At 60.7% G+C, this 57,671-nt stretch carries 53 protein-coding genes and 1 tRNA gene (2 of these 54 cut by a window edge); 28 read left to right on the top strand and 26 right to left on the bottom strand.

Annotated features, from left to right (window positions below; all coding sequences use genetic code 11):
• The 6 genes from ACYUCQ_RS10395 to cysE all read right to left on the bottom strand — a co-directional run.
• Window positions 1-589, bottom strand: the 5' portion of a protein-coding gene (locus ACYUCQ_RS10395; protein ID WP_460254458.1) for a 2OG-Fe(II) oxygenase. Its footprint begins 44 nt before the window's first position; only the first 589 of its 633 coding nucleotides appear in the window; it begins with the start codon at window positions 587-589; its stop codon lies beyond the left edge, outside the window.
• Between the two features lie 32 nt (window positions 590-621).
• On the bottom strand, window positions 622-825 hold the full coding sequence (rpsU, locus tag ACYUCQ_RS10390; protein WP_048880420.1) for a 30S ribosomal protein S21: 204 nt from the start codon (window positions 823-825) through the stop codon (window positions 622-624).
• A 231-nt stretch (window positions 826-1,056) separates the two neighbouring features.
• Complete coding sequence (mnmA, locus tag ACYUCQ_RS10385) at window positions 1,057-2,094, bottom strand: tRNA 2-thiouridine(34) synthase MnmA (RefSeq protein WP_460254457.1); 1,038 nt, start codon at window positions 2,092-2,094, stop codon at window positions 1,057-1,059.
• A 24-nt stretch (window positions 2,095-2,118) separates the two neighbouring features.
• The gene (locus ACYUCQ_RS10380) at window positions 2,119-2,451 is read right to left on the bottom strand and encodes a ferredoxin family 2Fe-2S iron-sulfur cluster binding protein (protein WP_460254456.1); all 333 of its coding nucleotides are present in this window, start codon (window positions 2,449-2,451) and stop codon (window positions 2,119-2,121) included.
• A gap of 69 nt (window positions 2,452-2,520) precedes the next feature.
• A complete protein-coding gene (locus tag ACYUCQ_RS10375) occupies window positions 2,521-3,744 on the bottom strand; it encodes a cysteine desulfurase family protein (protein WP_460254455.1) in 1,224 nt (407 codons plus the stop codon).
• Window positions 3,656-4,396: a serine O-acetyltransferase gene (gene cysE / locus ACYUCQ_RS10370; RefSeq protein WP_460254454.1), complete on the bottom strand. Its 741-nt coding sequence runs from the start codon at window positions 4,394-4,396 to the stop codon at window positions 3,656-3,658. The genes ACYUCQ_RS10375 and cysE overlap by 89 nt, the downstream gene beginning before the upstream one ends.
• A gap of 430 nt (window positions 4,397-4,826) precedes the next feature.
• Between cysE and ACYUCQ_RS10365 the strand changes: the two genes are divergently transcribed.
• Complete coding sequence (locus tag ACYUCQ_RS10365) at window positions 4,827-5,492, top strand: alpha/beta hydrolase (RefSeq protein ID WP_460254453.1); 666 nt, start codon at window positions 4,827-4,829, stop codon at window positions 5,490-5,492.
• Between the two features lie 36 nt (window positions 5,493-5,528).
• On the opposite strand, the gene ACYUCQ_RS10360 is transcribed toward ACYUCQ_RS10365, so the two are convergent.
• The 4 genes from ACYUCQ_RS10360 to aroA form a co-directional block, all read right to left on the bottom strand.
• Window positions 5,529-6,224: a 3-oxoacid CoA-transferase subunit A gene (locus tag ACYUCQ_RS10360; RefSeq protein ID WP_460254452.1), complete on the bottom strand. Its 696-nt coding sequence runs from the start codon at window positions 6,222-6,224 to the stop codon at window positions 5,529-5,531.
• 108 nt (window positions 6,225-6,332) lie between these two features.
• Entirely contained in the window at window positions 6,333-8,294 is a 1,962-nt protein-coding gene (gene parE / locus ACYUCQ_RS10355; RefSeq protein WP_460254451.1) for a DNA topoisomerase IV subunit B, read from the bottom strand.
• A gap of 86 nt (window positions 8,295-8,380) precedes the next feature.
• The gene (gene cmk / locus ACYUCQ_RS10350; RefSeq protein ID WP_460254450.1) at window positions 8,381-9,025 is read right to left on the bottom strand and encodes a (d)CMP kinase; all 645 of its coding nucleotides are present in this window, start codon (window positions 9,023-9,025) and stop codon (window positions 8,381-8,383) included.
• Window positions 9,022-10,371: a 3-phosphoshikimate 1-carboxyvinyltransferase gene (aroA, locus tag ACYUCQ_RS10345; RefSeq protein ID WP_460254449.1), complete on the bottom strand. Its 1,350-nt coding sequence runs from the start codon at window positions 10,369-10,371 to the stop codon at window positions 9,022-9,024. Before aroA ends, cmk begins: the two co-directional genes overlap by 4 nt.
• A 53-nt stretch (window positions 10,372-10,424) precedes the next feature.
• On the opposite strand from aroA, the gene ACYUCQ_RS10340 reads away from it, so the two are divergent.
• The 8 genes from ACYUCQ_RS10340 (at window position 10,425) to ACYUCQ_RS10305 (ending at window position 17,157) form a co-directional block, all read left to right on the top strand.
• Window positions 10,425-10,799, top strand: a complete 375-nt coding sequence (locus ACYUCQ_RS10340) for an FYDLN acid domain-containing protein (RefSeq protein ID WP_460254448.1) — start codon at window positions 10,425-10,427, stop codon at window positions 10,797-10,799.
• 177 nt (window positions 10,800-10,976) lie between these two features.
• Window positions 10,977-11,258 (top strand): hypothetical protein, encoded by a 282-nt coding sequence (locus tag ACYUCQ_RS10335; protein WP_460254447.1) that lies wholly within the window; start codon window positions 10,977-10,979, stop codon window positions 11,256-11,258.
• A gap of 89 nt (window positions 11,259-11,347) precedes the next feature.
• Window positions 11,348-12,646: a CaiB/BaiF CoA transferase family protein gene (locus ACYUCQ_RS10330; RefSeq protein ID WP_460254446.1), complete on the top strand. Its 1,299-nt coding sequence runs from the start codon at window positions 11,348-11,350 to the stop codon at window positions 12,644-12,646.
• Between the two features lies 1 nt (window position 12,647).
• On the top strand, window positions 12,648-13,484 hold the full coding sequence (locus ACYUCQ_RS10325) for an alpha/beta fold hydrolase (RefSeq protein ID WP_460254445.1): 837 nt from the start codon (window positions 12,648-12,650) through the stop codon (window positions 13,482-13,484).
• A 71-nt stretch (window positions 13,485-13,555) separates the two neighbouring features.
• Window positions 13,556-14,464, top strand: coding sequence for a YihY/virulence factor BrkB family protein (locus ACYUCQ_RS10320; protein WP_460254444.1), 909 nt, complete (start codon window positions 13,556-13,558; stop codon window positions 14,462-14,464).
• A 9-nt stretch (window positions 14,465-14,473) separates the two neighbouring features.
• Complete coding sequence (locus tag ACYUCQ_RS10315) at window positions 14,474-15,865, top strand: FAD-binding oxidoreductase (protein ID WP_460254443.1); 1,392 nt, start codon at window positions 14,474-14,476, stop codon at window positions 15,863-15,865.
• A gap of 75 nt (window positions 15,866-15,940) precedes the next feature.
• Window positions 15,941-16,486, top strand: coding sequence for a peptide deformylase (gene def, locus ACYUCQ_RS10310; protein ID WP_460254442.1), 546 nt, complete (start codon window positions 15,941-15,943; stop codon window positions 16,484-16,486).
• Entirely contained in the window at window positions 16,483-17,157 is a 675-nt protein-coding gene (locus ACYUCQ_RS10305; RefSeq protein ID WP_460254441.1) for a COQ9 family protein, read from the top strand. Before def ends, ACYUCQ_RS10305 begins: the two co-directional genes overlap by 4 nt.
• Window positions 17,158-17,250: 93 nt before the next feature.
• Here the strand turns inward: ACYUCQ_RS10305 and ACYUCQ_RS10300 are convergent, their stop codons facing one another.
• The 13 genes from ACYUCQ_RS10300 to ACYUCQ_RS10240 form a co-directional block, all read right to left on the bottom strand.
• Window positions 17,251-18,438: a UbiH/UbiF/VisC/COQ6 family ubiquinone biosynthesis hydroxylase gene (locus tag ACYUCQ_RS10300; protein WP_460254440.1), complete on the bottom strand. Its 1,188-nt coding sequence runs from the start codon at window positions 18,436-18,438 to the stop codon at window positions 17,251-17,253.
• Between the two features lie 114 nt (window positions 18,439-18,552).
• Window positions 18,553-18,765 (bottom strand): hypothetical protein, encoded by a 213-nt coding sequence (locus ACYUCQ_RS10295; protein WP_460254439.1) that lies wholly within the window; start codon window positions 18,763-18,765, stop codon window positions 18,553-18,555.
• Window position 18,766: 1 nt separating this feature from the next.
• On the bottom strand, window positions 18,767-19,219 hold the full coding sequence (locus ACYUCQ_RS10290) for a hypothetical protein (RefSeq protein ID WP_460254438.1): 453 nt from the start codon (window positions 19,217-19,219) through the stop codon (window positions 18,767-18,769).
• 21 nt (window positions 19,220-19,240) lie between these two features.
• Window positions 19,241-20,269 (bottom strand): phytoene/squalene synthase family protein, encoded by a 1,029-nt coding sequence (locus ACYUCQ_RS10285; protein ID WP_460254437.1) that lies wholly within the window; start codon window positions 20,267-20,269, stop codon window positions 19,241-19,243.
• On the bottom strand, window positions 20,256-21,779 hold the full coding sequence (locus ACYUCQ_RS10280) for a phytoene desaturase (protein ID WP_460254436.1): 1,524 nt from the start codon (window positions 21,777-21,779) through the stop codon (window positions 20,256-20,258). The genes ACYUCQ_RS10285 and ACYUCQ_RS10280 overlap by 14 nt, the downstream gene beginning before the upstream one ends.
• Window positions 21,766-22,710 (bottom strand): alpha/beta fold hydrolase BchO, encoded by a 945-nt coding sequence (gene bchO, locus ACYUCQ_RS10275; protein ID WP_460254435.1) that lies wholly within the window; start codon window positions 22,708-22,710, stop codon window positions 21,766-21,768. The genes ACYUCQ_RS10280 and bchO overlap by 14 nt, the downstream gene beginning before the upstream one ends.
• Window positions 22,707-24,404, bottom strand: coding sequence for a magnesium chelatase subunit D (locus ACYUCQ_RS10270; protein ID WP_460254434.1), 1,698 nt, complete (start codon window positions 24,402-24,404; stop codon window positions 22,707-22,709). The genes bchO and ACYUCQ_RS10270 overlap by 4 nt, the downstream gene beginning before the upstream one ends.
• Window positions 24,405-24,413: 9 nt before the next feature.
• Window positions 24,414-25,448 carry a magnesium chelatase ATPase subunit I gene (gene bchI, locus ACYUCQ_RS10265; protein WP_460254433.1) on the bottom strand — a complete coding sequence of 345 codons (1,035 nt, stop codon included), beginning with the start codon at window positions 25,446-25,448 and terminating at the stop codon, window positions 24,414-24,416.
• 1 nt (window position 25,449) lies between these two features.
• On the bottom strand, window positions 25,450-25,956 hold the full coding sequence (locus tag ACYUCQ_RS10260; RefSeq protein WP_460254432.1) for a TspO/MBR family protein: 507 nt from the start codon (window positions 25,954-25,956) through the stop codon (window positions 25,450-25,452).
• 31 nt (window positions 25,957-25,987) lie between these two features.
• Window positions 25,988-27,178, bottom strand: coding sequence for a geranylgeranyl diphosphate reductase (locus ACYUCQ_RS10255; RefSeq protein WP_460254431.1), 1,191 nt, complete (start codon window positions 27,176-27,178; stop codon window positions 25,988-25,990).
• A 2-nt stretch (window positions 27,179-27,180) separates the two neighbouring features.
• Window positions 27,181-28,119 carry a chlorophyll synthase ChlG gene (gene chlG, locus ACYUCQ_RS10250; RefSeq protein ID WP_460254430.1) on the bottom strand — a complete coding sequence of 313 codons (939 nt, stop codon included), beginning with the start codon at window positions 28,117-28,119 and terminating at the stop codon, window positions 27,181-27,183.
• An 11-nt stretch (window positions 28,120-28,130) separates the two neighbouring features.
• Window positions 28,131-29,582, bottom strand: a complete 1,452-nt coding sequence (gene ppsR, locus ACYUCQ_RS10245; RefSeq protein ID WP_460254429.1) for a transcriptional regulator PpsR — start codon at window positions 29,580-29,582, stop codon at window positions 28,131-28,133.
• 113 nt (window positions 29,583-29,695) lie between these two features.
• Entirely contained in the window at window positions 29,696-30,589 is an 894-nt protein-coding gene (locus ACYUCQ_RS10240) for a cobalamin B12-binding domain-containing protein (protein WP_460254428.1), read from the bottom strand.
• 288 nt (window positions 30,590-30,877) lie between these two features.
• Here ACYUCQ_RS10240 and bchF point away from each other — a divergent pair, with 288 nt between their 5' ends.
• Genes bchF through hemA form a run of 14 tightly spaced genes read left to right on the top strand, consistent with a single transcriptional unit; the run spans window position 30,878 to window position 47,357 of the window.
• Window positions 30,878-31,462, top strand: a complete 585-nt coding sequence (gene bchF, locus ACYUCQ_RS10235) for a 2-vinyl bacteriochlorophyllide hydratase (protein ID WP_460254427.1) — start codon at window positions 30,878-30,880, stop codon at window positions 31,460-31,462.
• Window positions 31,462-32,733, top strand: coding sequence for a ferredoxin:protochlorophyllide reductase (ATP-dependent) subunit N (locus ACYUCQ_RS10230; RefSeq protein ID WP_460254426.1), 1,272 nt, complete (start codon window positions 31,462-31,464; stop codon window positions 32,731-32,733). The genes bchF and ACYUCQ_RS10230 overlap by 1 nt, the downstream gene beginning before the upstream one ends.
• 3 nt (window positions 32,734-32,736) lie before the next feature.
• Complete coding sequence (gene bchB, locus ACYUCQ_RS10225; protein WP_460254425.1) at window positions 32,737-34,236, top strand: ferredoxin:protochlorophyllide reductase (ATP-dependent) subunit B; 1,500 nt, start codon at window positions 32,737-32,739, stop codon at window positions 34,234-34,236.
• A complete protein-coding gene (locus ACYUCQ_RS10220) occupies window positions 34,208-37,840 on the top strand; it encodes a magnesium chelatase subunit H (RefSeq protein WP_460254424.1) in 3,633 nt (1,210 codons plus the stop codon). The genes bchB and ACYUCQ_RS10220 overlap by 29 nt, the downstream gene beginning before the upstream one ends.
• Window positions 37,837-38,766: a ferredoxin:protochlorophyllide reductase (ATP-dependent) iron-sulfur ATP-binding protein gene (gene bchL, locus ACYUCQ_RS10215; protein ID WP_460254423.1), complete on the top strand. Its 930-nt coding sequence runs from the start codon at window positions 37,837-37,839 to the stop codon at window positions 38,764-38,766. Before ACYUCQ_RS10220 ends, bchL begins: the two co-directional genes overlap by 4 nt.
• Window positions 38,766-39,464 carry a magnesium protoporphyrin IX methyltransferase gene (gene bchM / locus ACYUCQ_RS10210; protein WP_460254422.1) on the top strand — a complete coding sequence of 233 codons (699 nt, stop codon included), beginning with the start codon at window positions 38,766-38,768 and terminating at the stop codon, window positions 39,462-39,464. Before bchL ends, bchM begins: the two co-directional genes overlap by 1 nt.
• A complete protein-coding gene (locus ACYUCQ_RS10205; RefSeq protein ID WP_460254421.1) occupies window positions 39,461-40,921 on the top strand; it encodes a BCD family MFS transporter in 1,461 nt (486 codons plus the stop codon). Before bchM ends, ACYUCQ_RS10205 begins: the two co-directional genes overlap by 4 nt.
• A gap of 13 nt (window positions 40,922-40,934) precedes the next feature.
• Complete coding sequence (gene puhA / locus ACYUCQ_RS10200) at window positions 40,935-41,708, top strand: photosynthetic reaction center subunit H (protein WP_460254420.1); 774 nt, start codon at window positions 40,935-40,937, stop codon at window positions 41,706-41,708.
• Entirely contained in the window at window positions 41,705-42,364 is a 660-nt protein-coding gene (gene puhB / locus ACYUCQ_RS10195; protein WP_460254419.1) for a photosynthetic complex putative assembly protein PuhB, read from the top strand. The genes puhA and puhB overlap by 4 nt, the downstream gene beginning before the upstream one ends.
• Window positions 42,361-42,834 carry a photosynthetic complex assembly protein PuhC gene (puhC, locus tag ACYUCQ_RS10190; protein WP_460254418.1) on the top strand — a complete coding sequence of 158 codons (474 nt, stop codon included), beginning with the start codon at window positions 42,361-42,363 and terminating at the stop codon, window positions 42,832-42,834. Before puhB ends, puhC begins: the two co-directional genes overlap by 4 nt.
• 2 nt (window positions 42,835-42,836) lie before the next feature.
• Window positions 42,837-43,148 (top strand): hypothetical protein, encoded by a 312-nt coding sequence (locus ACYUCQ_RS10185; protein WP_460254417.1) that lies wholly within the window; start codon window positions 42,837-42,839, stop codon window positions 43,146-43,148.
• Window positions 43,149-43,151: 3 nt separating this feature from the next.
• On the top strand, window positions 43,152-44,243 hold the full coding sequence (gene acsF / locus ACYUCQ_RS10180) for a magnesium-protoporphyrin IX monomethyl ester (oxidative) cyclase (RefSeq protein ID WP_460254416.1): 1,092 nt from the start codon (window positions 43,152-43,154) through the stop codon (window positions 44,241-44,243).
• A gap of 23 nt (window positions 44,244-44,266) precedes the next feature.
• On the top strand, window positions 44,267-46,120 hold the full coding sequence (gene puhE, locus ACYUCQ_RS10175) for a putative photosynthetic complex assembly protein PuhE (protein WP_460254415.1): 1,854 nt from the start codon (window positions 44,267-44,269) through the stop codon (window positions 46,118-46,120).
• A gap of 25 nt (window positions 46,121-46,145) precedes the next feature.
• A complete protein-coding gene (gene hemA / locus ACYUCQ_RS10170) occupies window positions 46,146-47,357 on the top strand; it encodes a 5-aminolevulinate synthase (protein ID WP_460254414.1) in 1,212 nt (403 codons plus the stop codon).
• Window positions 47,358-47,425: 68 nt separating this feature from the next.
• Here the strand turns inward: hemA and gltB are convergent, their stop codons facing one another.
• The 3 genes from gltB to ACYUCQ_RS10155 form a co-directional block, all read right to left on the bottom strand.
• Entirely contained in the window at window positions 47,426-51,949 is a 4,524-nt protein-coding gene (gltB, locus tag ACYUCQ_RS10165) for a glutamate synthase large subunit (protein ID WP_460254413.1), read from the bottom strand.
• 3 nt (window positions 51,950-51,952) lie between these two features.
• Complete coding sequence (locus ACYUCQ_RS10160; protein ID WP_460254485.1) at window positions 51,953-53,416, bottom strand: NAD(P)-dependent oxidoreductase; 1,464 nt, start codon at window positions 53,414-53,416, stop codon at window positions 51,953-51,955.
• Window positions 53,417-53,622: 206 nt separating this feature from the next.
• On the bottom strand, window positions 53,623-54,558 hold the full coding sequence (locus ACYUCQ_RS10155) for a complex I NDUFA9 subunit family protein (RefSeq protein WP_460254412.1): 936 nt from the start codon (window positions 54,556-54,558) through the stop codon (window positions 53,623-53,625).
• Window positions 54,559-54,761: 203 nt separating this feature from the next.
• Between ACYUCQ_RS10155 and ACYUCQ_RS10150 the strand changes: the two genes are divergently transcribed.
• From ACYUCQ_RS10150 to ACYUCQ_RS10130, 5 genes are all read left to right on the top strand, one after another.
• A tRNA-Leu gene (locus tag ACYUCQ_RS10150) sits at window positions 54,762-54,847 on the top strand.
• Window positions 54,848-54,932: 85 nt separating this feature from the next.
• Window positions 54,933-55,586, top strand: coding sequence for a ribonuclease D (locus tag ACYUCQ_RS10145; protein ID WP_460254411.1), 654 nt, complete (start codon window positions 54,933-54,935; stop codon window positions 55,584-55,586).
• Window positions 55,587-55,681: 95 nt separating this feature from the next.
• Window positions 55,682-56,683 (top strand): KpsF/GutQ family sugar-phosphate isomerase, encoded by a 1,002-nt coding sequence (locus ACYUCQ_RS10140; RefSeq protein ID WP_460254410.1) that lies wholly within the window; start codon window positions 55,682-55,684, stop codon window positions 56,681-56,683.
• A gap of 53 nt (window positions 56,684-56,736) precedes the next feature.
• The gene (gene lptC / locus ACYUCQ_RS10135) at window positions 56,737-57,432 is read left to right on the top strand and encodes an LPS export ABC transporter periplasmic protein LptC (RefSeq protein WP_460254409.1); all 696 of its coding nucleotides are present in this window, start codon (window positions 56,737-56,739) and stop codon (window positions 57,430-57,432) included.
• Window positions 57,429-57,671: the 5' portion of an LptA/OstA family protein gene (locus ACYUCQ_RS10130; RefSeq protein ID WP_460254408.1), read on the top strand. It continues 798 nt past the right edge of the window; 243 of the gene's 1,041 nt are visible here — the first part of the coding sequence; its start codon is at window positions 57,429-57,431; its stop codon lies off the right edge, out of view. The genes lptC and ACYUCQ_RS10130 overlap by 4 nt, the downstream gene beginning before the upstream one ends.

The raw sequence follows: 57,671 nt of genomic DNA, 5'->3' as shown, positions 1-57,671 counted from the left end.
GGCGCCGCATTTCATATTTCGCGTGGGCGTCATCGGTCATGTAATTCATTTGCACGGTGATACGCTTGCCAATGAAGGTTTTATGGCCGTGCCACGTGTTGGGGCCATTGGGAAACACCAGCAATGTGCCATTGACCGGCGGCACTTCGACCGCGAAATCCTCAAGATTATTCGGGCCGCGCAACAGCCGCAGACAGCCTTCCTGCCGGTCCCAGGCGGCATCCGCCGGGTTGAGATAGAGCAGGATGGTCACGCGTTTGGCTGCCGAGTCGCAATGGATTTGGCCATCGCGGGCGCCGGTTTGCCCGCGCACCGTGACCATCACCGGCGCATCATGCAAATCGAGTGCGAATTTTTCGGCAATCGCCTCGCGCATGGCGTGGCCCGCCATCGACGCCATCAGGTCAGCAGCAGCCGGGCCGAAGCGCAACGCTTCGACCGGCACGGAGCCACGCGCGCCAATCGGCGGGATGGCGCTGACGACGGCTGTGAGCCATTCGGGGCGCACGAAATTGGGCACCACCACATGCGGGAACGGGTCGGTGGCGATGGGCGTGGATTTAAAGCGATCGAGATCGAGCATATCCATGATCGAAACCCTCAAGGGCTGCGTCGCGCCGTTCAGAATCCTTCGCGTTCGACGCGCTTGCGCTCCATTTTACGAGCCCGGCGGACGGCCTCAGCGGCTTCGCGGGCGCGGCGCTCAGACGGTTTTTCGTAATGACGCCGCAGCTTCATTTCCCGAAACACGCCTTCGCGTTGCAGTTTCTTTTTGAGCGCCTTCAGCGCTTGATCGACATTGTTGTCACGAACGAGAACTTGCACTTGGCTGAATACTCCTTGCTAGCCAGTTGAGATGAACATCGATAGTCGGCACGCACGAAACGGTTCTGCTGGATGAACGAAACCGTTAAAACCACACAACAAACGGCGCGACACAGCCGGAGGCGGCATCGCGACCTGATTCTTGCTCCGCTCTATAGCAAGATTTTCTGCCGTGCAAATGGTTAAGGCTGAACAACGCGGCAGGTTTTGCCGAGCTGTGGGATTTTTTCCTCACTGGATAAAGCCACCGCCGAGCACGCGGGTGCCATCATAGACCACGCAGGCCTGTCCGGGCGCGGCGAGCGCGGGCTGCTCGAGCGTGACGGTGCCGGTGGCAAAATCGATCAAGGCCGGGTGCGGCGCTTCGCGGGCGCGCAATTTCACCATCGCCGGGTGCGGTTCGGCCGGGCTGTCGATCAGCCAATTGCAGTCGCGGAGGAGAATTTTTTGCGCGCCGGTATGGCGCGGGCCAACTTCAATTCGCCGCGTCGCCGGATCGATGCGCGTGACGATCTGCCCGGTTGCAGCGCCGAGGCGCTTGGCCTGACCCACCGTGTAGCGGCCAATACCCTGATGCCGATCCAGCACGCGGCCCTCGGCATCGACAATATCGCCCGGCTCTGCCGCGTCTGGCCGTAGCCGTGCGACGATATCGGCATAAGAGCCGGAGGGCACGAAGCAAATATCCTGGCTGTCGGCCTTTTCGGCCACCGGCAGGCCCATGCGGGCGGCTTCTGCGCGCACCTCGGCTTTGCTGGCCATCGTGCCAAGGGGAAAACGGGCGAATTCAAGCTGCGACCGGGTGGTGGCGAACAGGAACCAGGATTGATCACGCGCATCATCGACGGCGCGATGCAGCTCTGGGCCGGTGGGTCCGTCTTCGCGGCGGACATAATGGCCGGTGGCCAGGGCTTCGGCACCCAGATCGCGGGCGAGGCCGAGCAGGTCGCCGAATTTCAGATGCTGGTTGCAGGCCACGCAGGGCACCGGGGTTTGCCCGGCGGCGTATGAATCGGCAAAAGCCTGGATCACGTTGCGGCGAAACGCCTGCTCGGAATCGATGACATAATGGGCAATGCCCAGCCGGTCCGCGACGTTGCGGGCGTCATGAATATCCTGCCCGGCGCAGCAAGCCCCCTTCCGGCCTGAGGCGGCGCCGTGATCATAAAGCTGCAGCGTCACGCCGATCACCTCATGGCCAGCCTCATGCAGCAGGCCAGCGACCAGCGAGCTATCCACGCCGCCGGACATGGCAACCACTACTCTCATCGCAGCATTCCTGGCGCGGCCATCTCAGCCGGACTGGGCGTTGCGCACGCCGGAGGGCAGGCGCACCACCAATCCATCGAGCGCCTCACTCATGACGATTTGGCAGCCCAGCCGTGAGGTTTTTTCGAGGCCGAAAGCAAGATCGAGCATGTCTTCCTCATCTTCGGAGGCGCGCTCAAGCTTGGCGAACCATGCCGGATCGACGATGACATGGCAGGTCGAGCAGGCCAGCGAACCCTCGCACGCGCCTTCGATGTCCACGCCGTGTTTATGGGCGATTTCCAGCACGGACAGGCCGATTGGGGCGTCAACGGTGCGGTGCGAGCCATCGCGCTCGACAAAAATCATCTGTGGCATGGTCGGTATCCTGTGGGTGGGTGCCGGTTGCGCGGCGATCAATGGGGGCAACAAACGCGACCGGGCGCGTCAAACGACCGGTTCTGCTGAGGCAATATGAGACCGATCCGCTTTGTGCAAGGCGCGGGTGATTGAATTTTGGTAGGCATCAAGGAAACGCGCCGGCGCGTCGTCCGGACAATTCCACGGCAGCGAGACGCGAATGGCGCAGCCGGCCAGCGCATCGAGGCCCATGGCATCGAGCACCGGGCTGCGGGCGACCTTGCCCGACGAGCAAGCGGAACCGGCGGAAACCGCGATTCCGGCCAGATCCAGCGCAATCACTTGGGTTTGTGCGGCGAGTGTCCGCACTGCGAGGCAGGTGGTGTTGGGCAGGCGCGGCGCGTCTTGCCCGATAATATCGGCGCCGAGGGCGCGCGCACCCTCTTCGATCTGGTCGCGCAGCCTTTGCAGCCGATGTGGTTCCTCAGGCCCGATCGCAGCGATCGCGGCGGCAAATCCGGCAATGGCGGGCAGATCGGGGGTGCCACCACGCCGACCACGCTCCTGCCCGCCGCCAATGATGAGCGGGGTTAGCTGATCGGCGATGGACGGGGCCAGCACCAGCGCGCCGGCGCCCTTTGGGCCGCCGAGTTTGTGGCTCGATAGCGCGAGACTCGCGGCACCTGCGCCGAGCGGATCGGTGCGCAGGCGGCCCGCCGATTGTGCGGCATCAACATGCAAGATCGCCTGATGTGCCGCGCAGAGTGCAGCGATTGCGGGGATCGGGTGGATTACGCCGGTTTCGTTGTTGGCTTCCATCAAGCATACCAAGGCACTTTGATGTGCGGCGAGCAAACGCTCAAGTGCCGCGAGATCGATCACGCCAGATCGGATGACCGGCACAATGACCGCCCGGCCCGTGGCTTGGGCGGGGGCGCGGATCGCGTCATGCTCGGTGGCGCCGACCAGGATGGGGCGATGGGCGCCGAGCGCGTGGATGGCGAGAGCGTTCGCCTCGGTGGCACCGGAGGTGAACACCAAATCCTGTGGGCGGGCGCGGCAATGCAGGGCGATGGTTTCGCGCGATTTTTCCAAAATATGCCGCGCCGCGCGGCCTAGGCGATGGATCGAGGCCGGGTTGGCGGCATCAAGGGCGGCAAGGATGGCGGCGCGAGCGGCGGGGCGCAGCGTTTCGCTGGCGTTGGCGTCGAGATAAAGCGGATCAGTCGCGGGCAAAACCGTCTCGCGGGCTGGACGTGACCGGATCGCGCGGCGCTGTTCGTGCCGCGATGCGCGCATCAGACCGGGCAACGCGCTGCTCCAGATCAGTCAGTTCGGCGCGCAGCGTTTCGATTTCACTCAGCAGCGGGTCGATACACGGGTCACAAGGGGTGCCGTACGGATCGAACCGGACTTTTTCGCGCTCATTGGCAATGCGCGGCTCATCACGCCGCTCGACCGGGCGGGCCGGAATACCGACCACGGTGGTTCCGGCTGGAACCTCGGCCACCACCACCGCATTGGCGCCGATCCGCGCATTTTCGCCGATCAGAATCGCACCCAGCACCTTCGCACCGGCACCGATAATGACATTATTGCCAATGGTGGGGTGGCGCTTGCCATGATCGGTCGCGGTGCCGCCCAGCGTTACTTGATGATATAAATAGACATCATCGCCCAGTTCTGCAGTTTCGCCAATCACCACGCCCATGCCGTGATCAATGATGCAGCGCCGACCAATTTTGGCACCGGGATGGATTTCGATGCCGGTCAGCATCCGGCCAAAATGCGACACGACGCGCCCGAGCAGCCGCAAATGATGACCCCAGAGATAGTGAGCGACCCGATGGATCAGCACTGCATGCAATCCGGGATAGCAGAGAATGACTTCCAAATTGGAGCGGGCGGCGGGGTCGCGCTGCCGGTAGGCTCGGATCGTCTCGCCAAAAAACATAGGGGTCATGCGACATTTCCGTAGGAATGGAGCGGTCAATAGGGTATAAAGCCAGACCCCGAGGGGAATGTCCGCTCGGTAGCCAATGAGTGTGGTGTCTGTTGGGGTGAAGGTCAACCCGAGGCGGCGGGTGAGTCGATGCGGATTTTGCGGTGCCGGGCGCGATTTTTCGGCGATCTGGCATTATCCGGCGGCGTCTCCTGCATTGTGAATATATTTTATATAGATCACCGGCGACGGTCCTATATATAAGTCAGGTTTGTGACGGCGGGGCGGGGCGTGCTGAGGCGCGCGGGCCTGGCCGGTTATGGTCAACAAGGTGAAGGGGCTGTGGGGACAGTGCCAGGGTAAATTTCGCTGATGTTGGATGGGGTGCGGTGCCGCCAACGGCGCCGCCCGCAGGGCTTAGATGAAGCAGAACGAGAGAGTGTAGAGAACAATGCCTGAAGTTATGTTCGCGGGGCCGGATGGTCGGCTCGAGGGTCGTTATCATCATGCAAAAGAGCGCGGCGCGCCGTTGGCGCTGGTGCTGCACCCGCACCCGCTGCATGGCGGGACGATGAATAACCGCATTACCTATTCGATGTATCAGGTCTTTCAGCGCTTGGGCTTTTCGACCATGCGGTTCAATTTCCGTGGGGTCGGGCGCAGCCAGGGTAAGTTCGATGGCGGCATGGGCGAGATTAATGATGCGGCGGCGGCGTTGGATTGGATGCAGTCGCTCAATCCGGGCCATGGCGGCCTCTGGATTGCTGGCTATTCGTTCGGCGCGTTTGTGGGCATGCAGCTTTTGATGCGGCGCCCAGAAGTGTCGGGCTGGATCAGCATCGCACCGCCGGCGGCGCATTATGATTTCGGGTTTCTAGCACCATGCCCGTGCGGCGGGTTGATGATCCATGGCGAGGCCGATGAGCTGGTGCCGGAAAATTCGGTGCGCAAGCTGGTCGATAAGCTGAACACCCAAAAGGGCGTTGCGGTTGATTATCGGGTGGTGCCGGGTGCTGATCACGTGTTCGCCCAGCAGGCCGATTTGATCGCCGAGGCGGTGGAATCGTATGTCAGCGCCGAAATTGCCCGCAAGCACATGGCGCTCGCTGCCGATTAAGCGGATTTTCGCTCATGACGCGCCCCACAGATCGGATTATGCCGTTTGATCTGTGGGGCTTTCGTCCGTCTCATCGGTGAGAAACAGCCGCTGAACATAGAGGCCGGGTGTGACGATCGTCTCCGGGCTGAGCGCGCCGAGTTCAACGCGCTGATGAATTTGGGCGATGGTGATGGTGCCAGCGGTTGCCATGATCGGGTTGAAATTGCGCCCGGTCGCGCGATAGGTCAGGTTGCCCCAGCGATCGGCTGACCAAGCCTCGATCAGCGCAAAATCGGCACTCAGGGCCGATTCCAGCACGCAAAGACGATTGTGAATGATCCGGGTTTCTTTGCCCTCGGCCAGTGCGGTGTCTGCCCCGGTCGGGGTGAAAAACGCGGGAATACCGGCACCGGCGGCGCGAATCCGCTCGGCCAGCGTGCCTTGCGGCACCAGCTCAAGCTCAATTTCGCCCGCCGCATAGAGGCGATCAAACGCGGTTTTGGTGGGAGCGCGGGGATAAGAGCAAATGACTTTGGTCACCGCCCCTTCGGCGATCAAAGCGGGCAGACCGCCAAAATCACCCCCGGCATTATTGGCAATCAGCGTCAGGTTGCGCAGCCCGCGACCACTGAGCGCATCGACCAGACGATGGGGTTGGCCAATGGCACCAAAGCCGCCGACCATGATGCTGGCGCCATCGGTGATCCCCGCCAAAGCGGCTTCCAGCGAGGGGACGAATTTATCGATCATCGGAACTTGGTGTCGGGACTGGTGGTGTCGGGACTGGTGGTGTCGGGACTGATGGTGTCGGGACTGATGGTGTCGGGACTGGGCACCGGAACCGGGCAGGTGGGGGCGTCAGATATCGATGTCGCTGACATTGCCGGCATTCTCCTGGATGAAGCGGAAGCGCAATTCAGGTTTGCGCCCCATCAGGCTTTCGACCATTTCCTCGGTCTGCGCGCGCCGCTCAGGCAGGGCGACAACGCGCAGCAGCACGCGTTTGGCCGGGTCCATGGTGGTTTCCTTCAGCATCGCGGGCGGCATTTCGCCCAAGCCTTTGAACCGGCTGATATCAACCTTGGCGCTGCCTTTGAAGGTGGTTTTCAGCAAGCGGTCTCGGGCCTGATCGTCCATCGCATAGACCGATTTGCTGCCCTGGGTCAGCCGATAGAGCGGCGGTTGCGCTAGATAGACATGCCCGCCACGGATCAGCTCAGGCAGTTCGCGATAGAAAAATGTCATCAGCAGCGAGGCGATATGTGCGCCATCGACATCGGCATCGGTCATGATGATGATCCGGCCATAGCGTAGCTGATCGAGGCGAAACCGATCGCCAACGCCGCAGCCCAGCGCCTCGATCAGGTCTTTGAGTTCCTGATTTTGCCGCAGCTTTTCGGTGGAGGCCGAAGCGACGTTGAGGATTTTGCCGCGCAGGGGCAGCACCGCCTGGGTTTCGCGGTTGCGCGCCTGCTTGGCCGACCCACCGGCGGAATCGCCTTCGACCAGGAAAATCTCAGTATCCTCGCGCGATTCACGGGTGCAATCGGTCAATTTGCCAGGCAGGCGCAGGCGGCGGGTTGCCGATTTGCGTGGGGTATCTTTGGCTTCGCGGCGGCGGATCCGCTCCTCCGCCCGTTCGATCACGAAGGCGAGCAGATTATCCGCATTCGCCGGATCACCGGTTAGAAAATGTTCGAACCGATCGCGCAGCGCAAATTCGGTCAGGCGCTGGGCGGCGGGCGAGGTCAGTTTTTCTTTGGTCTGGCCTTGGAATTGCGGGTCACGGATGAACAGCGAGAGTTTGGCGGCGAGGGTCGCGGTAACATCTTCGGAGGTGATGATGGCGGCGCGTTTATTGCCGCGCGCATCGCCAAAGCCGCGCAACGCTTTGAGCAGGCCCGCCCGAAACCCTGCTTCATGGGTGCCGCCCTGCGGGGTCGGGATGGTGTTGCAATAGGTGGCGAGGCTGGCTTCGCCGCTCTCCTGCCAGGCGCATGCCCATTCCAGCTTGCCGGCTTGCTCAGGCAAATCCGCCGATCCGGCCCATACCGGCACCACCAAGGCCGGGTTGGCACCCAGCTCCTCGGCCAGTGAATCGGCCAGACCGCCGGGGAAATGCAGTTCGGCTTGGGCGGGAATATCCGAGCCGGGGGGCAGGATCGCCGGATCGCAGCTCCAGCGGATCCGCACGCCACGAAACAAATAGGCTTTCGAGCGGCATAGCCGGTAGAGCAAAGCGGGGCTGAAGCGCAGCGGCCCGAAAATTTCAGGATCGGGCACGAAGCGAAACAAGGTGCCGCGCCGATTGGCCACGGCGCCGGCATTGACCAGCGGGCCGAGCGGTTTGCCGCGCGCATAATCCTGGCGCCACAGCACACGGTCACGCGCCACTTCGACTTCGAGTCGCTCGGCCAGCGCATTGACCACGGAACTGCCGACACCATGCAGCCCGCCCGAGGTTTCGTAGGCTTTGCCGGAAAATTTGCCGCCCGAATGCAAGGTGGTGAGAATGACTTCGAGCGCTGATTTGTCTTTGAATTTGGGGTGGGCATCAACCGGGATGCCGCGCCCATTATCGCGAACCGTCAGCCAATTATCCGCGCTCAGGCTCATTTCGATCAGGGACGCATGGCCCGCCACCGCCTCATCCATTGCGTTGTCGAGCAATTCGGCGGCCAGATGATGCAAGGCGGACTGATCGGTGCCGCCGATATACATGCCGGGGCGGCGCCGCACCGGCTCCAGCCCTTCCAAAACCTCGATATCGCGCGCGGAATAGCTTTGCTCCGGCCCGGTTTTCGCAAATAAATCGCTCACGCTATCCTCGATTTCATCTATTTGACCCAACAGCCCGGCAAACCCAACAGCTCGGCACACCCGCCCGCACAACGACGACGCAGCGGTTATAAATGCGCGAGGGTGCGATTCACAATCGCCGCCGCTGCCTCGAACGCATGATCGGCGTCCATCGCGGTGGTGTCCAGCCGGTGCGCGTCTGGTGCTGGCTTCAGCGGCGCTGCGGCGCGGGTGCGATCGGCCTCGTCGCGGGCGGCGAGATCATCGCGCACCGCCTCCAGCGTGGTCGCGATGCCGGTGGCGGCGCGTTCGGCGTAGCGCCGGGCCGCCCGCACATCGAGCGAGGCGGTGACATAGAGCTTCACCGGCGCGTCGGGAAACACAATAGTGCCAATATCGCGCCCATCCAGCACCGCACCGGAGGCGGTGGCGAAATCACGCTGAAAATCGAGCAAAATGGCGCGCACCGCAGCGATGGAGGCAACGGCACTGGCCATGCGGTCAACATCCGGGGTGCGCAGATCATCGCGCGTCAAATCAACCCGATTGAGCGATTGTGCCTGCGCGATGGCATCTTGCGCCGCCGTGCCGCCAGCATCCAACACCCGGCGGGCCACGGCGCGATAGAGCAGGCCGGTATCCAGATAGGGCAGGTTGAACGCTCGGGCGAGGCGGCGTGCGAGCGTGCCTTTGCCGGAGGCGGCGGGACCATCGATGGCGATCACCAGTTTTTGCGGGGCGCTGCGCATCATGCCACCTCGTCAGCCAGCGTGATGGTCGCGCCCAAGCCGCGCATCAGCGGCACGAAACCAGGGAAGCTGGTCTCGATAAAGCGCACATCATCGATCTGCACCGGCGCATCCGCCGCCAGACCGAGCACCAGCGCGCTCATCGCCAAGCGATGATCCATGCGGGTCTCCACCACGCCACCGCCCAGCCTATTAACGCTGCCGGTGATGATCAGATCATCACCCTCCAGACTGACCGCCGCGCCATTGGCCTGCAGCAGCGCGAGCGTGGCTGACAGGCGGTCACTCTCCTTTACCCGCAATTCACCAAGGCCGCGCAGCCGCGAGGGGCCGGCGGCACCGGCGCAGGCGATGGCGAGTATTGGATATTCATCGATCATCGACGGCGCGCGGTCCGCCGGCACATCCACGCCACGCAACGCCGAGGCGGTGACCGTGATGTCGCCCACGGGTTCGCCGCCTTCGATCCGATGATGGCTGAACGACAGATCCGCGCCCATTTCCTGCAGCGTGGTGAACAGGCCGGTGCGCAGCGGGTTGAGACCAACGGCTTCGATAGTGATGCGCGATCCAGCAATCAGCGAGGCGGCAACAATGGGAAACGCCGCCGAGGACGGATCGCCAGGAACCGCGATGTCGGCGGCGGTGAGCTCAGGCTGGCCGGTGAGGCGGATCAGGCGGCCATCGCCGCGTGGCTCGATGGTCAGATGTGCGCCGAAATGGCGGAGCATGTTCTCCGAATGATCGCGCGTGGGTTCCGGCTCTTCGATGCTGGTGATGCCGCGGGCATTCAGCCCGGCGAGCAGCAAAGCCGATTTGACCTGGGCGGATGCCACGGGCAAGCGATAGGTCAGTGGCATCGCCTCGGCGGCGCCTTTGACCGATAGCGGCAATAAATCGCCGGGGCGCGCGGCGAACACCGCTCCACTGGCGGCCAGGGGCTCAATCACCCGGCGCATCGGGCGGCGGCGGAGCGAGGCATCGCCGGTCATCACCGCGAACAGATCATGGCTGGCCAGCACACCGCAGAGCAGGCGCGCCGCCGTGCCGGAATTACCCATGTCGAGCACATCATCGGGCGTTTGCAAGGCACCGAGGCCAAGCCCGGTCACGCTCCAAACGCCGACGCCATGGTTGGTCACGGTGGCGCCCAGAGCGCGCATGGCGGCGGCGGTGCGCAACACATCCTCCCCCTCCAACAGCCCGGTGATCCGGCTGGTGCCCACCGCGAGGGCGGCAAACATCAGCGCGCGGTGCGATATTGATTTGTCGCCGGGCACGCGGATTTTGCCGGTCAAACCGGCGGTTGCGGGACGAGCTTGGGCGGGGATCGGGGCGCGTTGGGTCATCGCCGCGCGATTAGCACGTTGGGCCGGGTTTGACATAGTCATGGATGGGTGGCATGGCGCCCGGCCTGAAGCGATCTGTTCCAAATTTCCACGAGGCAAGCATGGTTAAGCCGGAGCTGGGCGACAAACATACCTGCACCAACTGCGGTGCACGGTTTTTCGATTTCGGAAAGCAACCGGCGGTGTGCCCAAAATGCAGCACTGAGCAGCCCATTGAGCTGCCGAAGCTGAAGCGGGCCGCGCCGATCCAAGAGGATGTAAAAAAACCGATCAAAGCCGCGGTGGCACCGGGCGATGATGTGGAAATCGATGATGATGTTGATGCCGATGACGCAGATTTGCTCGAAGACGCGGAAGACATCGATGATGATGCGGTGATCGACGCCGATATCGAGGTTGAACGCGACGGCGAAGACGCCGAACGCTAATACCGAACGGATTTTGCCGTTCGACGACTCGATGTTGGACTGAGCGGCTCGGCTTGCGCGTCGCTCACCGTGCATCGCCAAAAATTTCGAAATTTTTTTGGCGATGTTAACCAAATCCTCATGATTGTTGCGCATGGTCGGACTTGGCCAAAAGGGCCGAACCAAAAGGGGCATGTCATGACAAGCAATTTTTTGACCGAAGCGAGGTCTTTGGGCGACACGGGAATGAAAATGGGAAATGCGGGCGCGGTGCCGTCGCCCCGCGTGATCAGTCCCTTGATGTTGAGCGATCAGCTCATGACGTTGGCGCAGGACGCCGATCAGGCTGGGTTGCGCCCGGTCGCTGGCGATTTATTGCGCTTGGCGCTGCGGATTTGCGAGAATCGGCCGACGCTGCGGCGGCACACCCGGCAGCCCACGCGGCGGCGCTTGGCGGCACCAATCGGCGGTTCGGCTTGACGGCGGAGATGTTCGCGATTCAACTGGAACCCTAGACCGGGTGGCTGCAATGGGCGGCGCATCCGGCCAGCGGACCAGACGGGAGCGACATGCAGCAACACGATACCGGACATCCTGCGAACCTTGAGCAAACCGCCCCGATCCGGCGCGGTGACACAAGACGTTCGGACGCCAATCCGGGGCCACAAGCGCCAACCGGCGGGCCGCTCGCTGGCGTGCGGGTGCTGGACCTCACCCGGGTTCTGGCGGGGCCGACTTGCACGCAAATGCTGGGTGATCTGGGGGCCGAGGTGATCAAGATCGAAAAGCCTGGCGCGGGTGATGACACCAGGGGTTTCGCTCCGCCGACTTTGGGCGATACTGGGCTTTCGGCTTATTTTGCCGGCACCAATCGCAATAAATTATCGGTCACGGTGGATATCGCCAGTGCGGCGGGCCAGCGTTTAATCCATGATTTGCTGGGCCAGTGCGATATTCTGGTCGAGAATTTCAAGGTGGGGGCGCTCGCGCGCTACGGGTTGGGTTATGAGCAGCTGCGGATCGCGCATCCCGGCTTGATCTACGCCTCGATCACCGGCTTTGGCCAAACCGGGCCTTATGCGGCGCGCCCTGGGTATGACAGTTTGGTGCAGGGCATGGGCGGCATCATGTCGCTGACCGGCGTGCCGGATGGCGAGCCGATGAAGGTTGGCGTGCCAATCGCTGATTTGTTCGCGGGTCTGTATGGGGCGATTGGGGTGCTGGCGGCGTTGCGTCATCGCGATGCAACGGGTGAGGGGCAGCATATCGATATTGGCATGCTTGATGCCAATTTGGCTTGGCTTGCCAATCAGGCGATGAATTTTTTGGCCACCGGCAAAAATCCGCAGCGGCTCGGCAATCAGCATCCGAACATCGTGCCGTATCAGGTGTTTGCAACGGCGGATGGGCATATCGTGCTGTCGATTGGCAACGACCCGACTTTTGCGCGGTTTTGCCGGGCTTTTGGCCTGGAGTCGTTGCTCGATGATGAACGATTCGCGACCAACGCGGCGCGCGTGGCGCATCGCGAGTTGGTCACTGCAACCTTGGCGCCGGTGCTCGCCGCGCAGCCGAGCGCCTGGTGGCTTGCGCAGTTGGAGATCCAAAAAATCGGTTGCGGGCCGATCAATACGCTGAGCGAGGTTTTCGCCGATCCCCATGTGGCAGCGCGCGGCGGGGTGATCCAGATGGAGGCTGGCGGCGAAGATGTGTCGTTGATCGCCAATCCGGTGCGCTTATCCGCCTCCCCCGTATCGTACCGGCGCGCCCCGCCCCGGCTGGGTGCGGATACCGAGGAGGTTTTGAGCCGCTTGCTCGATCTTGATGCCGCACAGCAAGCGGATTTGCGGGCGCAGGGTGTGATCTGAGATGGCCAGGCCAGGGGCGATTTCTTATTTGCTAGGCACCCAGTTTCATCGGTTGGCCTTCGTCGAATTCGGCAACCCGGCTGCACCTTCGGTGCTGTGCGTGCATGGATTGACCCGCAATGGCCGTGATTTTGATCCGTTAGCGGAAGCTTTGGCGGATCGCTATCATGTGATTTGCCCGGATTTGCCGGGGCGCGGCGCGTCGGATTGGTTGCCCGATGCGGCATTGTACCAGCCGGCGAGTTATGTCGCCGCACTCAGCCATTTATTGGCCTATATCAACAAGAATGTCGCCTGGGTCGGCACCTCGCTGGGTGGCATTTGCGGCATGATGGTAGCGGCGGCGGCGCAGACGCCGATCACCAAGCTGGTGCTGAATGATATTGGCCCGTTGATCCCGGCGGCGGCCTTGGCGCGGATTCGCGATTATATCGGCGGCGGGCCAGAGGTTTTTGCTGATCTTGGCGCGCTGGAGGCGCATTTGCGCATGATCCATGCGCCTTTTGGCCGATTGAGCGATGCGCAATGGCGGCATTTGGCGCGTTTTTCGGCGCGCAAGTTGAACGGTGGCGGTTTTGCGCTGCATTATGATCCGGCGATTGCAACGCCGATCAAGGCGAGCATTCCGGTCGATGCCGATTTGAGCGTGTTTTGGGATCGGGTGCGCGCCCCGGTGCTGGCCATTCGCGGCGAATCCAGCGATTTGCTGACCGAGGCGACGTTCGCGCGCATGGCGCAGGCGGGCGCGCAAACATTGACGGTGGCCGATTGCGGGCACGCACCCGCCTTGATGGATGCCCCGACTATTGCCGCAATCCGCCGGTTTCTGGACGGCTAGAGCGTGATTGCCGATCAATTTCATTGGTTGAGTTCGGATCGGTTGATTCAGCCTGAACCAACATTGATCCAATGAGCGGGAAGCCGCCGCGTCGTTTGGGTGTCAAAGAGCTGCGTTGGCGCCGGGTGGTCACGGGGGCGATCATGGCGCTGATGTCGGGCGATATGTCACTCGCGGCGGCGGGTTGCGCTTTTTATGCGACGCTGGCCTTGTTTCCGGCGCTGACCACGGTGATTTCGCTTTATGGGTTGGTGTTCGATCCGCAATCCGTGGCCCCGCAATTGCATTATTTGCAGCGATTCATGCCTGATACCGCCTATTTGTTGATCGCCGGGCGAATTAAGCATTTGGTCTCGGCGGGCAATACCAGTCTTGGCATCGGCCTCGCCGTGTCGTTGGCTTTTACGCTGTATTCGTCCTCATCGGGCACCAAATCATTAATTTACGCCTTGAACCTGATCCATCGGCGTGAGGAGACGCGCGGGTTCGTGCGGTTTCAGGCCACAGCGCTGGGCATGACATTGCTCGCCATGATTGGCGCGATTTTGGCAATCGGCGTGTTGGTGGTGCTGCCGCTGCTGTTCAATTTGCTGGGGTTGGGGGCTGATTCGGGCAATCTGGTGGTGCTGCTCGGCTTTATCATGTTGACCTTGTTCATGGCGCTGGCGCTGAGTTTATTATATCGGTTTGGGCCGTCATTTCGGCTGGCCGACGGTCATGCGGTGGTGCCGGGTGCGGTGGTGGCCATCATTCTGTGGATGGTGATGTCTTATGTGTTCGCGCTCTATGTGGGGCGGTTCGCCGCTTACAGCCAAACCTATGGCCCGCTCGCGACGATTATTGGGTTGATGATGTGGTTTTATCTGACGGCCTATGCCTTGCTGTTTGGCGCCCAGCTCAATGCGGCGGTCGAGCGCGCCCGGCTCGTCACCGGGGTCCCATTGGATGGAACGGATGACAGCGCGGCACCGCTCGGTTAGGTTAATCCCATGCTCCAAGATCAGGCGATCCAGGCGTTCACGCAGCTCTTCGGTGATCGGTTCAGCCAGCATCCCGCCCATTGTGCCACCCATGCCCATGGCGAGGCCAATCCGGCGGCGCATCAGCCTGATGCGGTGGTGTTTGCACACTCGACCGAGGAAGTGGCAGCGCTGCTCAGACATTGTCACGCGCATCACATCCCGGTCACCGCGTTTGGCGCTGGCACCTCGCTCGAGGGGCATGTCACGCCGGTGCAAGGCGGCATCAGCCTTGATTTGAGCCAGATGAACCAGATTTTGGCGGTGCATGATGCGGATTTGGATGTCCGTGTGCAGGCGGGCGTGACGCGCCGGCAGCTCAATGGCGCATTACGCGATCACGGTTTGTTTTTCCCGGTCGATCCGGGGGCGGATTCCACCATTGGCGGCATGTGCGCCACGCGCGCCTCCGGCACCAATGCGGTGCGCTATGGCACCATGCGCGAGAATGTGCTCGGGCTGCGCGCGGTGCTTGCCGATGGCACGATTGTCGATACTGGCGGGCGGGTGCGCAAATCCTCGACCGGCTATGATCTGACCCGGCTGCTGATCGGCTCGGAGGGTACGCTTGGCATTATCACCGAAATTCAACTCCGCCTGTTCGGGATTCCCGAGGCAACCGGGGCGGCAATCTGCCAGTTCACCAATGTCGCGGGGGCGGTGTCCAGCGTTATTGAAATTATTCAATCGGGTATTCCGGTTGCGCGGATCGAGTTTGTTGATGCCGCACAAATGGCGGCCTCAATCGCCTACTCCAAACTGACCGGGCTGCAAGCGTTGCCGACGCTGTTATTCGAATTCCATGGCAGTGCCGCGAGTGTCGCGGAGCAGGCGCAGCAGGCCGAAGCGATCACCACCGGGCATGGCGGTGCGGCTTTTGCCGTTGCGACGGCGGCTGAGGATCGCAACCGGCTTTGGCAGGCCAGGCATGACGCATTTTGGGCGGCGCGGGCATCGCGCCCTGGCTATGCGGTGTTCACCACCGACACGATCGTGCCCATCTCGCGCCTGGCCGAGGCAATTGCGCAAGCCGATGCGGCGGTTGCCCGCTCCGGGTTGGATGCTTGTGTGGTTGGCCATGTGGGGGACGGCAATTTTCATGTGATGATTTTATTTCCCGACACGCCAGAGGCGGCGGCGCGGGCCTGGGCGCTGGATCGTGACATTGTTGCGCAGGCGCTGGATCTCGGGGGGGCTGCGAGCGGTGAGCACGGGGTGGGTTTGGGCAAGCGCGAGTTTTTACACCGTGAACATGGTGCACCGGCCCTCGCGATGATGCGGGCGATCAAGACCGCACTCGATCCGCGCGGTATTCTCAATCCGGGAAAAATTTTCCTCGATCCACCTTCCGGCGATTATTGAGCAAATGCGCGGCTTGGTGAGCGGCGCTGCGCCGGATGCGTTTGCATTCCCGCGATGCGCGCCCATAATGCAGTCATGGCGATTCTGAAACTCACCAAATTGGGTCATCCGGTGCTGGCGCGCCGCGCCGCGCCGGTTGCCGATGCCACTGATCCCGCAATCCAACGGCTGATCGCCGATATGATTGAGACGCTCGATGATGCGGGCGGTGTTGGGTTGGCCGCGCCGCAGGTGCATCAATCGCTGCGCCTGTTCATTTATCGGGTACCCGAGCACCGGGCGAGCGGTGCGCCGGAGGATAGCGCGCAAGCGCTGAGCGTGGTGATCAATCCCGAAATTATCGAAGCCTCGGCGGAGACGGCGGATGATTGGGAAGGATGCCTCTCGATCCCCGGCCTCACCGGCAAAGTGCGCAGGCCTGCGCGTATCGTGCTGCGCGGGCAGGATGAGACCGGCGCTTATTTCACCCGCCCGGCCACCGGGTTTCATGCGCGGGTGATCCAGCATGAGGCGGATCATTTGGATGGTATTGTGTATCTCGCCCGCTTGGCGGACCCACGGGCGTTGGGCTTTAACGAGGAAATTAGCCGGCACCGCCCGGCGATCGAGGAGCTGTTATGACCGCAACCGATCCCACATCCGCGCCGGTTTTTGATCCCATGGCCGATACCGATCGCGAAACAATTCTCACCGCCATGCTCGATCATATCGCCTTTGATGGCTGGACCCTGCGGGCTGTGCGTCGGGCTTTGGCCGATTTGGGGCGCGATCCGGCGGATGCGCCCATTTTATTTCCCAGCGGCGCCGCCGAAATGATCGAGCTGTGGTCCGCCATGACCGACCGGGCGATGTTGACCGAGGCCATGGCGGCGGACCTTGCTGCCTATCGCACGCCGGGGCGGGTGCGCGCGATCATCACCATTCGGTTTGAGTTGGTGCGCCCGCACAAAGAGGCGCTGCGCCGCGCCTTGGCATTGTTGGCCTTGCCGCAGCATGCGCGCCTCGCCGCCAAACTCACCGCCCGCACGGTCGATCAAATTTGGTTCGCTGCCGGTGATCGGTCCGCCGATTTCGCTTGGTATACCAAACGGGCTTTGCTGGCCGGGGTCTATTCCAGCACCGTGCTGTTTTGGCTGCGCGATGTTTCAGAGGATGATCAGGATACGATTGCGTTTCTTGATCGCCGCCTCAACAACGTCGCGCAAATTGGCAAAATGCGCAAACGGATCGAAGGGTTCGCGCCGCGCCTGCCAGGCCGGTTTTTGGGACGGTTTGCCGGGACTGGAGCGTGATTGCTTATCATCAATCACGCTCCAGCCTTTATTTGCCGATCAATTTCATCGGTTTAGCTCGAATCTGTTGATTCGACCTAAACCAATATTGATCTAACCCATCGCCGCCCGCATAAAAGCCCGCTTCAGGCGCGGCATCCGATTAACCGCGGCGAGGCCCAAATCCCGTGCGAGCCGCACCGGGGGCAAATCGGTGGAGAATAGCCGGTCTAGCCCATCGGTTGCGGCGAGCATCAGCAAATTATCGGGTCGCCGGGCGCGCTGGTAGCGCTGCAACAAATCGGGTGCGCCGGGATCATCGCACTGATCGATCAAGGCAGCCAGCGCCATCGCATCCCGCAGCCCCAAATTCAAACCCTGCCCGGCAATCGGGTGAATGCCGTGGGCGGCATCGCCCACCAGAGCGAGGCGCGGCGCAGTGTAGCGATGCGCATGCAAGGCGCTGAGCCGATAGGTCCAGCGTTTGCCAATCAGCCGCACCGCGCCGAGATGCGGGCCTAACCGGCGGGCAACCTCGGCGGTAAAGCGCGCATCATCCATCACCGCCAATCGATCAGCGATGGCGTGTCCTTCGGTGAACACGATGGCGGAAACATGCGGCGCTCCCTCGATCCCGGTCATCGGTAATTGTGCGAACGGGCCGCCGGGCAAAAAATGTTCGAGTGCTACATTCTGATGCGCCCGTTCATGCGCCAAGGCGCACACCACCGCACTTTGCCGATAGGCAAAGCGGGTGACGGCGATGCCCGCTTGGGCGCGTAACTGACTGCCCCGGCCATCGGCGGCCACCACCAGCCGCGCCCGATAGGTCGTATCACCCGCGATGGTAATGATCGCCTCCTCGGCGCTGCGGGTCACGGCCGCATCCGCCGGGGCGCGCAGGATGATGCGTGGATCGGCGCGTAACTGCGCGTTGATCGCAACGCGCAAGGCCCGCGCTTCGACAATCCAGCCGAACGGGTTCTCGCCGACCGCGCGATGATCGAAATGCAAATGCAGCGGCGATGCGGGCCGCCCTGGTTTGCCATCCGAGACGCGAATTTGTTCAATCGGGCAGGGGGCGAACGCGAGCCGATCCCATAATCCTGCCGTATCCAGCAAGGGGCGCGAACCATACGCGATGGCGTAGGCGCGGCCATCGAAATCCGGATGCTCCATCGGTGGCAAAGCGGCCCGATCCACCAATAGCACTGAGCGGCCTTCATTGGCTAAGCGGCATGCTAGCGCCGCTCCCACTGGACCCGCGCCAATCACCGCAACATCCACCATTTCCGTTTTCATGCCATCATGCCCCTTTGCCGCCTGGCCCGAGTCATAGCGCTGATTTCGCCCCGGCCCAACGCATGTTGGGTTCAGCCCGTGATGCGCAATCCGCGCCGCCTGATTTGATCGGGGTCAATGATGCGAATTGTGCGAGTCGGCGGGTTGGGTGGGGGCCGTTTTTGCCGCTTCCGATGCTTCGGATCGCTGCGCGATGGCGTCGCGCGCGCGATCCTGGCGCAGGCTGCGCCGCACCGAGATGATTTGCCAAATAGCAAAGCCGATGACCAACACATCGCCCATCGCCCATTCCAGAAACGTGGCGTAATGGCCGATCAGGGCCAACATGCTAATCGGTTAATTCAAGCGAGCGCACCGGGTCAAGCGAACGCGTCGGCGCCATGGTTTGGGGGATGAGTTCGGGGGGCAGCGCCGGGCGCGGCTTGGGCGCGGGCGCATCCCGATCCGATTTTGGCTCGGCAAACGGCTTGAGTTTCAAGGTCAGCCAAATGCCATAGGCCACCAGAAAAACGGGCAGGCCAAGGAAATCATAAAGCGGCATCAGCTTCGGACCGCCGAGCATGTAATACATCAACCCGGTTTTGATGGCGGCGTAGCCGAGGCAGATTTGCAGAATTGGCCGCATGATCTCACCGGCGGCAAACATCATCGGGCTCATCGGCTCGTAATCAGGGGCGAGCATTTCAATCCGGCGCAACCGGCGTGCGCGCATACCATGAAACAGCAGGGCGGCACTGGCGATATACATCGCCGCACCAATCGCATCATCAACAGCGTGCATGTTGACCTCCTTTGGCGATGTTCACGCGAAATTGCCTGATATGCAAGCGGATTCGCCGCGTTTGCGCCGATCTTCGCGCTCCAGCTTCTCAATCAGCAGTAAAAGTCGCACGCCCGGCCCTGCCATCTCGGTGCGGGGCAGGGCCACCGCATCGACCAAAAACGCGGTCTCGGGCAAGGGAGCGCCGTCCGTGGCGGGCTGGGGCCAGAGCGCCAATCCGAGGCCGCCCAACGCCAGCGCGACCTTGCGCCGCCCCGAGACGCGCGCACGGCGGGTGACCGAATCATACCCCGATCGGGCAAGTTCGCGGCCAATTTCGCGATAAATCAGTCCAGCCGCCGCAATGGCGGGCCGGCAGCGTAGCGGCAAGGCCGCGATACCGGCAAAGCCGCGCTGGTATAAATGCTCGGCCTCGTCCAACAAATCCGCAATGACCGAGGCGAGGGCCGGGCTGAATTCTGGGGCTGCCAAGAAACGCGCAGGATCAAGCCGTGCGGCGATCAGCGCATCCAACGGCACATAGAGCCGTCCCGCGCGTGCATCCTCGCCGATGTCGCGCGCGATATTGGTCAATTGCATGGCAACACCCAAATCGCACGCCGCCGCCAATGCCTGCGCGTCGCGCACTCCCATCAGCAAGGCCATCATGGCGCCAACGGCACCAGCCACGCGCGCGGCATAGGCGCGCAACGCAGAACGATCCTGGTAGCGCCGCGCCTCGGAATCCCACACCAGCCCCTCAATCAACGCATCGGGCAGGGCGCGCGGAATCGCATGCCGAGCGACCAGGGCCGCAAATTCACGATCCACCGGATCATCGATCGGTGATCCGGCATAAGCGCGATCCAGCCGTGCGGAGAGCTGTTTCACCGCTTCTGCTTTATGGGCGCTGAAATCCACTTCATCATCAGCAACCCGGCAAAATGCGTACAGTGCCACTACATCGCGCCGCAAAGTCGCCGGCAATAACCGGCAGGCGGCGTGAAAACTGAGCGAGCCGCCGCGCAGCAACGCCGCACAGGCTAAATGATCGTGATTAGGCTCGAACATAATGCGCCGCCTCCGGAATCAACTGATCCAACACCCGGGCGGTCGATAACACGCCTGGCACCCCGGCACCGGGATGGGTGCCCGCCCCCACCAAAAACAAATTTCTCACCTCTTCGCTGCGATTATGCGGGCGGAACCAGGCGCTTTGGGTCAATACCGGCTCCAGCCCGAAACCGGCCCCGAGCACCGAGCGATAGCGGCTCGCGAAATCGGCCGGCGTCATCGCCATGGAGGTCACGAGATGATCGCGCAGGCCCGGGAGCATGGTTGCCTCCAATCGCTCGGCCATCAAGGTTTGATAGGCCTGCGCCCGCTCTGCCCAATCGATTGCCGCACCCAAATGCGGCACGGGCGATAAGGCATAAAAAGCATCGCACCCGGCGGGGGCCAAGGCAGGATCGGTCGCTGTTGGGCGGTGCAAATACAGGCTCATATCATCGGCTAGTATTTTTCGCTCGAAAATATCCTCAAGCAAACCCCGATAGCGCGGCCCCATGATAATCGCGTGATGAGGCACGGTATGATATTGCATGTTCGTGCCGAAATACCAAACGAACAGCCCCATCGAATACCGTGATCGCGTTAGTTTCCGATCGGTCCAGCGTTTGCGCGGATGCTCGGATAGCAAGGTTTGATAGGTATAGGCGGCATCAGCGTCCGAAATCACCAAATCCGCGTCGATCATACTGCCATCGGTCAACTCAACCCCGCACGCCGCGCCGTTTTGCACGCGGATCCGGCGCACTTCGGCGTTCAGCCGCAGCACATTGCCTTGATGCGCAATCAGCCGCGCCAAGCCATCAACCAGGGCGCCGGTACCCCCCATCGCGAAATGCACGCCATGACGCCGCTCCAAATGCAAAATAAGGGCATAAATCGCGCTCACCTTGAACGGGTTGCCGCCCACTAACAACGGATGAAAGCTCAGCGCCTGGCGCACCCGCTCATCACGCACATAGCGCGAGACCAGCGCATACACACTGCGGTGACCCGACAGCCGCAATAAATCGGGCAAAATTTTCGCCATGTCGCTCATGGCGCCAAAGGGCACATGGCCCAATTTCTCAAAGCCGATTTGGTAAATTTCCTCGGTAAGCGTGAGGAAGCGGTGATACCCCGCCACATCACCGGGCGCGATCCGGCCAATTTCGGCGGCCATGGCGGCGGGGCTCGATGAGCAATCGAGATGGCTGCCATCATTGAACCGGATCCGGTAAAAGGGCGATATTTCGCGCAATATTACGTCATCGGCCATACGCTTGCCGGCGAGTTGCCATAATTCTTCGAGCAGAAATGGCGCGGTGATAATGGTTGGTCCGGCATCGAAGGTAAAACCATCTTGCCGGAACACGCTGGCTCGGCCACCGGGTTGATCGAGTTTTTCTAACAATGTGACCCGGTAGCCGCGCGCCCCCAGCCGAATGGCGGCGGCAAGGCCGCCGAATCCGGCGCCAATCACCAGCGCGTGGGGACGAGGATCGGCAAAGCCGGGCGGGTTAATCGCGTTCATCGTAATTAGCTTTCAGCACACCAAGAGTTTGGGCAAATTCAACAATCATTGCCGCAATCATGGCCGGTTGCTCCTCATGGGCCAGATGGCCAAGCCCTGGCAAGCGCACATGCTTCGCGGTTGCCACCCGGCGGGCTAACAAAGCGGCATCAGATGGCGGGATGGAGCGATCCTCAGCGCCGGTGACTAACAATAAACGTGGCGTCAAGCGGGGCAAATCGGCTTCAACGCGGTCGAGATCCCAATTGGCCATCATTGAGAGTGCGGCCCCGGCATGGCCACTGCGCCGGGCCAAGCGCCCATAGAGTTCAGCCCCCCGCTGATCAATGCGTGAGCCGGTGCCGTTCAATAGGCGCCCGATCACCATCGGGTCCGCCGCATGCCAGGCGAACAGGCGCGGCACCAGCGGGTTTAGCGACATGAGTTTCGCTAGCGGCGAGAAAATCTGGCCAGCGACACCCTTGAAGCGGCGCAGCGCCCCGTTGAGCGACACGATGCCAAGCGGTGCGATCATGCCATCCAACGCCATTTCCACGGCAATGGCGGCACCCGCCGAATGACCGATCACCAAGGCGGGTGGATCATGGCCCAGCGCGCCTAACAAGGATGCCACCGCCCCCGCCATGCCCGGCAATGACATGCGTGACCAGGGCAGCGGCTCGGTAAAGCCATGACCCGGCAAATCAGGGGCAATCACGGTAAAATGTGCCGCTAGCAAGGGGGCTAAGTCCCGCCAGGAATGGGTCGCAGCACCGGTGCCGTGGAGCAGCAACATGGTCGGGCCTTGGCCCAGTATTTGCACGTGAAACCGGATTGATCCGGCCTTGATAAACCGGCTGGCGCTGCGATTGGGCCAATCAGCGCCATCATGCTCCCAATCGGGAAAGGCCGGGTCCGGCGTGACCGACCGTGATGCGGTGGTCGCACTCATGACGCACGCTGCTCGGCACGAATAATCTCGCTCAACGCGCCTGAATGGGCAAAAGGCAGTGGGAAATGCCGTGCATGCATCCGCCCGGCCAAATCCGCCGCCAATGCGGAGGGGCGCGGTGCGGTGTCGATCACTAACGTGGTCAAACGATCACTCGCGCAAGCACTCGCCGCCGCCAGGGCGTCATCCATGGCTTGTTTGCGACCTTGCCGGCCCTCTCGGTCGATATTCGCGCCGCCATCGGTGAGCAGCACGATCATCGGCCGTTTGCCACGCCGCCGTTCGGCCAGTGCCATTTGTCGCGCGGCATCGATACCGGAGGCCAGCGGCGTTGCACCGCCGCCTGGCAAGCCCGCGAGGCTGCGCCGGGCGCGCGCGAGCGCACTGGTCGGCGGCAGTAAAATCTCGGCGGCGCGATTGCGAAAGGCGATCAGCGCGACTTGATCACGCCGGACATAGCATTCGGCTAACAATAATTGCACCGCCCCTTTGGCCTCAGCCAGCCGGTTCAGGGCGGAAGAGCCGGAAGCGTCCACCGTAACAATCGCGACAGAGCGGGTGGGCTCCTTGAATTTGCGGACCCGAAAATCACTCACGCGCACAATCGGGCCGGGTCGCGCATCGGGATCGTCGCGGCGGCGCAGGCCCTGCCACGGGGCGGCGGCGCGCAGCGTATCCAGCACGGCAAGCCGAATACCCGTTCGCGGCTTACCGGGCCGCACCCCGACCGGGCGACCGCGCTTGCCCATGAATTGCCCGGATGCCGCGCCGCCCCCTTGCCGAGCGGGCGATGTTGCCATCGCGGCCAGCCGCGCCAGTAAATCGGTCGGAATGGCTGCGATCGCTGCCTCCAAAATCAGCTCTTCCAACGGCTTGGATGACGAGGGTTGCGGGGTGCTCTGGTCATCTGGTGGTTGATCATCGCTTCGATCGGCGGGTTCCGGCGCGGCTTGCGGGGGTTCTGGCGGTGGAGCGGCTGGCGCATCCGTGGCAGGAAGCCGGGTGGCGCGTGGTGCAAGCACGAGTTGCGCTGCGCGCTGCGCATCGGCAGCGGACACCTTGTTGCGAGCCGCGAGTGCCGCGATCGCACGTGCGGCGCGGGCTGCTAAAATCGGCGCGCGGAGCGAGGCGATCCCTAACGCCAAGGCGGTGATCGTGAACTGATCGAGCAGGGCGGCATCGATCACCACATGGGCTAAGCGCAACCGCGCCGCTGTGATCCGCCGGCGGCTTGATGCGCGCATCGTCAAATCATCGCTTAAATCCAACCAAAACGCCAACCGGTCCGCAAGCCCGGCGGAGAAGGGCGAAGCCTCATCCTGGGACTGATCGCAGGCGATGATCGCAAAGCGAGACGCGCCGCGGTCAAATTCGGCGCGTAATTTAGCCACGCGATCCGCCGGCAAATTTTCGGCCATGGGGAGTATAATTGCGCCGCCATCCGCCTGCGCGAGCACGCCCGGCGCATAAATCCGTCGCCCGGTTTGCAGGCTAACGGCAAGGTCAAGCCCGCCGAGCAACCGATCATCGGTGATCGACACGGGCAGTCGGCGCCAGGGCGCATCAGCGGGAAGCATCGCCCGCACCTGATCGAACACCGCTTCGCATTCAGAGTGCGATGAACCACGGAGCAGCAATCCGCCCAACCCGTGGGGGTCGACCGCCAATAACGCGAGGGGCGAGGGGGGTTTCATCGGGCGGCCTTAGGCGGCCTCACGCGCGGGCGCGAAAACCTCATCCATCGCCCGCAATACCCGCGTGCTCGCGAGGCTTTCATCCAACGGATCACGCCGGAGCCGATGGCGCAACGCAGCCGGGGCAATCTCACGCAAATGCGCTTCGGTAACGCAGTCAACGCCATCGAGCGCCGCTTTGGCGCGTGCTGCGCGCGTCAGCGTGAGTTCGCCGCGCAGCCCATCGGTGCCGAGTGCGATGCAGAGCGTGGTCGCTCGTCGTAAAATCGGCTCAGGCACTTCAACCTTGGGCAATAAAGCCCGCCCGCGCTTGATGCGCGCGCGCACATCCCGCTCGGCCTGGGCAAAGCGCCGGGCAAAGGCCGATGGATTATGCTCGAAGGCGTCGCGCCGCCGCACCACGTCGAGCCGTTGTTCGATGTCCGTTGGCGTGCGCACTTCAACGCACAGGCCGAACCGATCCAAAAGCTGCGGACGCAACTCGCCCTCTTCAGGGTTGCCGCTGCCAATGAGCACAAAGCGCGCCGGATGACGCAGACTCAATCCCTCGCGCTCAACGACGTTTTCGCCCGAAGCCGCGACATCCAATAATAAATCAACCAAGTGATCTTCGAGCAGATTGATTTCATCGATATATAAAAATCCGCGATTAGCATTTGCTAACAATCCTGGCTCAAAATGCTTGGAGCCATCCGCCAAGGCGCGCTCTAGATCAAGCGCGCCGATCACCCGATCTTCGGTTGCACCCAGTGGCAGATCAACCACCGGCGCGGCAATCCGGGTCACCGGCAGTTTGCCTTGCGCCAAGCGCGCTTGGCAATCGGTGCATAGCCGTTTTCGATCAGCAGGATCGCAGCGATATCGGCAACCGGCAACGGCGCGCATGGGGGGCAGCAAGGCTGCCAGCGCTCTGATTGCGGTGGATTTGCCGGTACCCCGATCACCGAACGCCAAAACGCCGCCCAGTGCTGGCTCAATCGCGGCAATCAGCAGCGCGTTGGTCATATCCTGCTGACCGACAATGGCGGAGAATGGATAGACCATGTTATCGCCCCTCGGTGCTGGCGCCAAAGGGCGCATTGAGACGAACAATCACGTAATTCAAATAACCGGCAAAACTAACCCACAGCAAATAGGGCAGCAGCAGTAACGCTGCAAGTTTCGCCAAGAACGCCAAGGTCACGATCAAGGCCAGAATGCTGAGCCAGAGCGGCGCGATGTCAAACAATGCCCAATCGGGGCGGCGGCGGGAAAAAAATAAATAACTCCAAGCGAAATTCGCAATCGCGTTGATCCCAAACAAGCTAAGCAACCAGGCGGCACTTTCGGCATTGGGCGTTGCTTCCCAGCCGATCACGCCGGCGGCGGTGATCAAGGCAAATATCAGGGTCCAGGCCGGGCCGAACAGCCAGTTGGGTGGCTGCCATGTCGGCTTGCGCAAACTCTTATACCATGGGCCGATGGTGCTGACCGCGCCACCCGCGCCAGCAACGAGGGTTGCGCAACCGGCGGCGATTAAAATCGGTTCCCAATGACCTCCAAATATTGTCATTTGCCTGTTCGCTCCAGCCGCCATGGTGCCCTCACGCGTGGATCAGTCGGGTCAGTCGCACCATGTTTTTAGCGAAAATGCGCGCATGCACCATCGGCTTGGCCTTCACCAAGGCCTTATTCATATAAGCCTGCCAGGTCATGGCCTGCACATCGGCATCGCCGCAAATCGCCACGAATAATTCCCGGCGCTTGTCGCTGGAATACCAAAAATTTTGCATGAAGCCGAGCATCGCGAACACCGTGCCGTGCGCCGCCATGAAGCGCTGGCGGGCTTGTTTGAGCGCGCGCACATCGCCGGTGGCGCAAAATGCATCCATCGCCTCGCCCGCCAATTGTCCCCCAAGCATGGCATAGTAAATGCCCTCGCCGGAGGCGGGTGCGACCACGCCTGCCGCATCGCCGGCGAGCAGCACGTTAATGCCGTCATCCCAGCGCGGCAGCGGCTTGAGTGGCAAAGGTGCCCCTTCTGAGCGAATGGTTTGCGCACCATCGAGCCCCGTATGGGCGCGCAAATCGCCCACCGCATGGCGGAGCGAGAACCCTTTGACCGCACTGCCCGTGCCAATGCTCGCGGTCTCGCCATGGGGAAAAATCCAGGCGTAAAAATCAGGGGACATTTTGGCGTCGTAATAGATTTCGCATTGCGCACTATTCCAACCCGGCGTGCCTTCGGGCGGTGATTTGATTACCTCGTGGTAGGCGAACACCCGTTTATGCTTGTCGGCATCCTTAATGCACTGCCGCGCCACGGCCGACACCGCGCCATCCGCGCCAATCACCGCACGGGCGCTGACCGATGCCGTGCCGTCGGCGGTTTTGTAATGGATCAGTGTGCGGCCTTTGCTATCGCGCTCTAACCGCTCAAAGCGACCGGTTCGGCGCTCAGCACCGGCTTGGGCTGCACGGTTGCGCAGAAATTCATCGAAAACATCACGATCAACCATACCCACATAGCCGCCATCATCGATCGGCATCGCCACTTTTTTGGCGCTGGGCGAGACGATGTTAGCGCCGCGCGCCTTCGCGACAATCAAGTGATCGGGAATTGCATAATCGCGCACCAGGCGGGGCGGCACCGCGCCGCCACACGGTTTGATCCGCCCGGCGCGATCCAGCAGCAAAACCGTGCGCCCCGCGCGGGCCAAGGTTTCGGCAGCGGTCGCTCCGGCGGGGCCGCCGCCAACCACCACCACGTCATATTCGATTGCCGCATGGGTCATGATCAAACTCCTCCGGCGGCGAGCGCGAAGGCGCTCACCAGCATGCCGATGACGTAAAGCGTGGTGCCCGTCCCGTTATACCAGGGGGCGCGCTCGCGGGGCTGTTCCAACAGGCGGCGCATCAGAAAGAGCTGAGCGATCAACAGGCCCAAAATTATGAAGGCGACGCCGTCATGCCGCCAGCCGAGAAACAGAAAAATCACCGCAATCTGGGCAAAGGCCATCACATAACAGGCAAGCCGTGCCGCCGCCGCGACGCCGAGTTGGGCGGGCAGCGAGCGGATGCCGATACGCAAATCCCCCTCGACCGATTTGAAATCATTGAGCGTCATAATGCCGTGCGCGCCCGCACTGTAAAGCAAGGCCATGATCAAAATCGGCGCGCTGGGCAGCGCATCGCGCATCACCGCCGCCCCGGTAAACCACGGCACCCCTTCATAGCACAGCGCAACGGCGGCATTGCCCCACCAGCCATTCATTTTCAGGCGAAGGGGCGGCGCGCTATAGGCCCAAGCCGCCATGAGCGCGAAACAGGCCGCGCCAAATCCCCAAGGTCCGAGCGGTATCGCAACGCCCAGCGAGGCCAGCGACCAGATGATGGCCACATACAGCCCCCAGCGCCCCGGCATACGCCCGGAGGGGATGGGCCGGTTCGGCTCATTGATCGCATCGACATGCCGATCATACCAATCATTCACCGCCTGGCTGGTGCCGCACACCATCGGTCCGGCGAGCAGCACGCCCAGCAGAATTTCCGGCCAACGCCGCTCTAGCGGCACGCCGGCGGAGACCACGCCGCACATAAAAGCCCAAATCGCCGCGAACCAGGTGACGGGCTTGAGCAATTCCAGGCATGTCTTCAGCGACGGCAAGCGCACTTCATGCGCGGGAGCGAGAGTGGCGGCTTCGAAAGTAACGCTGGTCTTTTCTGAAACCGCCATCCAAACTCCTCTTAATCCGCGCCGAGCGGGTCGGCGTCCATCATGCCATAGCGCCGCAATTTGACGTAAAGGCTCTGGCGCGAGAGGCCGAGCACTTCCGCCGCCGACGCCCGATTATCGCCGGTCAGGTTCAAGGCTGCTTCGATGGATAGCCGCTCAATCACCTCGGTGGTTTCGCGCACAATATCCTTGAGCGAGAGCCGCCCGATCAACTCGCCAATTTGTTCCAGCGAGCGCGGCAATGCCCGGCTGCCAGCGGGGGGCAGCAATTCCTGGGCAGGGCGGCGGCTGACATTGCGAATCGCAAACCCGAATGATGGTTTGCCCGCATTCATGACATTTACCGCCGAAATCTCAACGTCGGTTTCGCCGCCAAATGCATCGCGCAGCGCGGTCGGGTACAGGCGAACCGAGCCATGCTCGCGCAAATTCGCGATCAGCACCCCCAAATCGACCCCAGGCCGCCCGAGCCATCGATCGAGCGACTCGCCAAGCGCTTGTTCTTCATTGACGATCTGCGCCATATCCAGAAAAGCGGCATTGGCCGAAATCACCCTTCCATCCGGCCCGGTCACCACAAAACCATCTGGCGCGCTCTCGATTAATTTCAGCAATTTTGCCTTGCTGTCTGAAAGCAAATGCCGTGGGTCGAGCGCATTGACCGGCGCCAGCCGCAGCAAGACGCTTTGTTGATCGCCTTGGCGGAATAAAAATCCAACCACATGCAATTCATCGGTCGCCTCGCCGCGCGCGAGCTTGATGCGCACATCATCTGCCCGGCCACCGGCGCGCAAGGCGTTGAGCAAACTATCAAAGGCCGCGTCGCTCTCTGGTTCCAGCAAATCGCCAAAAGCCGCGCCGACCAAGCGCTCACCACCACCAAACAAGGCCTGCGCCGCCGCGTTGGCCTCGGTCACCCGCCGCGAGGGGGCGTCCAGGATCAGGACCGGCTCGGTCGACATCTGGAACAAAATCCGATAGCGCGTCTCGATCTGGCGCAGCCGCGCGTAGTCGCGCTCAAGCGATTGCTGCACATCGACCAGCCGCTGTTGCAACGCGGCCAGCGGGCGTAAATCCCGGCCAAACGCAATGGTTTCGCCGCCCCGTCCCAGCGGCACGAGCGAGAATAAAATTGGAATATCGGTGCCGTCGGCGCCTGGATAATTGACGTGGCGAGACAGATTGGCCGACCCGGCATGGCCATCACGATCCGCAGCAGCGGCGATGAAACTGTCGATTTTCTGACGGCTTTCGATCGTCACGGTCGAGCCCCACGGCTTGCCCAACCAGGTGTCGATCTGGACGAATTCGGCTGCGAAACCATCGTTCTGAAACGCGATGTCGCGGATAATGCCCTTGCGGTCGATGATCAACGCGATATCGGCCGCCGCGGCAATCAACGCGGCGGCGGAGTCGGCGCTCACATCGGTCAGCCATTTGGCGGGAGCCCGAAAGGCTTTCATCAGGTGTCACACTTTCAGTCCCGGACTGACCCATATTTCGGATGAGGGCTGGGACATTTCGGGACATGTGGCATCGGCCTGCCACCGTCAACCTGCCGAACCATTGATATATGTCAATTTTTGGCAACTTTGACTCCTTGCGTCGTTTTTGCGCAAAGTTTGTGGGCAATAATCAAAGCTGTCTCGGCATCTGGTGCAAATCCATCGGCCCCGATGAATTGCGCGCGCTCAGGATGGGCGTTGAAGGCTTGGCCACCCACCAACACCACCAGAGCCGGGTTGCATGCCGCCCGCCGCAAAGAGCGAATCGTCGCGGGCAGGCTGCGTAAAAACCGTTCGGCACTGACCGAAATCCCGACCAGATCATACCAATTGCGCTTGGCGAGTACCAACAATCCCGCGCTGGTCACCCGCGATGGCGTATCGACCTGCCAACCGGCACGGGTGAATAAATCATCCAGCACCACCACGCCGAAATTATGGGTCTCGCCCGGTGCTGGCGTGATTAGGGCGCTGCGCCCGAAGTCACGCATTAAGGGTGCCTCAACCGCATGATCGGCGGTATCGCGCAGAATTTGATTGAGCCGGATCATCCCAAGGCTGACCACGGCGATGTCACAGCGATCCTGATCCCATAATTCGCCGAGTCGCTTCGCTGCCGCGCCCAACAGATTATGCAAGAGATCGTGTCGGCTCACCCCGCGGACGGTCAGCCCTTCGGCTAAGGCGCGGGCATGGTCGAGGTCATCTTCAAGAATAAAGCCAACAAATAAGGTCAAGTCGGTTTCGCTGGGCTGTGAGCGGTCAATATTATGCGCCGCCGGGCGCGACCAGGTGCCGCACAGCCGGGGTAGAACCTCGTTCTCAATCGCGGCTTCCAACAAAGCCGTCCAAGGCCGCACCTTGGTGGCCTGTGCGGCCTCACCAGCCGACGCGCCGGATGCGGGCGCCGGATCGGACAGTCCTGGGTTGGTCGGATCGTCATTCGTCTGACTTGCGTTACGCATCGGCTCTCTCCTGCGCATGAGATGAATGGTGCGCCAAGACGGCCAGAAGTGTCAAGCGAAATTGACGTAAATAAAGATTGACAGTTGGGGCGGTGGCGCAGTAGCCTTCCCTGGTCGCCATCGTGCGGCCGAGGAAACTCTGATGGATGCAAGTGAAGCTTGGACTTTTTGGCATTTTAGCCTCCCCGACGCTCGATGCTGTGTGGTCCAGCGGTATAGCTGGCTTGGCGCGCGGCATCTTGCACGTCGAAATCGTAGCGAACACCGCGATGCGAAGGATGTCAAGTGATGTTTACAAGGGTCATTGAGCGTCTGACCGGTGCGGTGAATTGCTGCCCCTGGCAGGGTCATGCTTACGGCATGAACCAGGGCGAGTCGGTGCGTCATCCCACGCGCCGCACGCCTTATCTTTACACACCCGAGGAACGTCGCCGACGCGACTCCACCAAATGGACGCTGGTGCAAGGCATTTTGGCACCGCTGCAGTTCCTGGTGTTCCTGATCAGCGCTGGCTTGGTGCTGCATTATCTGGCCGTTGGCACCGGCTTTGAAATCGCCACCATCTCGGTGCTGGTCAAAACCGTGCTGCTGCTGACCATCATGGTGACCGGCGCGGTTTGGGAGAAAAAAGTTTTTGGGCAATATTTATTTGCCCGTGCCTTCTTTTGGGAGGACGTATTTTCGATGTTGGTGGTGGCACTGCACGCCACCTACGTCACGTTGCTGATCACGGGCTGGGCCTCGCCCCGCGCGCAAATGCTGATCGCGCTCGCTGCCTATGCCGCCTATCTGATCAATGCCACCCAATTCGTGATGAAACTGCGCGCCGCCCGCCTTGAGGCGCCGCAATCGAGTTTGGGGCACATCGCGTGATGGATGGATGCGTCGCCCCGCTCACGCCAGCCGCCGCCGTCCCTGCGATCATCCGCGAACGGGGCCAGCGCGAGGTATTTTGCGGCCTCACAGGCATTGTCTGGCTGCATCGGCGCATTCAGGACGCGTTCTTTTTGGTGGTAGGCTCGCGCACCTGCGCCCATTTGATCCAATCGGCAGCGGGGGTGATGATTTTTGCCGAGCCCCGTTTTGCCACCGCGATTATCGAAGAGCGCGACCTTGCTGGCCGGGCGGACCTCGATGATGAATTGGACCGGGTGGTGGGGCAGCTTCTCGCACGGCGCCCCGAAATCAAACTCTTGTTCCTCGTCGGCTCCTGCCCATCGGAAGTGATCAAATTCGATCTGTCCCGCGCCGCCGCCCGGCTCGATTCGCGCGCCAATGGCTCGGTGCGGATCCTCTCATACTCGGGCAGCGGCATCGAAACGACGTTCACTGAGGGCGAGGATGCGTGCCTCACTGCCTTGGTGCCGAGCCTCGCGGCGAGCGATCAAGCCCAGCTCGTGGTGGTCGGTGCTTTGGCCGATGCGGTGGAAGATCAGTTTCAGCGGCTTTTCGCTGCAATCGGCCTTAATCGCGTGGCGTTCCTACCGGCCCGCCGTGCGGGCGCCATGCCGCCGATTGGCCGGGGCACCAAATTCATTCTCGCACAGCCCTTTCTCGCGGCCACGGCCCGCGCTTTGCAAGAGCGGGGCGCGGAACGGATCGATGCGCCATTTCCACTCGGGATCGAAGGTAGCGCGCTTTGGTTTGAAGCAGCCGCCGCAGCTTTCGGCATCGCCCCGGCTATCGTTGCCCAAGCCATTGCTGGTCCCGCCAAGCGCGGTCGTGAAGCGGTTGCGAAAATTGCTGCCGAACTCGCCGGCAAATCGGTGTTCTTCTTCCCCGATTCTCAGCTCGAAATTCCGCTGGCGCGTTTTCTCGCCCGCGAATGCGGCATGCACCTTACCGAAGTGGGCACCCCGTTTCTGCATCGTGATTTGATGGCGCGTGAATTATCGCTGCTGCCGCCCGCCACCCAGCTTGCCGAGGGGCAGGATGTCGAGCGCCAGCTTGATCGCTGCGAAGCCGCGAGGCCGGACTTGGTTGTGTGCGGCTTGGGTCTCGCCAACCCGCTCGAAGCGATGGGATTGGCCACCAAATGGTCGATCGAGCTGGTGTTTACCCCCACCCAGGGCTTCGAACAGGCCGCCGATCTCGCCAATTTATTCGCCCGGCCACTCGCGCGCCGCGCCAGGGTCAAGGTGTAGATCATGCAATTGACCCTCTGGACCTATGAAGGCCCTCCCCATATCGGCGCGATGCGAATCGCCACCGCAATGCGCGGTGTGCATTACGTGTTGCACGCCCCGCAAGGCGACACTTATGCCGACTTGCTCTTCACCATGATTGAACGGCGTGATCGCCGCCCGCCGGTGACCTACACCACCTTCCAGGCGCGCGATTTGGGTGCCGACACCGCCACCTTGTTCAAAAACGCGGTGCGCGAGGCTTATGATCGGTTCCGCCCAGAAGCGATGATCGTTGGCGCGTCTTGCACCGCCGAGCTGATCCAGGATGATCCGGGCGGCCTCGCGGAGTCGCTCGGCTTGCCGATCCCGGTGATCGCGCTTGAGCTTCCTGCCTATCAACGCAAGGAAAATTGGGGTGCGGCGGAAACGCTGTATCGCTTGGTCCGCGCTGCGACCCTGGGGGCCAAGCCGCAGCGCGGCGCATTTTCGGTCAATATTCTCGGCCCCACCGCGCTGGGCTTTCGCCACCGCGATGACCTGGCCGAAATCACCGCGTTGATCCGCGCGCTGGGCATCACCATCAACGTGATTGCGCCATGGAATGCACACTTTGCCGATTTGCAGCGCCTGCCCTTGGCCCATGCCAATATCGTGCTGTATCCCGAAATTGCCGGCACGGCGGCGGCGTATCTCGCCCGCGCCTTTGGCCAAAAAACCATCAGCACGGTGCCAATTGGCCTGAACGCCACGCGCGAATTCATTGCCGAGCTCACCGCCCTTGCGGGCGTGCCGTGCCCGGATGACATCGAGGCCGACCAACGCTCCTCCTGGTATACACGCTCGGTCGACTCGACTTACCTCACCGGCAAGCGCGCTTTTATTTTTGGCGATGCCAGCCATGCCATCGCATTGGCGCGGGTTGCCGCCGAGGAGATGGGCTTCACCGTGGTCGGGCTTGGCACTTATAGCCGCGAATTTGGTCGGGAACTGCGCGAGGCTGCGGCCCATTATGGTGTCACGCCGCTGATCAGCGATGACTATCTGGAAATCGAAGCCGCTATTGGTGCCGCCGTTCCGGAAATTGTGCTCGGCACCCAAATGGAGCGCCACATTGCCAAGCGCCTCGGCATTCCCTGCGCGGTGATTTCTGCGCCGATGCATGTGCAGGATTTCCCAGCCCGCCGTGCGCCGGTCATGGGGTTTGAAGGTTCAAACGTCTTGTTTGATACACTCACCCACCCGCTGATGATGGGGTTGGAAGAACATTTGATTGGCATGTTCCGCGAGGATTTCGAATTTCACGGCGATGCGGCTCCATCGCATTTGGGCGGTGATGTCGCGGTGCGCCCCGAAACCTTGGTCTCGGGTTGGGATCAAGCGGCGGAAGCCGAGCTGAAAAAAATCCCGTTCTTTGTGCGCGGTAAAGCGCGCCGAAACACTGAGAGTTTTGCTGCCGAACACGGCGTCAGCTTGATCACCATTGAGACTTTATATGATGCAAAAGCCCATTTCGCCCGCTAATCACACCGCCATTCGCGTGGCGGTGATCACCATGGATGGCAATTTGAATGCTGTCATGGCGGGTGTGCGGAACCAGTTAAGCGTCGATTATCCCGGCTTAAGCATTGAATTACATAGCGGCGATTGCTGGGCGTCTGATCGCACGGCTTTGGCCGCGTGCGAAGCCGCAATCGCCAACGCTGACATCGTGATCGCCGCGATGTTGTTTTTGGATGAGCATGTGCGTCTGGTGCGCCCGGCGTTGCTCGCCCGGCGCGAGCGCTGTGATGCGATGATTTGCGCGCTCTCCGCCGCCGAAATTACCAACCTGACCCGCATGGGCAAGCTCGATATGAGCAAGGAAGAGAGCGCTGCACTCAAATTCCTGAAAAATCTGCGCCCGAAAAAGCGCGATGATTCGGCGGCCCAATCACAAATGCGCACGCTGCGCACCCTGCCCAAATTATTACGGCTGATCCCTGGCACTGCGCAGGATTTGCGTCATTATTTTCTCACCCTCTCCTATTGGCTCGCCGGCTCGCCCGATAACATCGAAAACATGTTTCGCCTGCTTATCCAACGCTATGCCGCTGGACCGCGCGCCACGCTCAAAACGAAGCGATCCATCCCCGAACCCCATGATTACCCTGAGCTCGGTGTTTATCATCCGCGTATGACGCCGCCCCTCGGCACGGATCGCACGGCGTTGCCGTGCTGCCCGCACGCGCGCGGCACCATCGGGTTAGTGTTGATGCGCAGCATGCTACTGTCAGGCGACAAGGCGCATTATGACGGGGTGATCACGGCGATTGAGGCGCGGGGCTATCAAGTTTTACCCGTCTTTGCCGTCGGCCTTGATGCGCGCCCCGCGATTAATCAATATTTCTTTGCGGATAACAAACCTATCGTCGATGCGGTCATTTCCCTCACCGGGTTTTCCCTCGTTGGTGGCCCCGCCTATAATAATTCTGAAGCCGCAGCCGAGATCCTTGCGAAGCTCGATATGCCTTATCTCTCCGCACACGCGCTGATGTTCCAGCCGATCTCGGCCTGGGAGGCGGACCCGCGTGGACTAACGCCGGTTGAAGCCACCATGATGGTCGCCCTGCCGGAGCTTGATGGTGGCATCGTGCCGATGACCTTTGGTGGCCGTGCCGGCGGGCTGGCTGAACCCGGTCGCGCCATGACGGCGCATCTCGAACGCGCCGATATGCTCGCCGCCCGCGCCGCAAAACTCGTGGAACTGCGCAAAACCGAACGCGCTGAACGCCGCATCGGCCTCGTTGTGTTCAATTTCCCACCCAATTCCGGTGCGACGGGCACAGCGGCTTATCTGTCGGTGTTCCAATCCTTGTTCAATACGCTCACCGCCTTGCAGCAAGCGGGCTACACGGTGGACGTCCCTGCCTCGGTGGATGCGCTACGGGAGCAAATTTGCCTGGGCAACGCAGCCCAATATGGCGCAGACGCCAATGTCGCGGTGCGCATCCCGCGCGATGATCATGTGCGTCGCGAGCCTTATCTCGCCGAGATTGAGCAAGTCTGGGGCCCGGCGCCGGGCCGGCAAAATAGTGATGGCGCCTCGATTTTCGTGCTCGGCGCGCAATTCGGTAATGTTTTTGTGGGCGTGCAGCCCGCCTTCGGTTTTGAGGGCGATCCGATGCGCCTGCTGTTCGAAGGCGGCTTCGCGCCCACCCACGCTTTCAACGCATTTTATCGGTGGTTGCGCGAGGATTTCAAAGCGCATGCGGTGCTCCATTTTGGCACCCATGGCGCCCTGGAATTCATGCCCGGCAAGCAAGCCGGCCTGACCAGCAAATGCTGGCCGGATCGCCTGATTCGCGATTTACCGAATTTCTATCTTTACGCTTCTAATAATCCTTCCGAAGGCATGCTGGCCAAGCGCCGTGCGAACGCAACTCTGATTAGCCATCTCACCCCGCCCGTGACCCAGGCCGGCCTCTATCGCGGCCTGGCCGATCTGAAGGCCTCGGTATTGCATTGGCGAGGCTTACCACCTGAAACGGCGCTGGCGGATCGTCGTGATCTCGAGGCGCTGATCCAAGCCGAAGCCGCAAAGCTCGATCTCGCCAAAGCGGAACCCGCGTGGGGTGATGACGCCACGGATCAAATCAACGCCCTCACCACGGCCCTGCTTGATTTGGAATATGCGCTGATCCCAGTTGGCCTCCATGTGGTCGGCACTCCGCCGGATGCCAGCCAGCGCCGGGATTTGCTCGAAGCCGCAGGCATTACCGATCCTGTGGAATATGCCCGCCTCGATCATTTGTTAGCGACGGATAGCGAACTTCCCGCCATCATCCACGCCCTTGATGGCTGCTATATCAAACCGGCTCCCGGCGGGGATATTTTGCGCAATACCGCCATTTTGCCGACGGGCCGTAATATTTACGGGTTCGATCCGTTCCGGATGCCCAGTGTTTTCGCGATGCGCGATGGCGAGCGCCAAGCCGAACGGCTGATCGCCCGCCACCACCAGGAATGCGGCGCGCTGCCGGAAACCGTTGCCTTGGTGCTTTGGGGCTCTGATAATCTCAAATCCGAAGGCGGGCCAATTGCTCAGGTGCTGTGGCTTATGGGCGCGCGGCCCCGGCGCGACTCGTATGGCCGCCTCGCCGGCGCAGAGCTGATTCCGCTCGCCACATTGAACCGCCCGCGTATCGATGTCGTGGTCACGCTATCCGGCATTTTCCGCGATTTATTGCCGCTGCAAACCCGCTTATTGGCCGAAGCCGCTTTGCTGGCTGCGCAGGCTGACGAGCCCGAGACGCAGAATTTTATTCGCAAGCACGTCAATGCCATCATCGCAGAGCATGGCGGTACGGTGGAAGACGCCGCTCTACGCGTGTTTAGCAATGCGGACGGGACCTATGGCGCGAACGTCAACCAGCTCGTCGATTCCGGCAGCTGGTCGAGCGAGGAAGAACTCGGTCAGGCCTTCGTCAAGCGCAAAGGCTTTGCTTATGGTGTCGATGGTAAAGCCTGTCGGCATGACGCGGTATTTGCCGCGATGCTGAAAACAGTTGATGTCGCCTATCAAAACCTTGAATCGCTTGATTTGGGTGTGACGACCATTGATCATTATTTCGATGGTTTGGGCGGGATGAGCCGTGCTGTGAAAGCCGCCAGTGGCAAAGACGCTGCCCTTTATATTGGCGATCAAACAACCGGGGATGGCACGGTGCGCACGCTGAGCGAGCAGGTTTCAATGGAAACCCGAACGCGCATGCTCAACCCCAAATATTTCGAGGCCATGCTCTCCCACGGTGCCGAGGGTGTTCGCAATATCGAAGCCTCGGTCACTAACACACTCGGTTGGTCTGCGACAACCGGCAAAGTGGAACCTTGGATTTATCAGGAAATCAGCGCGGTGTTCGTGCTCGACCCTGCGATGCGCGATCGTATCGCCGCATTGAACCCGATTGCCTCGGCGCGTTTGGCCAATCGCCTGATCGAAGCCCACGAGCGCAATTATTGGGCGCCAGACGCCGAAACCTTGGCCGCCCTGCGCGATGCAGGCGCCGAACTTGAAGACCGGCTAGAGGGGCTTGCCCCCGAATCCGCACCTACCAGCAATCAACAAGCCTTGGAGCGCGCGGCATGAACACAATCGTCAAACCCGCCAGCATCGCCGAGCGTCTAGCGGGGGCCAGTTGCGGCTCATCCTGCGGCGATGGCGAAGGCAGCGTGCAAGTCTCGCTCGATCCGACTTTGCGGATTGGCGGCGCCAAAGTGTTCGCTGTCTACGGCAAAGGGGGTATTGGCAAAAGCACAACCTCGTCAAATCTCTCTGCGGCTTTTGCAACAATCGGAAAACGCGTTTTGCAAATTGGCTGTGATCCGAAACATGATTCGACCTTCACCCTGACCAAGCGCTTGGTCCCCACCGTCATTGATGCGCTTGAAGCGGTGGATTTTCACCCGGAAGAATTGCGCGTGGAGGATTTTGTTTATGAAGGCTTCGGCGGCGTGCAATGCGTCGAGGCCGGCGGCCCTCCCGCCGGCACCGGTTGCGGCGGCTATGTTGTTGGACAAACCGTGAAACTTCTCAAAGAGCATCATCTGCTCGATGATTCTGATGTGGTCATTTTCGATGTGTTGGGTGACGTTGTCTGTGGTGGCTTCGCTGCCCCGCTCCAGCATGCGGATCGGGCTTTGATTGTTACCGCCAATGATTTTGACAGTATTTTTGCGATGAACCGCATCGTCGCCGCTATCGGTGCGAAGGCGAAAAACTATGCTGTGCGCCTTGGCGGGGTGATCGCTAATCGTAGCCGCGAAACCGATCAGTTGGATCGCTATAACCAAGCCACCGGCCTTTCGACTTTGGCACGCTTTCCTGATTTGGATGTTATTCGTCGGTCACGCCTGAAAAAGAGTGTGTTGTTCGAGATGGAGGACACGCCGGGTCTTGCCGAGGTTAAGCAAAGCTATCTCGATCTCGCTGAAATGCTCTGGGCTGGCGTCGAGCCACTCACCGCCGTGCCGCTCAAAGATCGCGAGATTTTCGATCTGCTGGGGTATGAGTAATGAGCACCTCCACTTACGAGCGTCGCCGCAGCGAAATTGAAACCTACTTTGATCGCACCGCCCTGGCGGCCTGGGCACGGATGACCTCGGATGCGCCGTTAGGTCGGATTCGCGCCACGGTGCGCGCTGGCCGCGATGCGATGCGCGCAAGCTTGCTCGCCATGCTGCCGGCGGATTTGACCGGCGCTCGCCTGCTCGATGCCGGGTGCGGCACGGGCGCGCTCGCGTTGGAAGCTGCCAGGCGCGGCGCGCACGTGGTGGGCATTGACATCTCGCCGCAATTAATCGGCATTGCCCGCGACCGTGCGGCGAATGATGCAGCTATGGCACAGATCGAATTCAGTGCGGGTGACATGCTCGATCCGTCCCACGGTCGTTTCGATTATGTCATCGCTATGGATTCGCTGATTCATTACGCACAACCCATGGTGGTCGCTGCGTTAGCAAGCCTTGCCCCGCGCGTCGATCAGTCGATCTTGTTCACCTTCGCGCCGCGCACACCCGTGCTGGCAACTATGCATCTTGTGGGTCGGCAATTCCCCCGAAGCGATCGCGCACCGATGATTGAGCCACTGGGTGAACGCGCCTTGCATCAAGCGATCCGCAGCACGCCGAGCCTCAGTGCGTTCTCAATCGGGCGCAGCGAAAAAATCACCAGCGGATTTTACGTCTCCAAAGCCTTGGAGTTGCGCCGGTGAAACTCAAAGGCCCCAGCAAAATGGCACCATTTTGGATGCGGCTCGATACGAGCTGGCTGCCTTTTGCTGACGCGGCCACCCCGGAACTGCCGATGCGCCGGCTGTTGCGGTTGTCGTTGTTTCAAGTCACCGTCGGCCTCGCTTTGGCGCTGATGATCGGCACGCTCAACCGGGTGATGATTGTCGAGCTGCGTGTCTCGGCGGCGCTGGTGTCGTTCATGATCGCGGTGCCGCTCTTGTTAGCCCCGGCCCGCGCCATCATCGGGTTTCGCTCGGATCATCACCGCTCGGCTTTTGGCTGGCGCCGCGTGCCTTTTATCTGGTTTGGCACGTTGGGTCAGTTTGGCGGCTTCGCGATCATGCCCTTCGCACTTATTGTTTTGTCGGGACATGTGCGCACGCATATCGGCCCCACCATCGGTCACATCGGAGCGGCGTTGGCGTTTCTGATGGTTGGGCTTGGCATGCACACGGTGCAAACGGCAGGCCTCGCCCTCGCGACCGATCTGGCACCCGAAGCGGCCCGTCCCAAAGTTGTCGCCATGCTGTCGTCAGGCCTGCTGGTTGGCATGATCGGCGGTGCGTTGATCTATGGCTTCTTGCTCACCCCATTCAGCCTGGTTCGGCTGATTCAGGTGTTGCAAGGCACCGCTGCGATCACCATGATTTTGAACGGCGTGGCAATGTGGAAGCAAGAGCCACGCCGTAGCGATGCCGAAGTCGCCGCCCTCACGGCGACAGCCGGTGAACGGACTTTGCGCCACGCTTGGATGTTGTTCCGCACGCAGCCGCGCGCCATCCGCCGCCTCGTCGCCATTGGTCTCGGCACGCTCGCTTTCTCGATGCAGGATATTTTGTTGGAGCCGTATGGCGGGCAGATATTGCATCTCGCGGTGGGGCAAACCACCGCCCTAACCGCGATGCTTGCGGCAGGCGCTGGTATTGCCTTTGCGCTCGGCGGCAAGCGTCTCGCTCGCGGCGCAGACCCTTATCGGCTGGCAGCGTTTGGCACAATCATCGGCCTATTCGCATTTTGCGCGGTCATTTTCTCAAGTCCGCTAAATTTAGCGCCGCTATTCGCCGCAGGGGTGTTTCTCGTCGGGCTTGGCGGCGGCTTGTTTTTGCTGGGCACCCTGTCGGACGCGATGGGCCGGGTGGTCGGCGGCATGAGTGGCCTCGCGCTCGGTGCCTGGGGAGCGGTTCAAGCGCTTGCCGCTGGCTGCGCCATCGCAACCGCCGGTTTGCTGCGTCATCTCGTCGGCGCTCTTGCACAATCTGGCGCGTTCGGCCCCGCGATCAATAGTCCCGCCGCCGGTTATCTCGCGGTCTATGAAGTCGAAATAGTGCTTCTCTTTATTACGTTGATTGCCATTGGCCCGTTGGTTCGCCGTGACGAACCAAACCCGATGATCGCTAAGACCAGCCGACCCACTCGCTCTTTAACAGCACAACTCTAACACGAGGTCCGTCATGCAAACCGGTGCCATAACCCCTTATATCGATGTCGCCCAGCTGGTGCTCTATGCGTTCTGGATTTTCTTTGCGGCTTTGATCTGGTATCTGATCAAAGAAAATAAACGCGAGGGCTATCCGCTCGTTACCAACCGCCCCGGCGAGCGCCCGAGCGGCCTGGTTCCAGTTCCCGCGCCCAAAACATTCCTGCTGCCGAACGGCAAAACCAAATCAGTTCCATGGAACGAGCCGCTGGAAGTGCTCAACGCGCGCCAATCGGCGCCGTGGGAAGGCGCGCCGATCACACCGCTTGGCAACCCGATGCAAGACGGGCTTGGTCCTGCCGCTTACACCCAGCGCGATGATGAGCCTGAGAAAATGCCGGAAGGTGAAGATCGCATCGTGCCGATCCGGGTTGCGCACGGCTATAGTGTGGCGAGCGAAGACCCGGATCCACGCGGCGCACCGGTTATCACGCTGGATGGCAAAACAGCCGGTACCGTCATTGATCTGTGGGTCGATCTCGCCGACCAGCAATTGGTTTGGTATGAGGCGGATGCTGCCACCACGCCAACCCGCCGCGTGATGTTTCCCGCGACTTTGGTTTGCGTGCAAGGCTCAGGCAGCGCGATCAAAGTCAAAGTCGCTTCGGTCACCGCGCAACAATTCGCTGAAGCGCCGTCCCTCGCCGAACCAGATCGGATCACTCCGCGCGAGGAGGATCGCTTGATGGCCTATTTCGCCTCCGGCCATCTCTACGCCACCCCGCAGCGCTCGGAGCCTTACCTATGAGCAATCCTTCAGTCACGCCCGATGGCTTGCCGCATGGCCTGCCCGTTGGCGAAACTCTGCTCTGGCAGGGTAAACCCGATTTTCGTCGCTTGCTGATCGATGCGTTTCGTCTGCGGATGCTCAGCATCTATGTCGGCGCCATCGTGGTCTGGAGCGTGGCGAGCGCTGCCTTCGCTGGCTATGATCCGCGCGAAATACTAGCCTCAGCCGTCTGGGCCATTGGGCTGGGCGCACTCGCCCTCGCCTTGATAACTTTAATGGCTTGGCTGACGGCGCGCAGCACGATTTACACCATCACCTCACGCCGCGTTGTCATCGCGCACGGGGCGAGCATTCGCAAACATCTGAACTTGCCCTTTGCCAAAATCGAAGCGGCTGGAATTCGGATCAACGAGCAAGGCGTTGGTGATATCCCGCTCACGCTCGATGCTCAGACGCGGCTGTCCTATATTCTGCTTTGGCCACACGTCAAAGCGGGAAAAAAGGCGGGCGTGGAGCCGATGATGCGTGCCCTGCCCGACGCGGGATCGGTGGCTAAACTTTTTGCTGATGCCTGGGCAGCGCATCAAGGCGAGACGGCCAATTTCGTGCTGCGCGACCACGCAGCCCCGGTGCGCGCTAAGCAATCGGCCTTAGGCCAAGCGCACGCAGCATGAGTGGTACCCAAACCCAGCGCGGCGCACCGTCCATGCGCGATGAGGCACCCCGAGTGCCGCGTTGGGCGTTGGTGGCTGCTGGATTATTGATGACCGGCACAATCGGCCTCGCCGCCATCGCCCGGATCAATCATACGGGCGGGCACCCGGTTGATTGGAAAGCGGGCGCTGTCGCTGTGGTATTTCGCCAACAAGCGCATGACGCGATCACCGTGACAACCCGCACTGGTGCGGCCATTGCCACGATTGCACCCACTCAGGATGCATTCTTGCGCACGACCATGCGCACCATGCTGCAAGCGCGCGCCCGCGAAGGCAAGCCGCGCACCGCACCGTTTCTGCTGATCCCCGGGCGCGGCGGTGCCTTGCTGTTGGATGATCCGCAGACCGGGCGGAAAATTTTCCTCCAAGCCTTCGGCCCAGCGAACCAAGCGCAATTCGCCGCTCTCCTCCCACCAAAAAGGACTTGATCATGGCTGGCGAACATATTCCACTCCGTTGCTCCATTGACATCGAACAAACCCCGGCCAGCTTCCACGCCCACGCGATTCCCGAAAATGTTGAAATCCACGCGGGTGATGTGGTGATGGTGCTAGATGCCCCCTATGAAATTTTGTTCGGCGAGCACGTCATTTGCGAACGCCCCGGCGTGTTGATCCGCGCAGGCCTGCTCACCCGGCTCTGGACGCGCATAAGCTCGCTCGCTGAAATTTCGGAACTCTACGAAGTCGGTTTCCAACCGTTGGCCGATGTTCAACCCTCCCTCTCGCATATCGGAGCCTGAGCCATGAACGCTGTTAGTCCGATCCAAGCTGCCAACACCGCGCACGAGCCTGTGGCGCCGAATGAACAGACGGCCTCGGCGCAAGCCAGCACCATGCTCAGCCCGCGCTTTTACACAACCGATTTCGACGCGTTGAACAATATCGATGTGGAGCCGATCCGCGCGCAGTGGGATGCGCTGATGGCAGAATTCAAGGCGGACCCCAATAAGGGCCATTTCGTCCGCACCGATGAATTTGCCATCGATATTTCTGGCATGAAGCCTGAGCTGCGCCGCGAGTTTCTCGATTTTCTGGTGAGTTCAGTCACCGCCGAATTTTCCGGCTGCGTGCTCTATGCCGAAATCAAAAAACGCGTCCATAACCCCGATCTAAAAGCTTTGTTCGGCTATATGAGCCGCGATGAAGCGCGCCATGCCGGCTTCATCAATGAGGCGCTGCATGATCTGAACATGAAGGTCGATTTAGGCTTTCTCACCCGAGCCAAAAAATACCATTTCTTCAAACCAAAATTTATTTTCTACGCCACTTATTTGTCGGAAAAAATCGGCTACGCCCGCTATATTTCGATTTTTCGCCAATTGGAAAAACATCCTGAATTGCGCATCCACCCAATCTTCAAATGGTTCCGTGAATGGTGCAATGATGAGTTTCGTCACGGCGAGGCCTTTGCTTTGTTGATGCGCGCCAACCCCTGGATGCTCACCGGCATCAACCGGCTCTGGGTGCGGTTTTTCCAACTTGCGGTATTCGCCACCATGTATGTGCGCGATCACGCAAGGCCGCATTTCCATGAAGCACTCGGTCTCGATCCCACGGCGTATGACATGCAGGTCTTCCGCATTACCTCTGCCATCAGCGAACAGGTATTTCCGGTCACGCTCGATATCGAAAATCCAAAGTTCCTTGAAGGGCTGGAACGGTTACGGAAAATCGATGTCGCGAACCTCGCACTCCGTGATCAAACCGGCCTTGGTGTGACGCTCCAGCGCGCCGCGCACGCCGTCCAGGCGGTCATCGCATTTGGCGGGCTCTATTTCATGCGCCCGAAATCACATCCGCTCCCTGCGGAAATTCGTCTGCAGCCGACCTGGTAATGTAAGAATCTCGAGGAACAATCATGAGCAACTATATCATTCCAGGTCTGTTTGCGTTGTTTGTCTGGTGGTTCAGCACCGGTGCGATTATTTTTCTAGATGGCCTGCCCCGCCGCACCTTCAAATGGAGCATGCTTGGTGCGAGCGCCGTCTTTGCAATCTGCGTCATCGGGCTGGTGCGTGTGAGCGGCGAGACAACTGTTAGCGCCGCCTATTGGGCGTTCGGATTTGGCTTATTTGCCTGGGGCTGGCAGGAAATCAGCTTCTATATGGGTTTCGTTACCGGCCCTCGGCAGGATGCTTGCCCTGAAAATTGTCGTGGTTGGAAACATTTCGGCCACGCGATCCAGACCAGTCTCTGGCATGAGCTCGCCATCATCGGCTCAGCCGCACTGATTATCGCGCTGACCTGGGGCCAACCCAATCAAATTGGCGTATGGACCTTCATGGTGCTGTGGTGGATGCATCAAAGCGCCAAGCTCAACGTGTTTCTTGGTGTGCGCAACCTGAATGAAGAATTTCTGCCCGAGCATTTAAATTTTCTGAAAAGCTTCCTTCGCCGCGAACCGATGAACTTGTTATTTCCCATCTCGATTACGGTCTCAACCGTCATCGGCACGATCATGTTTGAGCACGCGGCCCATGCCACAACCAGCTTCGCCCGCGCCGGTGATACGTTTATCGGGGTGATGATGGCCTTAGCGATTTTGGAACATTGGTTCCTGGTGGTGCCACTGCCGGCAGCCAAACTATGGAGCTGGGGCCTCAAATCGCGCAAGCCAGTTCGGGCGTTCGATGTCGAAATCATCGCTGGCTTTCTCGGAGCGGGTAAAACAACCTTCATGCGCCGTCGGCTCGACATGCTGGGTTCGGTTCCTGCCGATAAACGCGAAAAAACCGTTGTCTTGGTCAATGATTTCAGCTCGGTTGGCATTGATGGCTCTTTGCTCCGTGGCCAAGGGGCGGAGGTGGTCGAACTGCCGAATGGCTGCATTTGCTGCACCCTGAAAAATGACCTTGCTAGCCAGCTCCGAGAAGTTGTCGGAAATTATGCGCCTGATCGTGTATTAATCGAACCCTCTGGCGTTGCTGATCTGGCATCCTTGATTGGCGTGTTAGAGCGACCGGAGATTGCGCCATTCAAACGCAGCCTGTCCGTTGTCACTATGATTGATGCCGGCGCGTTTCTCGGTGACTATGCCGAGATGCAAGCCCATTTCACCGCCCAGGCGCGGCTCGCCGGGGTGATCGTGATTAACAAAACCGATCTGGTAAGCCTCGCTGAGCGGCGCGCCGTCGAGGCAACGCTCAGTCGCCTTAACCCTGCAGCGCGGATTATCACAGCACGCTACGGATCAGTGCCGACGGAAATTTTCACGATCGCCGCTGTATCAAATTCCCCCAGCGCGCACGATCATGAGCACGATCACTACCACAACGAGACTCATGACCATGACGGATGCATCGACGTAACGTGTACCCACCCCGACCATCATCACGATCACGACCACGACCACGACCACGATCACAGCCACGATCACAGCCATGATCACAGCCATGATCACGCGCATGAGGACGCACTCGGCTTCGCGTCTTGGTCAGGTACACTCGATACAATTTGCGATATCGATGCGCTACGCCACGTGCTGGATGCTGCCGCCGAAGGGCATTTCGGCTCAATTGCCCGGCTCAAAGGGCTGGCCAGATCGGGGCGTGGCTGGGTGCAATTTGATGTTGCCGGCCATCGCGCCAGTGTCGCCGCTTTTGCCGCCGCCGCCGGTGAGCAAGCGCGGGTCATTGTTATTGGCCGAAATCTGGATGAGGCTGGCCTAGCGATGGCATTTGCCGGGTGTGCCTTGCGTTTAGCCGCCGAATAACCGACTTAACCGGGAGAGTGCGTCGATGAATTACGAGAATTTCTTCACCACCCAGCTTGATCAACTACGCCGGGAAGGTCGGTACCGTGTGTTTGCCGATATTGAGCGCCACGCAGGGAACTTTCCCCATGCGACGCAATATGGCGCCGACGGCGAACGGCAGGTCACGGTCTGGTGCTCGAACGATTATCTCGGCATGGGCCAGCATCCCACCGTGCTTTCTGCGATGCACGAAGCGTTGGATCGGTGCGGCGCTGGTGCTGGCGGCACGCGCAACATCGCGGGTACCAATCATTTCCACACGGTCTTGGAACGCGAACTCGCTGATTTGCACGGTAAAGAATCATCGTTGCTGTTCAACTCCGGCTACATGTCGAACTGGGCGTCGCTATGCACGTTGGCCGCCAAATTGCCGCAATGCGTCGTGGTGTCTGATGCGCTGAACCACGCTTCAATGATCGAAGGCATTCGCCATAGCCGTGCCGAATGCGTGGTGTTCGAGCATAATGATCCATCGGACCTTGCGCGGAAATTGGCCGCCATCGACCCCGCGCGCCCGAAATTGGTTGCGTTTGAGAGCGTTTATTCAATGGATGGTGATGTGGCACCCATCGAAGCCATTTGTGATGTCGCAGACCGCTTTGGCGCCATGACCTATCTCGATGAAGTTCACGCGGTCGGTCTATACGGGCCACGCGGTGGGGGTATTTCGGAGCGTGAGGGACTTGCCCACCGCCTTACGGTGATCGAAGGCACGCTCGCCAAGGGCTTCGGCGTCATTGGCGGCTATATCACCGGATCCCACGGGCTGTGCGATTTCGTCCGGTCCTACGCATCAGGTTTTATTTTTACAACCGCTCTGCCGCCCACCGTCGCGGCCGGTGCGATCGCCAGTATTCGCCATTTGAAAACGAGCAATGCCGAACGCACCAGCATGCATGAGCGCGTCGCACGCCTGCGCACCAAGCTCGACCAGGCGGATGTTCCGCATCTGCATAACCCCAGCCACATTGTTCCGGTCATGGTCTGGGATGCGGCCTTGTGCAAGGAAATTAGCGACACATTGTTAGAGCGATTTGGCATTTATGTTCAGCCGATCAACTACCCCACCGTTCCGCGTGGTACCGAACGATTGAGGCTTACGCCTTCGCCTTTGCATAGCGACGCGGACATGGATCATTTGGTTGATTCTCTCGCGACGATCTGGCGCGAAATGTCGATCCGCCGCGCTGCCTAACAATGGGGCCGCCTATCGCCTCCACGCCGAACCGAACTACTGATCAGGCCGGTGTGGAGGCGCGACGCTTAGGCGGCGGAAACGGCCTTTAACGGCACCGGGAGTCGTGTCGCGAAATCACGCGGCACCACCACCCAGAAGCGTGGCAACACCCGGTCCCAATCATTCAGCAGCATCGCGGCAAACCGGCTTTGTGTTTCGCGCGCATGCTCGCCGACCAATTCGCGCAAATGCTCCGCCCAATAGCCACTCGGCACGCGCTGCCAGGAAAGGGTTTCGGGGTTGATCCGTCGCTCAAAACTCTCGTCCTCGTCATAAACAAAGGCCACACCACCCGTGAAGCCAGCGCCAAAATTGCCACCCACCGGGCCGAGCACAACCACCGTCCCGCCGGTCATATATTCACAAGCATTGGAGCCGGCGCCTTCAACCACTGCAATCGCGCCAGAGTTACGCACCGCGAATCGCTCCCCCGCCTGTCCCGCAGCAAATAGTCGGCCCGACGTTGCGCCATAGAGCACGGTGTTACCAATAATCGTGTTCTGTTGGCTGATCAGCGTCGAGGACGGGGCAGGGCGCACAATAATCGTCGCCCCTGATAAACCCTTGCCAACATAATCATTGGCATCGCCAAAGACCTCCAACTTCAGGCCGCGCACCGCAAATGCGCCCAGCGATTGGCCCGCTGAACCACGCAGCCGCACCGTGACATGGTCAGGCTGCAATTCGGTGCCACGCTTTTCGCGCACAATGCGCGAAGAAAACTTGGTGCCAATTGCGCGATGTGTATTGCGAATCGCATATTGCAGCTGCATTTTCTCGCCGCGATCAAAAAAGCCCTGTGCATCCGTAATCATTTGCGCATCGAGTGACTCTGGCACCTCATTCCGGCCGACGCGGGTGCAATGGCGCGCATAAGGCCCAGGGTCGGCCTGCGCCAAAATCGCGTTCAAATCCAGATCGTCCAGATAATCCGCGCCGCGCGAAACCTGCCGCAGCAAATCGCTCCGGCCAATCACATCGCTCAAGCTGCGCATACCGAGCGACGCTAAAATCTGCCTGACATCTTCGGCAATAAATGAAAACAGGTTAATCACCTTCTCCGGCGAGCCGTCAAACTTCGCCCGCAACGTCTCATCTTGCGTGCACACACCCACCGGGCAAGTGTTGGAATGGCATTGCCGCACCATAATGCAGCCCATTGCCACTAACGAAGCGGTGCCGATACCGAATTCCTCGGCGCCGAGCATCGCCGCAATCACCACATCGCGCCCTGTTTTGATCCCGCCATCGGTGCGCAACCGCACCCGATGCCGCAGCCGGTTCAACATCAGCACTTGATGCGCTTCGGATAATCCCATCTCCCAGGGCAGGCCAGCATGCTTGATTGAGCTTTGCGGGCTGGCCCCGGTGCCGCCGGAGTGGCCGGAAATCAAAATCGAATCCGCACCAGCCTTCACCACGCCAGCGGCAATCGTGCCAATCCCCGAGCGCGAAACCAACTTAACGCATACACTCGCTTCAGTGTTGATCTGCTTCAAATCATAAATAAGCTGGGCTAAATCCTCGATCGAGTAGATATCATGATGCGGTGGCGGACTGATCAGCATCACACCCGGCGTGGCATGCCGCAGTTTTGCGATCAATTCCGTGACTTTGGCGCCCGGTAATTGTCCACCTTCACCCGGCTTAGCGCCTTGCGCAATCTTGATCTCGATTTCGCGGCAGTTATTCAAATATTCAGCAGTCACCCCAAATCGGCCCGATGCGATTTGCTTGATCGCTGACGAGGCGTTATCACCATTGGGTCGCGGTGTGGCGCGTTCAGGATCTTCCCCGCCCTCGCCCGAGTCAGAGCGCGCACCAATCCGGTTCATCGCAATCGATAACGTCTCATGCGCTTCCGGGCTGAGTGCGCCCAGGGAAATGCCGGGAGCGAGTAACCGCTTGCGAATTTCGGTGATGCTCTCAACATCGTCAACCGGGATCGGTGCGCGCCCTTCGGTGCGAAAATCAAGCAAATCGCGTAATGCAACCGGTGGCTGGCTGTGTACCGCATCGGCATATTTGCGATAGAGCGTGTAGCTGTCGGTCGCCACGGCGGTTTGCAGCACATGCACCATATCGCCTTCGAACGCGTGGGTCTCACCGCTGCGCCGCACCCGATAAAGCCCACCAACGGGCAGGGCAATCACATCGCCCTGCCAAGCTGCCTCATGCAGCTCCAGGATTTTATGGGCAATACCCGGCAAACCAATTCCGGAAATTCGCGAGGGCATGCCAGGGAAAAATTCGGCAACCAGCGCACGCGATAGCCCAATGGCCTCGAAATTATAGCCGCCGCGATAAGACGAAATCACCGAAATGCCCAGCTTGGACATAATTTTCAGCAATCCCTTGTCAATGGCCTTCTTGTAGCGCCCAACGCAGGTTTTCAAGGAAACATCACCAAACAAACCACGCCGATGCCGGTCCGCAATGCTCTCCTGGGCCAAATACGCATTGACCGTCGTAGCCCCCACACCAATCAGTACCGCGAAATAATGAACATCCATGCATTCAGCGGCGCGCACGTTCAGGCTGGTAAATGTGCGCAGCGATTGACGAACCAAATGCGTATGGACCGCCCCGGTCGCCAAAATCATCGGGATCGGGGCGCGATGCTGATCGAAGGCCTCGTCAGTCAAAATAACGTGGGTGCATCCTTCCCGCACCCCCTCTTCCGCTTCGCGGCGAATCCGCTCAAGAGCCGCGCGCAATCCTGCCTCGCCGTCGGCAGCCGAAAAGGTGCAATCGACCACACAGGCTGAAGCGCCCATATAGGTCCGCATGGCGTCAAATTCGGCAGTCGATAATACTGGGCTGTCAAGCTGCAACAAATCGCACTGGCTCGAATCTTCATCCAGCACATTGCCCAAATTACCAAGCCGGGTCTTCAGCGACATCACTTGTGATTCACGCAGACTATCAATCGCCGGGTTGGTCACCTGCGAGAAGCTTTGCCGGAAATAATGATGCAGAGCGCGATAACGCGTCGATAACACCGCAATCGGCGTGTCATCGCCCATCGACCCCACCGCCTCGTTGGCTTCCTCGACCATCGGGTGCAGCAGCAGTTCCAATTCTTCCAAGGTAAAGCCAACAACGCGCTGGCGCTGGCGCAGTTCCGCCGCCTCGAAACGCACAGGCTCTGGTGCATCGGTTTTCACCAGCCGGTCAATAACCGTGGTCCGCCGCGTCCAGGCGCCAAAATTCTGGCGGCTCGCCAATTCATCCATTAACGCGCTGGCACGGCGGAATTGCCCGGTCGCCAAATCAACAGCAATGGTCTCACCTGGTCCCACCCGGCCACGCTCGCGAATATCGCTGTCGTCACGCTTGACCATCCCGGTCTCGGACCCCACGATCAGCATATCGTCGGTGGTAATCGTATAACGCAAGGGTCGCAGCCCGTTCCGGTCAAGTCCGGCAATCGCCGTTAGCCCGTCCGTTGCCGTAATCGCCGCCGGCCCATCCCAAGGCTCCATCACCGCGTTACAATAGCCGATCAAATCGCGATGCGCCTGTGGCATCATCGCATCAATCCCTGGTGCCGGTGGGATCAATAATGTCTTGGCCATCGGCGCATCACGCCCGGCGCGCACCAGCAATTCAAACACCGCATCCAGCGTTGCCGTGTCCGAACTCCCAGCCTGAATGACCGGCTTGATATCATCAAGATGTCCATCGAGCGGTCCGGCGGCCAGCCGCGTTTCATGGCTCTTCATCCAATTCACATTGCCGGCGAGCGTATTGATCTCGCCGTTATGCGCTAACATCCGAAAGGGCTGCGCCAACCGCCAGGTCGGAAACGTATTGGTCGAGTAGCGCTGATGGTAAATGGCAAATCGGGAAACAAACCTTTCATCCAGCAAATCGGGATAAAAATCGGTCAGGCTTTGCGCCAAAAACATGCCTTTATAAATGATTGATCGGCATGACAGCGAGCAAATATAGAGCTCATTGATTTGGGCCCCAATCGCCGCCTTCTCGATGCGCCGGCGGATAATATATAAATCGAGCTCAAACTGCGCCTCCGGCCGGTTCAGCGCATTATGGATCATAATCTGCTCAATCTCTGGCCGCGTCGCATTCGCCTTTTCGCCAATGCACGCAACATCAATCGGCACTTGCCGCCAGCCGTAAATGCGATAACCGAGCTTGAGAATTTCAGTTTCGATAATTTGTCGGCAGGTTTCCTGAGCGCCTAGATCGGTCTTGGGCAAAAACACCATTCCCACGCCAATCGGGCCAGGATGCACCCGGTCGCCGCCGCGCTCCACGGCATCGGCAAAAAAATCGCGTGGAATTTCCACGTGAATCCCGGCACCATCGCCGGTTTTCCCATCGGCATCCACAGCACCGCGATGCCATACGGCCCGCAGCGCATCAATGCCAGCCTGCACCACATCGCGCCGCTTTTTGCCATCTAACGCGGCAATCAGCCCAACGCCACACGCATCATGCTCTTGCTCAGGGCTATAGCTGCCGCGCAACCGCTCCGCATTTGCGCGCCAAGACGCCAGAAATTCCGCACCCGTCTCAAAGGTCATTGTTCACTCCGCCGCCGTCGCCATTGAAGAAGTCGCTTGATCCTGCAACCGCCGATGGATCGCAGAAGCCGCGTCGCGCCCGTCCTTAATCGCCCAAACCACCAAGCTCGCACCGCGCACAATATCTCCGGCTGCATACACACCGGGCAAAGTGGTCTCGAAACTCGCAGGATTGATCGCCAAAGTTCCCCAGCGCGTCACGGTAAGCCCTGGTTGCTCGAAAGCGTTCGGCAAATTTTCTGGATCAAAGCCTAACGCCTTGATCACCAAATCGGCATCAAGCGTGAAACCACCGCCATCCATCGGCTCAATCGCTTGCCGCCCTGAAGCATCGGCCAACCCAAGGCGCATCCGCTGCACCCGCAAGCCGGTCACCTGCCGATCGCCCAAAAACGCTTCGGGCGCGGCTAACCACCGAAATTGCACACCCTCATCTTCGGCATTCGTCACTTCGCGCAACGAACCCGGCATATTCGCCCGATCGCGCCGATACAGGCATGTTACCGATGTTGCGTGCTGGCGCACCGCCGTCCGCACACAATCCATCGCAGTATCGCCGCCGCCAATCACCACAACATGCTTGCCCGCCGCATTCAGCGCGCCGGAATCAAATTCCGGCACATCATCGCCCAGCCCTTTGCGGTTCGAGGCGATCAAATAATCCAGAGCCGGCACAATGCCAGCCAGCCCCGAACCCGGCCCGCCAATATCGCGCGGCTTATACACACCGGTCGCAATCAGCACCGCATGATGCCGCGCCCGCAACGTCGCAAACGGCATGGCGCCGCCAATATCAGTGTTCAATTCAAATTTCACACCACCATCAATCAGCCAGGCGGTGCGCCGCTCCACCACTGATTTTTCCAGCTTGAAGCCCGGAATCCCGTAAATCAGCAGGCCGCCAACCCGGTCATGCCGGTCATACACAGTGACCTGATAGCCCCATTGGCGCAACGCTTCCGCCGCCGCCAACCCCGCCGGCCCGGCGCCGATGATCCCGATTGACTCCGTCCGCTCGCGCTTGGGGCGGATCGGACGCACCCAGCCTTCGGCAAACGCCGTCTCGGTAATATGCCGCTCGATCGCGCCGATCGTGACGCTCTCAAACCCTTTTTCGATCACGCAATTGCCCTCGCAGAGCCGATCTTGCGGGCAAATTCGGCCACAGATTTCCGGGAACGTGTTGGTCGCTGCGGAAATCTCATACGCCTCCTCCAACCGCCCCTCTGCCGATAATTTCAGCCAATCGGGGATATTATTCCCGAGCGGACAATGGATCTGGCAAAACGGAATCCCACACTGCCCGCAGCGGCTCGCCTGGGTTGCGGCGGCCTTGGCATCAAAACCCCGATAAATCTCGTCAAAATCCTGCGCCCGCTCATCCACCGCCCGTTTCGCCGGCGTTTGCTGCGGCTGGACGATGAAACGCTGCATTTTCGGCAGTGCGGACGGCGCTTGCGCACCCATCGCCGAACTTACCGGCCCATCGCTAGACGCCATTGCACAACTCCATATCGGCAAGAGGAAGGGTTTTGCTTCATTTACCTCCCTAAAATCGATAAATCTAGCAATAAAACGCAGTTAAGACATATAGTATGCCATAAAATTATGATTTTCAGCCGTGCACAAATCGAATAGATCAAAAAAACCTAAAAATAGGATCGAAAACGGACTTAAATTTTCTGCTGCCCCGGTGGCCGGTACCGTGCCAGATAGCTCGGCACCACCAAATCAATCGGCGTCGGGGTAATATCCAACTCCCGCAGCCCCGGCATCCCTGGCCCGACGACATTATCCGATTGTAGCAGCAGCAACTGATCGCGCGTCAGCAATTTGCCGGGCAACCGCTCCAACAACGCCGCCTGCAAGCCAGCCGCCCAGAGTGGAATGGGCAGCAATGGTCGCGCCCGGTGGGTTTCGTGCAAAATATACACCAGCAACTCACGAAAACTACGAATATCCGGTCCGCCCAATTCATAAAGCGGCGCGCTGTCTTGCCGCTCAATCGCCGCCATCACCGCATCCGCCACGTCATGGACATAAACAGGTTGAAACCGCGTCGCTCCGGCAATCACCGGCATAACCGGCGCCGAGACCGCCATCGCCCCGAACCGATTGAAAAACTGATCTTCCGGGCCAAACACAATCGAAGGCCGCAAAATCACCGCCTCGGCAAACCCTGATCGCACCGCCGCTTCACCCAGGCCCTTGCTGGCCGCGTATTTGCTCTTGCTCGTCGGGTCTGCTCCAATCGCCGAAACCTGAACCAGCCGCGCCACCCCCTCCTGCTTGGCCTGAGCCGCAATCAGCCCCGCCCCGACATGATGGATGCGATCAAAATCCCCGGCTTTTTTCTCAGCCAGAATGCCCACCAAATTCACCACGCACTCCGCCCCCATCACCGCCCGCCGCACCGCCGCCGGGCTGGTCAATGGCGCATAAAGCGGCACAATCTGGCCAACGCTGCCCAAAGGCCGCAACGCCCCCGCCCGCTCAGTGTCGCGCCCCGCCGCACGCACCACATAGCCGCGATCCGCCAGCCGTTTCACCACATGGCGGCCAATAAACCCAGCCGCACCAAACACCGTGGCAATCTTGTGCGTTGTCATAAAAATCCTTTGTCCAGTCAGGGGCCCAGCGATGTTTTGACCCTACCATATAAGTGGGTCGATTCAGAACAGAAATTGCGGCCCTCGATATTTAACCCGTGATCACCAAAGCGCCAGACGCCCCGCTGCTCGCATCTGCGCGGCATCGCCGCAATTGACGCGCCCGGCTCACTTCGCTAGAGCGACCATCATTCGGTGCACCGGCCCAGGTGGCGAAATGGTAGACGCGCAGGTTTCAGGTACCTGTGGCCGCAAGGCTGTGGAAGTTCGAGTCTTCTCCTGGGCACCACCCTTCATTCACCAAGCGCAGCCCTCGGCTTCCCGACAATCTTGCCCTCGGCCACCCGCCAATCTTGATTGGACCCAGCATAGCGATGAGCGAAACCCTATTCGCCAACGGCGCGACCATCCATCTGCACAAGCACGATCTGCCCGACCATGTCGCCTTCACCGGCATAGTCGCCGTCGATACCGAAACCATGGGTCTCGAAGCGCGGCGTGATCGCCTCTGCCTCGTCCAGCTTTCCGCCGGCGATGGCTCAGCGCATCTGGTGCAACTGATCCCCACCACACTCGGCGGACGTGGCGATGATTGCCCTAATCTGAAACGCCTGATGGCCGATCAAGCCGTCACCAAATTATTTCACTTCGCCCGGTTCGATGTCGCCATGCTGCGCCGCTCGCTCGGCGTGGTGGTCGCCCCGGTCATTTGCACCAAAATCGCCTCGAAATTGGTGCGCACCTATACTGACCGGCACGGGCTGAAGGATTTATGCCGCGATTTGCTGGGCGTGGAAATTTCCAAACAGCAGCAAACCAGCGATTGGGGCGCGCCGGAACTCACCGCCGAGCAATGCGCCTATGCCGCATCGGATGTTCTGCATTTGCACGCGCTGTGGGCCAAGCTCGACGCGCTGCTGCTGCGCGAAGGCCGCCGCGCCCTCGCCGAGGCCTGTTTTCGCTTCCTGCCCGCCCGCGGCGCCCTGGATTTGCTTGGCTATGACGACCCTGATCTGTTCAGCCATTAACCCGCCGCATACCCCCCGCATACCCGACGGCGTCAATTACAATTGGTTGCGCCGCCTCTGTTGACCCGGCATCGCCGCCGGACGCATACAGAGACATGACAACAAGCCGGACCCTAGGCCGGGCCGAGGCCACCGATAGCGGGGATATCGCCATCGGGCGGGATGTGTTGACCACCGAAGCCCAAGCCCTCAACGCCCTCGCCGCCTCGCTCGATCACCGCTTCACCGAAGCCGTCGAAACGCTAGAGCGGGTCACTGGCCGCGTGGTGGTCACCGGCATGGGCAAATCAGGCCACGTCGCGCGCAAAATTGCCGCCACCTTGGCATCCACCGGCACCCCGGCTTTGTTCGTCCACCCCGCCGAAGCCAGCCATGGCGATCTCGGCATGGTCGTCCCCGGCGATGCGGTGCTGGCCCTCTCTAATTCGGGCGAAGCCGCCGAACTGGCCGACATCATCGCCCATGCGAGGCGCATCGGCCTGCCCCTGATCGCCATCACCGCGCGCGCCACCAGCACGCTCGCGCAAGCCGCCAGCGTGCTCCTGCTGCTGCCCCAAGCGCGCGAAGCCGGCCCGATTGGCCTCGCTCCAACCACCAGCACCACCATGCAAATCGCCCTCGGCGATGCGCTCGCCGTCGCCCTGCTCGCACGGCGCGGCTTTACCAGCGCCGCCTTTGGCCAAATCCATCCCGGCGGCAAGCTCGGTGCGCGCCTCAAGCGCGTCCATCAATTAATGCATGAGGGTGACGCCGTGCCCCTCGCACCCGGCTCTCTGACCATGGACAAGGCGATCCTGCGGATCACCGAAAAACATTTCGGCTGCCTCGGTGTCATTGACGAGGCACGGCATTTGCTCGGCGTTGTCACCGATGGCGATCTTCGCCGCGCCATGGGGCCGGATTTATTATCGCGTCCGGTCGCGGACATCATGACCACCTCGCCACGGGTCATCAGCCCTGATGCGCTGGCCGAGGATGCTCTGCGCGCGATGACCGATCAAAACCCGAAAGTCACGTCGCTATTTGTCGTTGATTCCAACCGCCTGGTCGTGGGTATTGTGCATATCCATGATTTGCTCCGCGCCGGTGTGGCGTGAGCCGATCGACGTGAACCAATGAGCGTGAGACCATGAGCGTGAAGGGAAGCGACATGTCAAAGCTAACCCCGGATAACCCGCTCTTATCCGCGATCAGCCACGATCCGGCGGAGACCCTGCCCGGCCCCGTGCGCAGCCGCCGCGTCGCCCTGGCCAAGCGCATCCTGCCGGTTCTCGCGGTTCTGCTGCTCGTCGCCCTCGCCGTGCTGCCTGATATTCGCTCAGGCACCGCCTTCGGGCGCTTCAGCTATCACAAAACCAGCGCCTCGGCGCCGCACGCGCCCATCTCGCGGGTCAGCGATGCGCGCTATCACGGCGTCAATAATCAGGGCGAAAAATTCGCGATCTCCGCAACAACAGCCACCCAAATCACCCAAAACCACTTGCAACTGCAACGCCCGCAAGGCGATATCCTGCTCAAATCCGGAGCGTGGCTGCGGTTGAACGCCGAGCATGGGCTGTATCATCAACAAACCGGCATGCTCGGGCTTGGCGGCGATGTCACATTGTATCGCGCCGATGGCACCACCATGAAAACCCACGCCGCCCTGGTCAATATGCAGCAAGGCACCGCCAGCGGCACCGACAAAGTGCTCGCCTATGGCCCGTTCGGCACGCTGCACGCCGCCGATGGTTTCTCCGTCCAAAATCGCGGTGCCGTCGTGCATTTCAACGGCCCGGTTGCCCTCACCCTGATCGGTGGCGCGGCGCCGCCTCCATCACCGATAGCCGCGAGCTCAGCGAAATGAGGGTCGCTTTGCGCCGTCCGCTGCCCGGCTTGCTGCTCGGCCCGCTGCTCGGCTTGATCGCCTTGGGCGCCGCCCATGCCCAATCACTTGGTTTTGACCAAAGCACCACTCCCGGCGCGCCGCCGCAGCCGATCCAGATCACCGCCGCGAACGGGCTGGATTGGAATCAAAAAACCCGCACCATCACCGCCAATGGCGACGCCAAGGCTGTGCGCGGCAATGTCACCATCACCGCCAAC

Source organism: Acidiphilium sp. MT5 (assembly GCF_054767495.1).
The sequence above is the reverse complement of the archived record's forward strand: the minus strand, read 5'-3'. Positions and strand labels throughout refer to the sequence as shown.

Coding starts and splice junctions, on each gene's coding strand:
- chlG (WP_460254430.1), bottom strand. CDS start 28,119: ATGGCGGTTTCAGAAAAGACCAGCGTTACTTTCGAAGCCGCCACTCTC.
- ACYUCQ_RS10270 (WP_460254434.1), bottom strand. CDS start 24,404: ATGAAACCCCCCTCGCCCCTCGCGTTATTGGCGGTCGACCCCCACGGG.
- ACYUCQ_RS10140 (WP_460254410.1), top strand. CDS start 55,682: ATGACAACAAGCCGGACCCTAGGCCGGGCCGAGGCCACCGATAGCGGG.
- ACYUCQ_RS10335 (WP_460254447.1), top strand. CDS start 10,977: ATGACAAGCAATTTTTTGACCGAAGCGAGGTCTTTGGGCGACACGGGA.
- bchB (WP_460254425.1), top strand. CDS start 32,737: ATGCAATTGACCCTCTGGACCTATGAAGGCCCTCCCCATATCGGCGCG.
- ACYUCQ_RS10365 (WP_460254453.1), top strand. CDS start 4,827: ATGCCTGAAGTTATGTTCGCGGGGCCGGATGGTCGGCTCGAGGGTCGT.
- ACYUCQ_RS10315 (WP_460254443.1), top strand. CDS start 14,474: ATGCTCCAAGATCAGGCGATCCAGGCGTTCACGCAGCTCTTCGGTGAT.
- hemA (WP_460254414.1), top strand. CDS start 46,146: ATGAATTACGAGAATTTCTTCACCACCCAGCTTGATCAACTACGCCGG.
- ACYUCQ_RS10230 (WP_460254426.1), top strand. CDS start 31,462: ATGGATGGATGCGTCGCCCCGCTCACGCCAGCCGCCGCCGTCCCTGCG.
- puhB (WP_460254419.1), top strand. CDS start 41,705: ATGAGCAATCCTTCAGTCACGCCCGATGGCTTGCCGCATGGCCTGCCC.
- ACYUCQ_RS10300 (WP_460254440.1), bottom strand. CDS start 18,438: ATGAAAACGGAAATGGTGGATGTTGCGGTGATTGGCGCGGGTCCAGTG.
- puhE (WP_460254415.1), top strand. CDS start 44,267: ATGAGCAACTATATCATTCCAGGTCTGTTTGCGTTGTTTGTCTGGTGG.
- ACYUCQ_RS10145 (WP_460254411.1), top strand. CDS start 54,933: ATGAGCGAAACCCTATTCGCCAACGGCGCGACCATCCATCTGCACAAG.
- gltB (WP_460254413.1), bottom strand. CDS start 51,949: ATGACCTTTGAGACGGGTGCGGAATTTCTGGCGTCTTGGCGCGCAAAT.
- ACYUCQ_RS10160 (WP_460254485.1), bottom strand. CDS start 53,416: ATGGGTGCGCAAGCGCCGTCCGCACTGCCGAAAATGCAGCGTTTCATC.
- puhC (WP_460254418.1), top strand. CDS start 42,361: ATGAGTGGTACCCAAACCCAGCGCGGCGCACCGTCCATGCGCGATGAG.
- def (WP_460254442.1), top strand. CDS start 15,941: ATGGCGATTCTGAAACTCACCAAATTGGGTCATCCGGTGCTGGCGCGC.
- ACYUCQ_RS10255 (WP_460254431.1), bottom strand. CDS start 27,178: ATGACCCATGCGGCAATCGAATATGACGTGGTGGTGGTTGGCGGCGGC.
- cysE (WP_460254454.1), bottom strand. CDS start 4,396: ATGACCCCTATGTTTTTTGGCGAGACGATCCGAGCCTACCGGCAGCGC.
- bchM (WP_460254422.1), top strand. CDS start 38,766: ATGAGCACCTCCACTTACGAGCGTCGCCGCAGCGAAATTGAAACCTAC.
- ACYUCQ_RS10325 (WP_460254445.1), top strand. CDS start 12,648: ATGGCCAGGCCAGGGGCGATTTCTTATTTGCTAGGCACCCAGTTTCAT.
- bchO (WP_460254435.1), bottom strand. CDS start 22,710: ATGAGTGCGACCACCGCATCACGGTCGGTCACGCCGGACCCGGCCTTT.
- bchF (WP_460254427.1), top strand. CDS start 30,878: ATGTTTACAAGGGTCATTGAGCGTCTGACCGGTGCGGTGAATTGCTGC.
- ACYUCQ_RS10295 (WP_460254439.1), bottom strand. CDS start 18,765: ATGTTGGCCCTGATCGGCCATTACGCCACGTTTCTGGAATGGGCGATG.
- ppsR (WP_460254429.1), bottom strand. CDS start 29,582: ATGAAAGCCTTTCGGGCTCCCGCCAAATGGCTGACCGATGTGAGCGCC.
- ACYUCQ_RS10155 (WP_460254412.1), bottom strand. CDS start 54,558: ATGACAACGCACAAGATTGCCACGGTGTTTGGTGCGGCTGGGTTTATT.
- ACYUCQ_RS10285 (WP_460254437.1), bottom strand. CDS start 20,269: ATGTTCGAGCCTAATCACGATCATTTAGCCTGTGCGGCGTTGCTGCGC.
- acsF (WP_460254416.1), top strand. CDS start 43,152: ATGAACGCTGTTAGTCCGATCCAAGCTGCCAACACCGCGCACGAGCCT.
- aroA (WP_460254449.1), bottom strand. CDS start 10,371: ATGACCCAACGCGCCCCGATCCCCGCCCAAGCTCGTCCCGCAACCGCC.
- ACYUCQ_RS10260 (WP_460254432.1), bottom strand. CDS start 25,956: ATGACAATATTTGGAGGTCATTGGGAACCGATTTTAATCGCCGCCGGT.
- ACYUCQ_RS10240 (WP_460254428.1), bottom strand. CDS start 30,589: ATGCGTAACGCAAGTCAGACGAATGACGATCCGACCAACCCAGGACTG.
- ACYUCQ_RS10305 (WP_460254441.1), top strand. CDS start 16,483: ATGACCGCAACCGATCCCACATCCGCGCCGGTTTTTGATCCCATGGCC.
- bchI (WP_460254433.1), bottom strand. CDS start 25,448: ATGGTCTATCCATTCTCCGCCATTGTCGGTCAGCAGGATATGACCAAC.
- bchL (WP_460254423.1), top strand. CDS start 37,837: ATGAACACAATCGTCAAACCCGCCAGCATCGCCGAGCGTCTAGCGGGG.
- ACYUCQ_RS10290 (WP_460254438.1), bottom strand. CDS start 19,219: ATGCACGCTGTTGATGATGCGATTGGTGCGGCGATGTATATCGCCAGT.
- ACYUCQ_RS10185 (WP_460254417.1), top strand. CDS start 42,837: ATGGCTGGCGAACATATTCCACTCCGTTGCTCCATTGACATCGAACAA.
- cmk (WP_460254450.1), bottom strand. CDS start 9,025: ATGATGCGCAGCGCCCCGCAAAAACTGGTGATCGCCATCGATGGTCCC.
- puhA (WP_460254420.1), top strand. CDS start 40,935: ATGCAAACCGGTGCCATAACCCCTTATATCGATGTCGCCCAGCTGGTG.
- lptC (WP_460254409.1), top strand. CDS start 56,737: ATGTCAAAGCTAACCCCGGATAACCCGCTCTTATCCGCGATCAGCCAC.
- ACYUCQ_RS10360 (WP_460254452.1), bottom strand. CDS start 6,224: ATGATCGATAAATTCGTCCCCTCGCTGGAAGCCGCTTTGGCGGGGATC.
- mnmA (WP_460254457.1), bottom strand. CDS start 2,094: ATGAGAGTAGTGGTTGCCATGTCCGGCGGCGTGGATAGCTCGCTGGTC.
- ACYUCQ_RS10340 (WP_460254448.1), top strand. CDS start 10,425: ATGGCGCCCGGCCTGAAGCGATCTGTTCCAAATTTCCACGAGGCAAGC.
- ACYUCQ_RS10330 (WP_460254446.1), top strand. CDS start 11,348: ATGCAGCAACACGATACCGGACATCCTGCGAACCTTGAGCAAACCGCC.
- ACYUCQ_RS10320 (WP_460254444.1), top strand. CDS start 13,556: ATGAGCGGGAAGCCGCCGCGTCGTTTGGGTGTCAAAGAGCTGCGTTGG.
- ACYUCQ_RS10380 (WP_460254456.1), bottom strand. CDS start 2,451: ATGCCACAGATGATTTTTGTCGAGCGCGATGGCTCGCACCGCACCGTT.
- ACYUCQ_RS10220 (WP_460254424.1), top strand. CDS start 34,208: ATGATGCAAAAGCCCATTTCGCCCGCTAATCACACCGCCATTCGCGTG.
- ACYUCQ_RS10280 (WP_460254436.1), bottom strand. CDS start 21,779: ATGAACGCGATTAACCCGCCCGGCTTTGCCGATCCTCGTCCCCACGCG.